Source organism: Tannerella forsythia (assembly GCF_003860135.1).
Lineage (GTDB): Bacteria > Bacteroidota > Bacteroidia > Bacteroidales > Tannerellaceae > Tannerella > Tannerella forsythia_A.
Genome location: NZ_RQYN01000011.1, coordinates 1 through 57,671, shown reverse-complemented (window position 1 = coordinate 57,671; position 57,671 = coordinate 1). Strand labels below are relative to the sequence as shown.

Sequence of the window (57,671 nt, the reverse complement as noted above, 5' to 3'; positions counted from 1 at the left end):
TTCGAAATGTCTTCGTCATGCATCCCCATCTCAGCCTTCGTCGTGGGGGTGATAATCGGTTCTGGGAATTTTTGGTTCTCCTGCATTCCGTCCGGAATTTTCACTCCGCAAATCTCGCGCACTCCATTCTTATAGGCACGCCACGCGCTGCCACAGAGATAACCGCGCACAATCATTTCGACCGGAAAGCCTTTGCACTGTAAGCCGACGGTAACCATCGGATCGGGCGTAGCCAGTTTCCAGTTCGGACAGATATCTTTCGTCGCATCCAGAAATTTCGCAGCAATCTGATTCAGCATCTGACCTTTGTAAGGAATCCCTTCGGGCAGTACAACGTCAAACGCCGAAATGCGATCGGTAACGACCATGACGAGCTTTTCGTCATGAATATTATATACATCGCGAACTTTGCCGTGATACACATTTTTTTGTCCGGAAAATTGAAATTCTGTTTTAACTAATGCTTTCATATAATATAAAGAAGTTATTTGTTTCGTTGGGTTGTTGCTTCCTGTGCGTCGGATTGTTTGTCGTTTTTCTCGTACGCTTCGACAATGCGCTGCACAAGTTTATGGCGCACAATATCTTTTTTCTCGAACTCCACCTTCCCGATACCATGTACTTTACGAAGCACCTGCATGGCATGTACAAGTCCCGAAGCGGCTTGCGGAGGAAGATCGATCTGGGTTACATCGCCCGTAACAATCATTTTGGCGTTCAGACCGAGACGCGTCAGAAACATTTTGATCTGATGTCTTGTCGTATTTTGCGCCTCATCGAGAATAATGACGGCATCATTCAGCGTCCGCCCACGCATAAAAGCCAGCGGTGCTATCTGGATGACGTTGTGCTCCATGTACTCCCGGAGTTTAGCCGGAGGAATCATTTCCTGCAATGCGTCGTAGAGCGGTTGGAGGTACGGATCGAGCTTATCTTTCATTTCACCGGGCAAAAAGCCTAACTTCTCACCGGCTTCGACTGCCGGACGGCTGAGGATAATCTTTCTCACTTGTTTGCTCTTCAGCGCTTTTACAGCCAATGCAATGGCGACGAATGTTTTTCCGGAGCCTGCAGGCCCGATCGCAAACGTCAGATCGTTTTCTTCAAAACTTTTGGCCAACAATTGCTGATTGGCCGAACGTGCGACAATCGCTCTGCCATTGACACCGTGGATAATCAGGTGTTCCTGTTTAACCGGAGCCACCTCTTTTCCTTTGACGATATCGGTCAGGACTTCTTCCGAAAGCGTATTGTATTCTTCGCAATACTTTTCGATTTCTTTGATTTTGCGGAGAAAGGTATCCAGTTCGTCTTCGTCGCCGATAATTTTCATGATGTTTCCTCGCGCCACAATCCGAAGTTTAGGATACAGTGTCTTAAGCAATTGCATATTCACGTTATTCACACCGTAAAATGCAACCGGATCTACATTCTCCAAAATATACGTTCGTTCAATCATACTTAAAGGTGTTCCTTTTCGTCTTTTGTCTTATACCGGATTTTGAAACTACAAAAGTACGAATAATTGTAGATTGTACGATATGATTCGGACAAAATATCATCACGCCCGAACCGCAATATTGGATAAGTTGTCCCTTCAGAAGAAATCGGCATACTATGTGTGCGAAATATTTGAATCAATAAAACGTCGTTCTTCCTCATTCAGGTTATACATCTCGTAGACGAGGCGATCGATCTTGGCATCCAGTTCTTCGTTCTCCGATTTATGCACGTCGGACGTACGTTTATTGACAAGCGATATGACCTCCGATTCTACTTTGATATTGGGAACCGGTATTTTCAAGGCTTCGAGGGTGAGGATGCTGATCTGCATATCCCCATTGGGGAGATGCGGCGCATCTTGCAGCATGTATCTTCCCAGCTTGGAATTGAGCACCCCAAGCAGGTATTTGAGATGTTGTCCCGTCGCGAAACAAGTCGTGTCTAATGTAGCGCATCCCCGGTAGTCGAGGCAAAAGGCTGAAGCAGACGTTTCGCGTTTCCAAACAATTTTCTGCTGTGTAAAGTCGTCCCATTCATTGCTGGTTGCGTAGTTCTGCAAGGCATACCACTCGAAGGAGACACCGACCTCTGCCGCATCCCTTGCAGCCAGCTTACTCCTGTATGCGGCCAGATGTTCGTAAATGACAGGGTACTGCTGTCGGAATCGTTGTTCGGCACGTTCGGAAGCCGTTGTGATGGTCCGGTCATAAAGCAGGGGGAAATGCCAGGGAACATAGATGAGCCACTGGTCGGATTTTTCGGGGATGTAACGACGTATATCTTCTCCTTTTAGCAAAGGTTTGAGGATATCGACATTTTTATAATCGGCCAGAATAAATTCGTCTTTTGTCGCTCCGTCGATGATAAAAGCTTCATCGAGGCCTGTTCTGATACCCGAATACAATTGAATATCCCATGCCTCGAGAGGCGTTCCGGTCTGTTCTATTTTTCCCCGGATATGTTTTTCCGTCTCCGTGAGGATGACAAAACTCGTCGCAGAAGACGAAGAGGAGGGTTGTGTCTCATCTATAGTCGTCTCGGGCGGGGTGTATGTTCCGTGATCATTCAGATAACGTTCCCAGCTGCAGGTTTGCGGATCAAAATCGCTCTTGATGCAGCAATTCAATGTCCGATGACGATTAGGAGCTTTCTGAAGGATAACAATACCATGATCGGCCAACGTTTTATCGATCTTACAGTTGTCACTAAATTCGATCGTGAACAGCGGGTTTGTCTCTTCCATGAGATATTGACGCATCTTACTGGCTTGAACAGATTTCATCCATCCGCTCGAAGCGATGTAAGAAAGGTAATATTCGGGTTTTAGCAATTTATTGCCGAGTTCATAAAAGAGGCTGGAGACTTCGCCCGTGCGTTTATACGCTCGGTAGTTGAGCTGTTTGTACATATCGATCGGTTCGCCGCCGATCTGCACGAGCGTATCCGGCGGATTTCCGATGATCAGATGGAAACCGATAAAATCGGCCGATTCATCGAGTAGTTGGGGGAAGTCGCAACGCCATTCGACAGCGTGTTTAAAAATCGGATTATTCTTCGAGTCTTCGATTTTTTGCTTGTATTTGTCGACCATCGACTGCGCATCGAGCAGGCGGTTTTTTACGGCTTTGACTTCTTCTTCGTTCATTTCGAAAAGACTCGGCGCTTTGAGCGTGGCCAATTCGCGTTGCCAACGGAGCAGTTCTTCGTTGTTTTTATCATCCCACGTGATTTCCATCAGTAATTTTCGCTTAATCGCTGCCAACATCTGCCCGGCCGTATTTTTTTCCTCCGGAGTGCGGGCTTTTTTATAATCGTCGGCCAGCGTTTTATATTCGCTTACCGAGCAGCCGATGCGTTGGAAGACGGGCTTGAGATCGTCGTATATGGAGATCCGGCTGACAAGGGCATCGCCACACCGCAGATTCGGTTCAATCAGCGGCAGAGAAAGAGATTCGGAATCATCTCCACACACATGCTTGAGCACTTCAATCCAAAGACGGATGCGCGCGATGGTCACGGCAATCGGGTCGATATCGACACCGAAAAGACAATGTTCGATCAGGGTCTGTTTTTCTTTCATCAACGTGTCCCGAATGCGTCGGCTCTCGGGAGTGTCCGCTGTCAGTTCGATGGTTTCGGACCGTCGCTTATCGCGTACGACGAGTTTGCCGTCGTGTACGAGTATCCGGTACGGAAAAAGCGGGTTGCCGTCTCTGTCGGACAAGATGCCGAGCTGCGATTTGACGGCAATCATTTCGTTGAGCGACTGTATCAGGAAAAAGCCTGAACCCATGGCCGGATCGCAGATACGGATGGTATTGAACGTTTCGTTGGCTTCGTCGGGATGGTCGGCGATACGGCAGGACAGTTCGGTCAGATCGTTGTACCGGCTACCGATGGCTTCGTTGAACATACGCAGTACGGTGCGCCGTATCCCGTCGTGACACATGTATGCTCCCACACCGTGCGGAATGGTTTTATTCCGGTCTAATTTCGCGATGACGAACTCCAAAACAGACCGTGCTTGCGCCCAAGTCAGTTCGCCCTCCAAGCATAGTTGCTGCATGGCCGAAGCGACTTCTTCGAGTGTCGGCTTCCAGTTTTTCGGATCGCGCTGCGTCAGGAGATATTGCACTTGGTCTTTGATTTCACGCAACCCCAGCCGCTGAAGAAAAGCCGCATAATAAGGGCGTTGGAGAAAAGATGTTGACACGGACTGTTCGTTGCTTTCCGAAGCCGCGTCAAAAGGTATATGAAGAGGTAACTGTTCTTTTTCAAACATCATTTTATTCCAAATTTTCAGGATGACTTGACAAAGGTAACAAAAAAATACCGTACCTTTGTTTAACTTAATTCAAAAAAAATCATTGTTATGTTTAAGAAAGAGACTTATATTCAACGACGGGAAGCCCTGAAAAAAGCTGTGGGGTCGGGGTTGTTACTGTTTCTCGGAAACGATGAAGCGGGTTGTAACTACGAAGATAACACGTATCCCTTCCGACAGGATTCGACGTTCCTGTACTTTTTCGGACTGCCGTATGCCGGATTGGCTGCCGTCATTGACATCGACGAGAACAAAGAGATCATCTTCGGCGATGAACTGACCATGGACGCCATCGTTTGGATGGGAACACAGCCGACATTGCACGAGAAAAGCGAGGCGGCAGGGATTACGAACGTGCAACCTTCGGGACAAGTGGCGACCTACCTAAAAGGCGCCCTCGAAAAAGGTCAAACGATTCATTATCTGCCCAGCTATCGCGCCGAACATAAAATCAAACTCTGGAGCCTGCTCGGTATAGAGCCCGGCGCCGAAAAACCTTCCGTGGCGTTTATCCGCGGGGTTGTGAACCTGCGTAACTATAAGACGGACGAGGAAATCGTAGAAATCGAAAAAGCGTGTAACGTAACGGCCGACATGCACTTGAGAGCGATGCGGATGGTTCGGCCGGGAATACGCGAATGCGAGGTGGCGGCGGCCATTCAGGAAGTAGCGGCTTCGCACAATTACGGGTTGTCGTTCCCGATCATCGCCACGGTAAACGGTCAAACGCTGCACAACCATTATCACGGAAACATGGTGAAAAGCGGCGATTTATTCCTCGTCGACGCCGGCGCGGAGACGGAAATGGGATATGCCGGCGATTTCTCCTCGACCGTGCCGGCCGATAAGAAATATACGACCCGCCAGCGTGAAGTGTACGAAATTCAGGTAGCCAGCCACGAAGCAGCCGTAGCCGCTCTGCGTCCCGGTATTCGTTTCGAAGAAGTTTATGATTTGTCGGCCGCAACGATTGTCGACGGATTGAAACAGATCGGACTGATGAAAGGAGATGCCGCCGAAGCCGTGCAGGCCGGAGCGCACGCGCTCTTCTTTCCGCACGGACTGGGACACATGATGGGGCTTGATGTGCACGATATGGAGAACCTTGGCGAGGTCTATGTCGGCTATAACGAGAAGCCGAAGAGCAAGCAGTTCGGGCGTAAGTCGTTGCGACTGGCTCGCGAACTGGAGGCCGGTTTCGTATTGACCATCGAGCCGGGCATCTATTTTATCCCCGAACTGATTGACCGCTGGAAGAGCGAGAAGATGTTCGAGGAATTCATCAACTACGACAAGGTCGTTACATACAAAGATTTCGGCGGTATCCGTAACGAAGAAGATTATCTTATTACACCTGACGGATCGAAGTTGTTGGGTAAAAAAATCGACCGTAGCGTTGCCGCCGTCGAAGCGTTACGAGAAGGCTAAACGCGGATCCTTTTTCAATCGATAACAAGCAGGGAAGGCAGACCGTTCGAGGTGTTCGCCTTCCCTGTTTTTCTATTCTTATGGCGGCGGAAAATCACGAGGGGGCCGTTGTTTTTTGATGAATCACCGTTGTGATTTATTCCCCGCAAATTGTTTGTAATAAATCACACTTGTGATTTATCTCCCACAAATTGTTTTTAATAAATCACCGTTGTGATTTATCTCCCGCAAATTGTTTTTAACAAATCACACTTGTGATTTATCTCCCGCAAACTGTTTTTAATAAATCACACTTGTGATTTATCTCCTGCAAATTGTTTCTAACAAATCACACTTGTGATTTATCTCCCGCAAGTTGTTTTCGCATACAGCATTTACTCAGCTGTTCCAATTCCTTTTCGCACCTCTTTGACCCATTCTTCGTTTACCCATTTAAAGATAAGATGTTTATACACAACCTTCTCTTCTTTCAGACCGGCCTCTTCGAACATGGATTCGTAACTCATATCGAAAGGAATGCTGCCGATGCGCATTTCGATCGAGGTGCCTTTACGCGGAAGTACATGTTGAAAAACAATCCGGTTTTCGAATAAATCCTGAAGGATGTTCTTTTCCTTTTCGTCGAGATGGGACGTTTCGAAGAAGTCGTCGAGTTTCACGTTGTAAATATCCGGACCATAATACAAGTCTTCGGTCAGGCTACCGTTTTCGTAGAGATAGAAACGGATGTCTCCGTGTCCTTCATCTTGGTTGACGGCAACGAGTTTCCGTCCGTCCTTGAGATTCCAGTAACAGATTTCGTATTTATATCCTTCCGGAAAATAATAAAATGCGGAAAGATAACCGTTTCGTTCGTCGCACAGCTCGATATAGGCGTAAGTACCGTCATAATTTTCGACGTTGATATCCGGCCGTTGACCGATGGTTTGAAGCATTTCCTTCCGCTTTTCGAGCGTAAAATCCGGATGTCCGAACGGTCCGAACGCGTTGTCGGGAAGCATCAGAAAAACATCTTTAATGTTTATTTTCCTGTTTTCCTGTTTGTTGTTCTGCGCCGATGCGCCGACGGCGGATAAGACGCACAACAAAATACATAGTATTCGTTTCATCATGTTTTCATGTTTAAGTATGAATAGAGATATCGGGGGAAAGTTGGCGTTGCGTTACGACTCCCCCCGGATATACCATTACTCGATATAGTTCCATTTGTATTCGTTCAGCGGAGTCGCTTTCCGTTTTTGAACATCGACTTGTACTTTCTGATGCGCCATCAGCGTAAGTCCGCCAAACAAATATTCCTGACTTTTCTTTTTGGCTTCCTCCAAATCGCTGTTCTGCAATTCGGCCGGCACGTGGTTACGATTCTCCCACGCGGCCTTTTCTTCGTTCCAAGAGACTTGCGGGAAAGCGTCGTCGTATCGATAGAAAGTAAACTGATGATCGTTTTCGATTACGATTCCGTAGTCTGAAAATGATTCTAATTCGAGCAGTTTCTCGCCCGTAGTCAGATTGTAGACCCACAAGGTGCGTATCGTTCCCGTGCCTTCGCTGGCCAGTACAGCATCGCCAACGACGCTCTCGAAAGAAAGAAACGTACCTTCGATCTTAAACCGTTTGTATGCCGCGTTTTTAGGTTGCATATACAGGGTGTTATACACGCCACCGTCCGTTTCGACGATTTCCCCTTCGACAATGCGCACCTTATCGTTTTCAAATACAATTTTCTCTTCGGGTTTGAGTGCGGGCAGTTCGAGGGTTTGTTCGACCGATGCTACCTGCGTACTGTCGGCCGCACCGTCCGACGTCGTTGCCCCCATGTTCTTGCAACCTACCAGCAAGATGGCGCATACGACCATGCTCCAATTTAACATTCGCTGTTTCATTTTTCTTTTCATATTAAAAGATAAGAGTCGGGAGGTAGCGGATGTTTTTATGATGCAGTGCTTCTATTCGCGCTCCTCCCCGACCCGATTTATTCGATTATTTTTTCTCCGGTGTTTGCGCTCCGTAACCTTTCACGGCGCCAAATAAATTACGCGCTTTTTCCCACGGGTATTTATTGGCAAACATGCTGACGCGCGTCGTGCTCGTACCTTGCTGGTTGAGTCCGAGAAAACGGTTCAGCTGGTTGGCCGACGAGTTCGCGTCGTAACTCTCGGAAGTCGATATTTTCAATTCGGTAAAACCTTTCAGGTACGGAGCATCTATGGCCGAAATGAATGACTGATCAAACGGCATCTCTTTATTTCCTTCGTATTTCGGCCCGATTTCTTCGGCTTCTTCGATACGGGATGCCGGTACATTGATCGGTACGGAACTGTCGCAGATTTCAAGGTCGTACATGTTTCCAAGGAAATAATTATTGTACAAATTGCTTTGCTTCAGTTTCTCGTATTCTTTTTTGTTTTCATATCGGCAACGTTCTACCCCGCACCGAGCATTGAACGCAAAGATATTATTGTACACGTTGATGGTACGAATACCGTTCATAAAACGGAAACCTTGTCCCATCGTTTCAAATTCTTTCGTGATCGGCCACGAAAACAGTACGGTGTTATGATGGAAATCGAGTGAGATTTCGTTTTCTCTGCCGGCAGCCAGCGTTCCCCATATTTCGCAGGCGGCATAACGGTTGGCCACGAACACGTTATTGCTGGCTTCGATATGCCCGGCTCCCATTCCTCCTTGCAGTCCGAAGTAACGACAGTTCACAAACACGCAGTTCGTTATTTTTACTTTCCCTTCGACGGTTAAGTGCAACGCGCGCCAGTCGGCTTTCGATATTCCCACGGAATTTCCGGCTTGCGCGTCGGGGTGAATCAACATACCGGTAAGCACTTCCTTGTTGGGAGTCCCCGTTCTGGGATCATTCACGTCGGGCTTGTAGTATTGGATGAATTCCCCGCCATCGAACGTGAATCCGTCGACGACTACTTCGCCGGCCGGACGTTTATCGCCGTAAGCGCGTCGAGCCGTAATATGGAACAGGGCCGAACCGATGCTGCGCGGCGATTTTTCGTTGGGCTGAATTTTAGTAATGTATTTGACTGGGTCACGTTCTGAAAAATCCAACGAATAGCCTCCGTAAAATTTCAGGAACTTCCCGTCATCGGCACCGTTTCCGAATCGGCCGCATTCAATATACCCTCTGTCCATATTGCCCAAGTAATTGCCTTCGGCCACCAGAATGGTAGACCCTTCTTCGGCAAGGTCGATGGCTTTTTGCAAATCTTTCAAAGGCGTATCTTTACTGAGTCCGTCGGCACGTACACTGCCGTTAGGACTTACATAGTAGGTTTTACCTGAGGAGACGGTGGCCTTTGCCATTGTGCCTCTCTCTCCTCCTCTGTCGGCATCTCTGTTTCTTCCCTGACGGGCTGAAACTTGTGCTTGAGTGGGTATTGCTATTCCCAACAAAAGCACCACTGCGAAATAATACATGTTCTTCTTCATCTTGATTCTGTTTTAAAAGGTTTCTATTATCATATTTTTATGAAGTGTTTTTCACAAACAATCCGATCATAAACGGATTGGTTATTTGTTGTATTCACGCATCAACGGATCGTTCGATTGAAGTTGTGCGTTGTTTATCTTTTGGTAAATAACGTAGCGATCTTTGTAATTCTTCTCAGCCAGCGCTATGTTGATCAAGCTCGTTGTCGGACTGTCGGGAAAAGCTTTGCTGAAACGCATCCATTCCGTTTTCAGATCGGGATCGAGTATCCCTGTGTCGTCAGCGATAGGCGTATTATCCGTACCCGTTATGTAAGCGCTTTGAAGAAATTGATAATCTTCCGCAAGTACTTTGAAAAAACCGATATGATCGGGATATGTCTTCGCGTATGCTTCGTATCGGGCAATCAGGTCGCCCAATTCTCGCCAAGTAACGATTACCCCCGCATCGGCAACAACGTTTTCAGCATCTCTCAATAATTGCCAATACTCCTGATAGTATATCGGCAATTGTTTGAGATAGTTTTCGAAAAGAGCCGCGCTCGGTGCAATCGAAACGATGCCTTCGCCCATTTCTTTAAATTCCAGACCGACTTCCGTATACCGTTTTTCTTTCTGTTTGACGGAATCGTGCGGTTCGATCTGATCTCCATTCTCATTCATCCGATATTCATAGTAATGTTCCAGATAATCGGATTCTTTTTCGTTCAGATTCTCCAATTCCACATAGACGAACGTAGTGAAATCGTTGAAAAGGCTTCCTTTTTCATCCTCTGTGGCATGTTTGAATTTCAGGTCGGTAATCTGTCGGTGCAAATCGATACGCTCCAACTCATTATCCGAAGCGATCCGTTTTTTTTCGAGACTGTCTATAAGAGTCGCCTCTTGATTGACGATGTTTTCGGTATTTTCTCCCGATTGTCCCGACGAGTTCATGTTCTTGCAGGAAGTCCACAGAAACGCTCCCGCCAACAAATACATCATTGTTTTCATATTCTTGTTCTCCTTATTTTACAGGCTGTTTAACATCGAAACTCTTTACGCCGATGATAAGATCGATCGGACTGTTTTCTTCGGGGTCCGTGATGTAAAGTACCTTGACACCGACATCGTCGTATTCGCTCTCTTCGTCGTTAGCAAAGACAAGTTGGTTGCCGGCCCATTGCGATGGGAAATATTGTGCCGCGCCGTCTTCACCCAGTCTTTGCTGATGTTTACCGTCCGCATCGGCGATACAGAGCGGGCCATGCGCGAAATCGCCGAACGAATTAATCGCCGTAAAAGCGACTTTGGATCCGTCGGGCGAAACGGTCTGTTTGAAATAATCGACTTCGATGGTGCCGTAATCTTCTCCCATCGCTTTCAGGTTCAATTGATCGGTCAGGCAGATACGGTTTCCGTTGTGCAGGTAAAACAGGTGTTCGTTTTCCGTTTCGAAACGGTCGTCCGCTTCCTGATAAAGTTTGCCGAAGCGTTTTTCAACCTCCTCGAAGTCACTCGTCGTTGTCAGGCTGTTGTCTGCGATCGTATAAATATGATATGTTCCAAAACCATATCCATCCCAACTGAAATCGCTGCGGATAAGCAGTTTTCCGTTCCGGTATTCCAGCAAACTGTTATCGCCGTACGTTTCGGTTATACATTTGTCTTTGGGGATGTTCAGATTCAAAAGATCTTTGATTTCTATTCCGGCGTCGGAGAATACAGCCTTGCGAAGCCACAGCAGTTCATCGCGCACTACGGTATAATACATGGTACGTCCGTCCGGATCAAATTTGAGATTGAAAACCTCTTCGGTCTCTTCGGTGAAAGGCACCCGATCATCCGCTTCCACATTGTAAAAATAGACTTGGCCGTCTTTTTGATACGCCACAATATGGGCACTCGCGAAGCCGGCATACTGATGAGTTTCGATGATTTGCGAGTCTCCCGAAGCATCGGTCTGCTTGCTTTTGGCCGGGTTGCATGCCGTTAAGAAGCATAACATCGTTAAAAAAACGGTTTGTATATGTGTTGTTTTCATTCTTCTTTCTCTATTTATTCCTGTTTTATTTTCTGATTAGTCTGCGAATTGTTGTAACGAGCTTTTAAAAGCAATATATTGCTTTTTGTAGCGATCGTACGCTTTTTGATTCTTATACTTGATCCCGACAACCCATACCGTGTTTTCGACTTCGTTACGAGTTTCCTGATAGCTACGTACGTAGCTGCCGTCTTGGGCGCCGATCGTCCAATGGGTAACGGTCTGTTTCGCGGTCTGTTTCACCTGTCTATTTCCTGCTTTTTCATTCGACCGAAGAGCAATATCGGTCGGTTCTCCTCCCCACTGGGGTGAGAAGATATAAAATTCAACTTCACCGTCGGGAGAGGTGAAGAACGCGCTGTCAAACTGATTCTCTTCGCCGCTTGCGGATACCATCGATCCTTGTGCGGTGAAGTCGGACGGATATTTCACTTCAAACCATGCCCCTGTAAAGGTCCGGTCTTGTGCCGAAAAATGCAGGAAAAACATCGCGGCAACGGCTGTACACAAAACTTTTCTTATCATCTTATTTTTTTACTTCCGTTGTTAACCTGTCAATCTAATCCTTTAAACGGATGATCAAATCCAATCGCTCGCACACGCGAATAGATGCTGGAAGACTCGCTTACAATAAAATATTTTCCACCGCTCGATTCTTTCGGGTCTTTCGTTTTTACCAACGCGATCGGATCGGGACTTTCTTTTCCTTTTGTCAGCACTAAGAGTTTGACGATCGGAGCCTGATAATCGTTCGAATGGGTGTATCCGCGTCCTTCGTCCACGACCACTTCGACCGTGTAGGGTTTGGTCGGGCTGTAACCATTTTCGGGGGTAGCCCCTTTCAGATAAGCAGCCATCTGGTAAGGACGTGAAGAGTTATCGTTGTTGAACAAAAGTCTCAACTGTCTGACCGCACTGCTTTTTTCTCCCGAATTCGTGTTCGTACTGTTCAGATTGATACATTCCATACCTATCCTTTGATTGCGGCGAAACATTTCATAAGCCATGATCTGCAAGGCTACGGCTCCGTGCGGTTCCATACCAATCTTTTCACGCGCTTGCTTAAACTCTTCGACCGAAGCCGGAAAGCGGTTGAACGTAACCGAACCTTTTTGCCTTTTGACCAGCTTCTCATGATCGATCGTTCCCTCTATGTTTACCTCGAATTGGGGTAGATTTTTCGGTTTCTCCCCTCCCGGCTCATTCTTATCGCATGCTCCCAATGAGAGCAATATCATACTTGCTACTGCAAGCAACCATCCATTCAATGGGTTCAATACATTTCGTTTCATTTCTGTTTAATTATTTTTAGTCATACATCTTATTATAATACCTACTTGTATATCTTCTGTTTTTATTATTTTTTCCGGTTCGGTCTCCTCACCGGAGCCAATTCAGAAGTCGAAAAAGAAGAACGCTACGGCCGCCCATTCTTTTTTCACACCCGATGCTTTGCCGATACTGGCATTGTTGCTGTTACGTACCGTACCGTCGGTATCGATCTTACCAAGATACTTGTTGCTGCGGTCACGCACGGTTCCATCGGAATGGATTCGTCCGATTTCCGCATGACTGCGATCGCGTACAATGCCGTCGGAAGAGATTGTACCGATTTGCTTATTACTTCGGTCGCAAATCGCACCGTCGGATTTAATTCTCCCCACTTCCGCATGGCTTCGATTTCGGATCGTCCCATCGGAACTGATGCTTCCGATCTGTTGATTGTTATTACCACGCAATACCTGTGCGTCGATTGGCTGCGGCATTGCAATCCATGCCATCAGGCATGCCGCAAGGATATACATCTTTTTTTTCATCATCGATTTATTTTAGCAGTTATTCATGTATATTTTTTCTCTTGGTTAGAAGCGTGTCGACGCACCACCGCCGCTACGCCCTCCTTCCCATGAGCCATCCTCGTCGTTGTCGCGATCTCTTCCTCCTCTTCTCATTTTTTGAATCACGTTTTGCGTCAACATAGCGAATTCTGCTACATCGTCCTTCAACGTTTCTTTCATCCGGAAGCCACATTTTTTACAGACGAAACTCCAATGTTGTGTTCTCATGTTCTTACTTCCAACCATTTCATAATCTACGTAAAATTCTTTCCGGAGATTCTTGAATGTACCCACCGAACGACACGACGGACACGGTACACTACAAGTCAGACGACCGCGAAACAGCAGCTTGAACAACACGAATAAAGGCAGTAAGATAAGTCCGGGGAAACACAAGAAGGCGATGAGAGCAACCACGTAGTACGATGTCTTGCGGGCAACGACACTTCGCCCTATCCTGCCGCTACGGGCAAACTTAAATTCGTCGTACGAGATAGCGAAAAACAAGATGGCCGATACGACAATGGCCAATATCACAAGAATGCCGTTGATTCCCTCGTCCCCCTCGTCTGTGTTTTTCTCCTTCATGGTAGAGAGGGCATTGTTCTTCGGTCGGTTACTCATAACGCGTCGCACTTCCTTCACGCCCGCGAGTAATCCTTCTCCAAAAGCCTGCTTACGCAAGAGTGGAATCATAGAACGAGTTTGAATCTCTTTACATACAGCATCCGTCAATTCATTTTCAAGTCCTGTTCCTGTTTTGAATACAATTTCACGTTCCTCATCGTGCGTAAGCAATAAAATCAGTAGTCCTCTTTTGGTTCGCTTGCCTCCGATATCCCATGTGTTGAATAACTTGTTGGCGAATTTGCGAGCCGAATCGTACTGATAACGGTCAATGGCAGGAAGCACGACTACCGCCGTTTCTATGTGAAGCGAATCACGCAGTTCACCCAGTAAACGGTTCAGTTGAGCCTTTTCGTGAGAACGAATGATATTTTCCGGATCACTCACATACTGTTTTCCATGATGCAACTGTACGTTGGGTACGTCGCCCGTGCGGTAGCGTTTTTGCGCAGCCGATGGAGTGATAATACCCCAAAGCAGTATCGTCAGTACTCCTATCTTTATATATAACAGCCTATCCGTTCTCTTCTTTTTATATATCATATCTCCATTCATAATCAGCTCAACAACAAACCGTTTTAACAATTTGCTCCGATACAAACATTTACTATGCGGGGCAAAGGTCGGAAGAAAAATAAATTTGAACAATGAGTAAATTACTCATTTTTTACTCAAAAGTTACTCTTCAGATATTTTTCAGCAATGAAGTCGTCTAAACATTCCGGTCTGCATTTTTTTATGGTTCCATAACAAACCAATCATTTCATCCCGCCAATTGGGAACGACTTTAACAGATGAAACGGAAAAATCAAAAATCCTTGAAACGAGGTTGAAGTAGCCGGAAAAAAACAAAGTTTCGGTTAGCACCGAATTAGAAATAGTGTATCTTTGCAGAGCAAGCAAACAGTAAAACAACAAAAACACGAATCAAAATGAATTTTACGAGAGTGGAAGATATCGGCGATGTCCGTCAAGCTGTCAAAGAAGCCTTGGAGCTTAAGAAAGACCGTTTTCAATATCAAGAAATAGGCAGAAACAAGACGGCATTGCTGATTTTTTTCAATAATAGCCTGCGTACCCGACTAAGTACGCAGAAGGCTGCTACTAATTTGGGTATGAACGTTATTGTCCTCGACATTAACCAGGGTGCATGGCGACTGGAAACCGAACGGGGAGTCGTAATGGATGGCGACAAAAGCGAACATTTACTTGAAGCCATTCCCGTGATGGGGTGTTATTGCGACATCATCGGGGTACGCTCGTTTGCGCGTTTTGAAAGTAAGGAGGATGATTACAGCGAAAAAATTCTTCAGCAGTTTATTCGTTACTCCGGCCGACCGGTCTTTAGCATGGAAGCGGCTACGCGTCATCCTTTACAAAGTTTTGCCGACCTGATTACGATTGAAGAATATAAACGTACGGAGCGTCCGAAAATCGTGCTGACATGGACGCCGCATCCGCGTGCATTACCGCAGGCCGTGCCCAATAGCTTTGCCGAATGGATAAATGCCGCAGGATACGAACTCGTCATTACCCATCCTGAAGGATATGAGTTAGATCCGCAATTTGTCGGAGATGCTCGGGTGGAACACAACCAGCGCAAAGCATTTGAAGGAGCCGATTTTATCTACGCTAAAAACTGGGCGGCATACAAAGACCCACACTATGGAGAGGTGCTCAGTACCGATCGTTCATGGACGGTCGATACCGAAAAAATGGCGCTTACCAACAATGCATTTTTTATGCACTGTTTGCCTGTGCGCCGTAATCTGATTGTAACCGACGAAGTAATTGAAAGTCCCCAGAGTATTGTCATTCCTCAAGCAGCGAACCGCGAAATTTCGGCACAAGTCGTACTCAAGCGGATGTTGGATGACTTACAGCCCCTTGGTTAGGCCTGCCCCGGCGTACCAATCGGCGGAATCAGATTGTTGAACGCGTCCGTGTTCGTGTTGCCCCCGCTTTGCTGCTGCTCTTCAAACTTGCGGATGTTATCCTGCAAGGCATAAAGCAAACGTTGCGCATTGTCGGGGGTAAGGATGATCCGGCTTTTAACCTTCGCCTTAGGAGCACCCGGCATAATTTGGATAAAGTCAAGAATAAATTCGGACGATGAATGTGCCACGATAGCCAAATTGGCATACGTACCCTGCGCCATATCGTCCGTAATTTCTACCTGTATTTCATTTGATGTAGGAGTATTTTCCATTATGAACGTTCATTTGATAACGGGACAAAAGTACATACAATTTTGCAGGAACGGAAAATATTACATAGATTTGTGCGATTATTTTCAAAAAAAGGACAAAAAATGAGAATCAATATGTTAGTTGCCAGCATGTTGCTCGGTTCGTTTATTGCAATGTCGCAGACGCGAGTCGAGAAAAAGGTGGCCATGAAAAGCAACGGATACGGAGTGACCTACTCTCTCCCCAAAACGTCGCTTATCGTAACCGCCGAAGTGACGAAAGTAACTTGTAAGGCTGGCCCCTACTATAAATACGCTGAAAAATATCTGGGGGTAAAAGACGCCGTAACGAACGACCATGTATATTATGAATTGGGTAAAATCTATTTGGAGAATAAAGGCATACCCGACGAAGAAAACACGTATACGGTCGAGTTTAAATCGAAGACGGTTGCGCCATACGTCTACTTGACCGAAGAAGGTCTGATGTGCTCGATCAACGCTGATTATACTCCATCCGAACCGAATCTGAAAAAGATAAAGAACGATGCACAAGTCACCGAAACAAGCGATGTAACAGCCTTGATGACGGAAGAATTGCTTATGGCCGGTTCGGTAACACGACAGGCCGAAGTAGCTGCCAAACAGATCTACCGACTGCGTGAAAGCAAGATGGATATTGTTTCGGGAGAGGCCGATAACATGCCCCCCGACGGTGAAGCCATGAAACTGGTGCTGCAACAACTCACCGATCAGGAGCAGGCATTGACGACGCTCTTCGTCGGTCGGGAGTATCGCAAAACTTCTTTTCATGAAGTACGCATCGTCCCACAGGACGACATCAATAAGGAGGTATTATTCCGATTCTCGGAAAAACTGGGTATCCTGGATGCCGACGATTTAGGCGGACAACCCATCTATTTGAGTCTGCATGCCACAGAGCGCGCACCGGAACTTGACCCGAAAGAAGCCGAGAAGAAAGAAAAAATGATGAAAGGCATCGTATATAATGTGCCAGGGAAAGCACGTGTCGAGATTGAAACGGGCACAAAGAAACTCTATCGGGGCGAGGTACAAATCGTACAGTTCGGCACCCGTGAGGGACTGGCCCCCGTTATGTTTGAAGATAAAAAAGCCCCCGTCAAAGTACTTTTCTATCCCGAAACCGGGGCAATTAAACAGATTATTCAATAAAGTCAACTGAATGTAATAATGTATAATGTATAACTATTTTAAATTAAAGTAATTGTTTATGATTTTCAAGAATCACCCTAAAGGACTGATCGGGGCAGCCCTCTCTAATATGGGCGAACGCTTCGGTTTCTACATCATGATGGCAATTCTGGCTCTCTTCCTTGTGAGCAAATTCGGTCTCGAAAAAACAGAAGCCACCACTATCTATGCTACTTTTTATGCGCTGATTTATCTTTTGGCCTTGGCCGGAGGGTACATTGCTGACAAAACGAAGAAGTACAAGGGAACCATCTTTGCCGGTCTTATGCTCATGACTCTCGGCTACGCGATGATCGCTATCCCTACACCTACACCGGTGCCTAATTTTACGCTTTATCTGACGCTTACCTGTATTGGCTTGTTTGTTATCGCCTTTGGTAATGGCCTATTCAAGGGCAATCTGCAGGCTGTGGTAGGACAGATGTATGATGACCCTCGTTATTCCGACAAGCGTGATACCGGATTCCAAATCTTCTATATGTTCATCAATGTTGGAGCCCTTTTTGCTCCGATGATTGCAACAGGTATCCGTAATGGCTGGGTTCAAAGTCATGGATTCGAATATGACCCGGACCTACCTGCCCTTTGTCATAAGCTCATCAATGGTACCATTACTCCCGAAGCGATGGAGACATTCAAACGCATTGCAGGAGAGGTAAGTGGTGGAACTGTACCAGACTACTCTGCCTTTGCAAACGAATATCTCAATATCTTCAACACCGGATTCCATTATGCGTTTGCTGCAGCAATCGTTGCAATGCTTATTTCTATTGCAATTTACATTGCCAATAAGAAGAAACTTCCCGACCCCAGCAAGAAAGCAGCAGCTACGGCAGAAGCCAAAGCGGAAATCCAAATGAGCAGCACGGAAATACGTCAGCGCATCTATGCTCTCTTTGCTGTATTCGCAGTAGTTATCTTCTTCTGGTTCTCATTCCATCAGAATGGTGTTACGCTTACATTCTTTGCAAATGACTACACGGATTTGAGTATGATCGACATCAATTTGGGATTCACTCGAATCAAAGGTGCCGAAATCTTCCAGTCATTCAATCCGTTCTTCGTTGTATTCCTGACGCCTATCATCATTGGTATTTTCGGATGGCTGCGCTCTAAAGGTATCGAACCTTCTACTCCGAAGAAAATTGCTATCGGTATGGGAATTGCTGCATTGGCTTTTGTGATTATGTCCATCGGTTCAGTTGGTCTGCCTACTTCTGCCGAGCGTGAGGCTTTAGGCGGACTTACGAACGCACAGCGCGTTTCACCTTTCTTGCTGATCGGAACTTATTTGATCCTTACCATTGCAGAATTGTTCATCAGTCCTCTCGGATTGTCATTCGTGTCAAAAGTAGCACCTCCTCACCTTCAAGCTGTGATGCAGGGCTGCTGGTTGGGAGCTACCGCATTGGGCAATCAGCTTCTCATTATCGGTACGATTATGTATGAGAACATTCCTATCTGGGCTACTTGGGCTGTATTCGTGGTAGCATGTCTCATTTCCATGTTCACGATGTTGGCCATGGTTAAATGGCTTGAACGGGTGGCTAAATAATAATAAAGCCAAACGCGAGGAAAAAAACACACTCTTGTAAATTCAAGCTGCCTCATAACCTAATGTGAATGAGGCAGCTTTTTTTATGTAATTATCTCCTTGCTACCTATCCACTCCCCAAAAAAGATAGAGGCTTTATACAAACATTGCCCAAGTATAAAAAGCATAAAATCTGTATCAGATTCATCTCAAAGAAATGCCAACTGTTCCGAAAACGAAACCTTTTTTACATTTTGTTCAAATAATAAATCCGTACTTTTGGGCCGTATTTTAAACATAAACATCAACAATGAAAAATTATAAATTACTCAGCTCCATATTGAGCATTTTCCTCGTTTTAAGCATTCTCGGATGTTCGGATAAAAAAGAAAGCATACCAGTGTCAATAACTTTATCAGCGAACAAAACAAGCATCAAAGCCAACGGCAAAGATTCGCTGACTTTCACGGTCAAAGTTGATGGCAAGGAAACATCGTCAGGTGTGACTATCGTACCTTCTTCATCTACCCCTTCCGAAGGTCTGAGGAAGTTCAACTTTGCCACATCGAAAAGTGGCTCTTATTCGTTCTACGCTCTATATGAAGGCCAAAAGTCGAACGAAATTACGATTACAGCCACACAAGTTGTCATCAAACTGACAGCCGATAAACCAAGCCTCAAACCGAACGGTACGGACATCATTCGATTCACCGTGAAAGCCGACGATGAAGATGTGACTTCATCGGCTGTCATTACATTGAAAGGAGAAGACGAAACAAAACTCGAAAGCCACAGCTTCTCGACTGAAAAGTCGGGCACTTATACCTTTTACGCAACCTACGATGGCGAACAATCGGAAAAAATAACGATCCGATCGGCAACAGAAGCCGTTACGCTGATCCTAAACAAAAACAAAATCAAGGCAGATGGCGTGGAAGAGGTCGTTTTTACGGTTCAAGCAGACGGAAGAGACGTGACTAAAGAGGCCGTTATCATGCAAAAAGGATCGTCCGATACGGCTTACGAGGGAAAAACATTTAAAACGAACGAACCCGGAACATACACCTTTTACGCTGTTTATGACAATGTAAAATCGAACGAGGCTTTCCTTGAAGCAACTTATGTTCCGCTATCCTTTACCAAACATTTTTGTATTATGCAATTCGCATCGGCAGCCTGCAACACATGCCCCATCATGACAAAGGCAATTAATATGGTAAGGGAACAATTGCCCAACCATATCATTCCCATTGTGCTGCATGTACAGAACCGTTGCACAAACTACGAAACGCTTTACGGCGTACTCGGAAGAACGGCCGATATGCTTTGTCCTTCATGGCCTTCTTCATTAGTCGATCTCAATCAAAAGGTGAACATTTACCGGACAACCACTCCCCAAAAATTGATCTCAGCAATTGACTACATGATTGCCTTTTGTCCTTCACAAACGGGTATTGCCATGGAGTCGAAAACTACGGATGGAATGATTCGGTTTACAGCCAACATCTTAACAAACAAAACAGATCATTATCGTTTCTATGCGTTCGTCGTGGAAGACGGGATCGTACATGGTCAGATGATTACTCGTGAGAAGGTCGACCTGAACTATATACACAATCATGTAGCTACATATAAGCTATCGGACGAAGATCCCAAAACGGGTGTTGATCTGGGAGAAATCAAAACGGGTAGAAAAGCTACGCGTACGTTTACGATCGATACGAAATCCATCAAATTGAAACGTACTGTCAACCTGAATAATTGTCGCATTGTAGCATATACGCTAAGGGCCATCAATGGAGTGTATTGTATCGATAATGTTACATCGTGCCCGGTAAACGGATCAGTAGATTATCCATACAGCAAATAATAGAAAAACAGCCGATGAAAATGAAAACAAGTTGAACTCGAAAGATGTGTCATCGGCTACGATTTTGAAGGAACAGCATAGTTCCAAGAGGGTGTGTCAAAACGCAATGTTTGGGTACACCCTCTTTAGTTGTGTAAGAATGGGCGAAATTGGGAGGCGATAAGGATGAGGGATATACTAAGGTATGTGACCGAGCTCGCATTCCACAAACAACGAAGCAGTTCGCTCGTTATGGCACACTGCCATTTATAAAACTTTTTGCCCTATACTCTTATACATTCGAAACGTATCGAAAGGTGTCGTTAGGAATCTATAGGAAATATTTGGGGGATAGATTATCTGCAAGTTGTGGTTTTCTAAGGGGCGATCTCTTCATCCGAAAGACTCTTCCTATTAGCGGGCAGTATAGCGCCGGATTCGAATTAATAGTCAATTGTCAGCCATCGGTTTTCATCATTTTTAATTCATGATTTGATCTGTCTGCTACCCAATCTTTCCGTCCGTATCCACAGCGAAGGAGATGGCTTTATAGAAATCGTTTATTTTCTTCACGGCCGAGTATGGGGTATACGCGTCGTGATAATAGACGACGATTTGCTCCTTCGCGGCAGCTTCCTCGAGCAAGCGGATTTTGGCGTGGTAAGTCTCTAACGGACGAATATCGTATGCGGAAATCCATGTCGGAGAGAGGTGAGCGGAGGTAGGGATAACATCGCCGGCAAAGACAACAGTGCGGGAATCTGTCCGCACATCGACGACGATTTGCCCGCATGTATGTCCGCCGAACAGACGCAGCTTGACCTGCGGCGTAAGGAACATCTCGTCTTTGATTAGACGTAATTTGCCCGATTCTCGAATGACCTCCATATTCTCCGGGAAAAAAGAATCACGTTCGAGAGCGTTGGGATGAAACCCTTCGTGCCATTGCGCTTCGCTCACCCAGCACGTCGCATTCGGGTAGGCAGGGACGATTTGTTGGTCCTCACCGTGTCGGGTGGTTCCTCCGCAATGATCGAAATGCAGGTGAGTCAGCACGACGTCGGTCACGTCGTCGGGACGGATGCCGTATTGTCGGAGTGCTTCATCGAGGTCCGTCAGTTCATGAAACTGATAGAACGAGGCTCTCAGTTGGTCGGTATGCTTGTTGCCGATGCCGTTATCGATCAGGATCACTCGTCCGCATTCGGTGGTTACCAGTCCGACGTGCATGGCGAGCCGGCAGCGATTCTGCGAATCAGCCTTGTAGCGACGCTTCCACGCCGATTGCGGAGTGGCACCGAACATGCAGCCCCCATCGGCATAAAAATAACCCGTAGGAATGAGTCGGACGGATGTTTTCATCGTTTATCGTAATTGTTTCTTCGACAAAAGTACGATTAAATTGCTTGTTTGCAATTGACATTTGTCCGGAAGTTGCTACTTTTGTACCCGCTATGATGGTGGCTCAACAAAAAAGAAAGGAAAATATGGTCGAATATCTGCTTTACATGTGGCAGGTGGAAGACCTGATCCGTGCCAACGGATTGGATATCGACAAGATTCGGGAAACCCTTATCGAACAGTATGACCAGCCGGAGACGGTAAAGGCCGAAATTGTTCACTGGTATGAAGAGCTAATCGACATGATGCGCAACGAAGGAGTGACCGAACGCGGACATTTGCAGATCAACCGAAATGTGATTCTTTCGCTGACGGAGTTGCATCGGTCGCTGCTCGCAAACCCGCGCGAAACGACGTATGGCGCCTTGTATTACAAAACCTTGCCATCGATCGTGCAGTTGCGCGCCAAGGCGGGAGGCGCCGAGATGCCGGAGATCGAGACCTGCTTCATCGCCCTCTACGGTTATCTGCTGCTGCGGATGCAGGGCAAGCCCGTCAGTGCCGAAACGCAGGAAGCGATGAAACAGATTCATACGTTTCTCTCTTTTCTGGCTGCCAAATTCAAGGAATCGGAAACGGTATCCTGACAAAAAACGAGAACAAGATGAAATCAATTTTAGTGACGGGTACGAACGGACAATTGGGAAGCGCCCTGCGGCAACGGGCGAGTCATCACCCGGAATGGACGTTTTATTTTACCGATGTCGATGCCCTCGATATTTGCAATAAAGCGCAGTTGACGAAATACGTACGCGCCAATGGCATCGGGTATATCTTGAACTGTGCGGCTTATACGGCCGTCGACAAGGCTGAAGATGATGCCGAACGGTGTATGCGGATCAATCGCGATGCGGTGCGCAACATCGGCGAGATTGCGTCCGAGCACGGCGCGCGCGTCATCCATATCTCTACCGATTATGTCTTCGACGGACGGGGACAGCGGCCTTATCGCGAAGATGATCCGACGGCGCCGACGTCGGTCTATGGCCGTACTAAACTGGCAGGCGAACAGACCTTGCAGGAAGTCCTTCCCGATGCGGTTATTATCCGCACGGCATGGCTTTATTCGGAGGTGGGGCAAAACTTCGTCAAGACGATGTTGCGTCTCGGCGCCGAGCGAAGCGAGGTGAGCGTCGTAGCCGATCAGGTGGGAACGCCCACGTATGCCGGCGATCTGGCCGATGCCATGCTGAAGATACTGGCGCATCCGGTATGGGCGTCCGGCATCTATCATTTCTCGAACGAGGGCGTATGCAGTTGGTACGACTTTGCCCGGAAGGTTATGGAGATGGGCGGTCGCACATGTACGCTTCATCCGATCACCACGGACGAGTACCCCACGCGGGCGACCAGACCGGCCTACAGCGTCCTCGACAAGACGAAAATCAAACAGGTGTTCGGTCTCCGGATTCCGGTGTGGGAAGAGAGCCTGACCGGATGTGTCCGCACTTTGACAACAAACCCTTAATGATAGAAACAAATGACTTTAACAGACGAAATACATCGACGCAGAACATTTGCGATCATCAGTCACCCCGACGCGGGGAAAACGACGCTTACCGAGAAACTCCTTCTTTTCGGAGGTGCTATTCACGTGGCCGGCGCCGTCAAATCGAACAAGATACGCCGCACGGCCACTTCCGACTGGATGGAAATCGAGAAGCAACGTGGCATCTCGGTGGCCACCTCGGTGATGGCCTTCGATTACGAGGGATATAAGATCAATATCCTCGACACACCCGGTCACCAGGATTTTGCGGAAGATACGTTCCGCACGTTGACGGCGGTCGACAGTGTGATCATCGTGGTCGATGCGGCCAAAGGCGTGGAAGCGCAGACCCGTAAGCTAATGGAAGTCTGCCGGATGCGGAAGACACCCGTGATTGTTTTCGTCAATAAGATGGACCGCGAAGGGAAGTCGCCGTTCGATTTGCTCGACGAGATCGAGAGCGAGCTGAAAATCAGTGTCCGTCCGTTAAGCTGGCCGATCGAGATGGGCGTGCGTTTCAAAGGCGTCTATAACCTTTACGAACAGAAACTCGATCTGTATATGCCGAGTAAGCAGACGGTGACGGAAAGTATCGAGTTTAAAGATATCGACAGCCCCGAGCTGGAGAAACATATCGATGCTTCGCTGGCTGAGAAGCTGCGGGCTGATGTGGAACTGATCAATGGGGTCTATCCCGAATTCGACAAGGAGACGTACCTGAAAGGCGATGTGGCTCCGGTCTTTTTCGGCTCGGCCTTGAATAACTTCGGTGTGCGCGAGTTGCTGAACTGCTTTGTACGTATCGCCCCGCCGCCTTCTCCGGTGCAGGCCGTCGAGCGGATCGTTCGTCCGGAAGAAGAGGCGTTCTCCGGGTTTGTCTTTAAGATTCATGCCAATATGGATCCGAATCACCGCAGCTGCATCGCGTTCGTGAAGATTTGCTCGGGACGGTTCGAGCGGAACGCGAACTATAAGCACGTGCGTTTCGGGAAGATGATGCGTTTCAGCAGTCCGACGGCGTTTATGGCGCAGCGCAAAGAAGTCGTAGACGAAGCGTTTGCCGGCGATATCGTCGGGCTGCCCGATACGGGAAACTTCAAGATCGGTGACAGTCTGACCGGAGGTGAAGAGCTTCACTTCAAGGGACTTCCGAGCTTCTCGCCCGAGATGTTCAAATACATCGAGAATGCCGACCCAATGAAAGCCAAGCAGCTCAACAAAGGTGTCGATCAGTTGATGGACGAAGGGGTTGCCCAACTGTTTACGAATCAGTTTAATGGCCGAAAGATTATCGGTACGGTCGGACAGTTGCAGTTCGAAGTCATTCAGTACCGTCTGCTGCACGAGTATGGTGCGCAATGCCGCTGGGAACCGATCAGCCTTTATAAAGCGTGCTGGATAGAAAGCGACGATAAAGCGATGCTCGACAGTTTCAAGAAGCGTAAGGCGCAATATATGGCTGTCGACCATGAGGGAAGAGATGTCTATCTGGCCGATTCGGCGTATGTGCTGACGATGGCTCAGCAAGATTTTCCGGAAATAAAATTCCACTTTACATCAGAGTTTTAACTGACTCTCGATAGGCATCTGCAATGCGAAAAATGTAACATTTTTCCGTTTCTTACGTTTTATCATTGAATATGAAAATAAATATCATGATGAGAACAATCTTATTATCGGTCATTGCGCTTGCGGCGACAATGAGTTGTATTGCGCAAGGGCGCATTCAGGGAAACGGGCAGACGGTCGAACGTCAGCGAAGTGTAGGCACCTACAAAGCGCTTAGTGTAAGAAACGGGCTGGATGTTGAAATTTCCGGCGATCTGACGGGGGGTATCATCGTGGTTGCCGATGAGAACCTTCAGGAATATGTGGAAACGAAGGTGGAAGACGGTACGTTAAAGATTACCATGAAACATGGCTACAGGTATCGCTTCAATGGAAAGAGCCCGAAGGTTATCGTGCCGAATATGGGTCAACTCACCGCGATTTCGGTCAGTGGCGGCAGTGATGTATATACGAAAAATACCACATCACAGGGAGATGCCCTTTCGATAGCCTGTTCGGGAGGAAGTGATTTCAAGGGAGAGATCAACGTGAAGACGCTCGACATGGCATGCAGCGGCGGCAGCGACTTCAACGCTTCGGTAGAGGCTGAGCAGTGCGATTTGGCCATCTCGGGCGGTAGCGACGGGGATCTGTCAGGCTATGCTAACGTTTGCAGCGTGTCCGTCTCGGGCGGTAGCGATTTCAAGGCCCATCGGTTCGTGACAAAAGATTGCGATCTCTCCGTTTCGGGCGGAAGCGATGTCGATGTCCACTGCACGGAACGACTATCGGCCAAAGTCGGAGGTGGTTCGGATGTCATATACACAGGCGATTGCACCGTGACCATGTCGGTCGACAAGTCATCGAGCTTAAAGAAGAAGTAAGCCGTTCATTTGCTTGTTTAAAGGCTCTGTTCAGAATCGAAAGCCATCGGGAATATCCAAAATGAACATTTTCGATGGCTTTTTCGTCAATAAATAACATTTTAATCTCCATATCTTTGCACCCGATTTACGAAAGAGGATTAAAAAGATATGGAAAAAAAAATAACAGGATATATTTCTCAGATTGTTGGTCCGGTAATCGACATCAGTTTCGAGAAAGATGATTCCGATGCCATCATTCAACTACCGTCTATTCATGATGCCGTTTTGATCAAACGCCCCGATGGGCGAGTGCTCATAGCCGAGATACAGCAGCATATCGGTGAGAAGAGTGTGCGCTCGGTGGCGATGGACTCGACCGATGGTCTACGACGAGGTATGGAAGCCGTGTCGGACTATGCGCCGATCCGTGTGCCTGTCGGTGAGCAGACGAAGGGACGTGTACTCAATGTTATCGGCGAAGCTATTGACGGTATGACCGTTCTGGACGAAGCCGGAGCCATGCCGATACATCGTGAACCTCCTAATTTCGAAGACCTTTCGACATCGCAAGAAGTCTTGTTTACCGGGATCAAGGTGATCGATTTGCTGGAGCCTTATCTAAAAGGTGGAAAAATCGGTCTGTTCGGCGGAGCCGGTGTAGGTAAGACGGTATTGATTAAGGAGCTAATTAATAATATAGCCAAGCGGCATAACGGATTTTCCGTTTTTGCCGGAGTAGGTGAACGTACGCGTGAGGGAAACGATCTTTTGCGCGAGATGATCGAGTCGGGTGTCATTCGCTACGGGAAAGCGTTTGAGGAAGCGATGGAACGCGGAGAATGGGATTTATCGAAGATTGATTACGAAGAATTGAAGAAATCCCAAGCGACACTGATCTTCGGTCAGATGAATGAGCCGCCCGGGGCGCGTGCATCAGTGGCCTTATCGGGTCTGACTGTTGCAGAGTCGTTTCGTGATGCGGGAGGAGGTTCGAGAGATATTTTGTTCTTTATCGACAATATCTTCCGCTTTACTCAGGCAGGCAGCGAAGTGTCGGCCTTGCTCGGGCGTATGCCTTCGGCAGTCGGGTATCAACCTACCTTGGCTACTGAGATGGGAAATATGCAAGAGCGTATCGCTTCGACTAAAAGCGGATCCATCACATCGGTGCAAGCGGTATATGTCCCTGCTGATGACCTGACAGACCCTGCGCCGGCAACAACGTTTTCGTATCTCGACGCGACGACCGTGTTAAGCCGGAAAATCACAGAATTAGGTATTTATCCGGCTGTCGACCCGCTCGAATCCACTTCACGCATTCTTGATCCGAATATCGTCGGAGAAGAACATTACCGTACGGCACAACGCGTGAAACAAATTCTGCAACGCAACAAAGAGTTGCAGGATATTATTTCGATTCTCGGCATGGAAGAATTGTCGGACGAAGATCGGCTGACCGTCAATCGTGCCCGTCGCGTGCAGCGCTTTCTTTCTCAGCCGTTTTCTGTGGCGGAACAATTTACCGGGGTTCCCGGCGTGATGGTTTCAATCGAAGATAATATTAAAGGCTTCAAAATGATTCTTGACGGTGAAGTAGATGACTTGCCCGAGCAAGCCTTCCTGAATGTCGGAACGATTGAAGACGCAAAAGAGAAGGCTGCGAAAATCAAAGATCAGGTAGATAAATAAGGAGATGTTGAAAATAAGGGTGATTTCTCCTTCCGGAACCGTATATCAAGAAGAGTGCTCACGTATTGTATTTCCGGGTGAAGTAGGGCGATTCGAAGTCTTGCCGAAGCACGCACCAATCATCTCGTCATTAGTCGAAGGTGAAATCGAATGTCATGCTCCTTTGGGTGGAGAAGCTCGCCGGATAGCCATACGAAGCGGGTTTGTAGAAGTGAAGGCGGACCAAATAACGGTCTGTGTAGAAATATAAAACATATATTGTAATCAGAATAAGAAAAATGAGTAGTGCATATTCGCATAAAACGGTCAATACGTTTGTGCTCGGAAGTATTTTGATGTTTGGAATCATTGAATTGGCGATGGTCTACTGGCTTTTCCCGAAAAGCTATACGCCGTATATGCTCCTGACTCCTGTATATTTCCTCATGTTAGGTCTGACGGTGTTGTTGGCGCTGTCTCGCATCGAGAGCAAACGCTTGCATCCCGGACGTGCAGTTGCTCGACTGATGCTGTTGAACACTTCGCAGTTTATTGTCTCGGCCTGCTTCTTGTTTTATTACGTCTACCAGATCAATGTGCAACGTAGAGCGTTTCTGCTCACCTTCGGGCTATTTTATATTTGGTTTATGTGCGTCAAATTGTTTGTATTGTACAATATTGATTCTCAACACAAACATCATAAAAGAACGGGGGTAAAAGATGATCAAAAAGTTCAATGATATAAAAATCAAGGTGCTGGTTGGCGTGATAGGTCTCCTGAGCGTCGTACCGCCTTCTTCTGCGTATGCTCAGAGCGATAAGCCCGAGATCAATGCGGTCGAGATTATCTTTGATCATGTACAGGATAGTTACTGGTGGCATATTACGACAATCAACGATCGACACCTGTCGGTCTATCTGCCGGTGATCGTTCGTTCTTCGACGACGGGGTGGCATGTGTTTTCATCCTCTCGCCTTACACACGATGCATCATATAAAGGTTTTTACATCGCATCCGAAGGGGACTATGCCGGAAAGATTGTCGAACGTGATGCCGGTGGTGCGGAGATACGTCCGTTGGATATTTCTCTGACAAAGGATGCCCTGGCGTTAATCATCAACTCGATCGTCATGCTGGCGATCTTTCTGTCTGTGGCGAGATGGTATAAACGTCATCCCAAGCATGCCGTTCCGGGCGGATTCGTGGGAGCTGTCGAAATGTTTGTCATGAATATCGAAGATGAAGTCATACGAAAAAGTATCGGCAAAGATTATGCTCGATATTCACCGTATCTCCTGACGGCATTTTTCTTCATCTTGATCAACAACCTGATGGGATTGATTCCTGTTTTTCCGGGAGGAGCCAATACGACCGGAAATATTGCAATCACTTTCACACTTGCTATTTGCACGATGGTTGCCGTTAATGTATTTGGGAATAAGGCATATTGGAAAGAGATATTTTGGCCGGATGTACCGATGTGGATGAAAGTGCCGGTTCCTCTGATGCCTGTCATCGAGCTGTTCGGGGTTATCTCGAAACCGTTTGCTTTGATGATTCGTCTTTTCGCGAATATAATGGCAGGACATTCGATTGTGATCGCACTTACTTGCCTTGTATTTATTACGGCTAAGATGGGGGCTGCAATGCATGTCGGTATGACGGTCTTTTCCGTTTTATTATCGGTATTTATGAACTGTCTCGAGCTGCTCGTCGCTTATATTCAGGCGTATGTGTTTACGATGCTTTCGGCCGTGTTTATCGGACTTTCGAGACCGGAGCATCAACGCGAAAAAGTAAAGAAATAAAAAGGTAAAATACGAAATAACAATTTTAAATTAAAGGATTATGACACTGTTAAACATGATGTTGCAAGCAACAACAAATTTGGGCGCATTTGCCGCGCCGTTGGGAGCCGCTATTGCTGTTATTGGAGCCGGTCTCGGTATTGGAAAAATCGGTTCGAGTGCGATGGAAGCGATCGGACGTCAGCCCGAAGCGGCCAGTGATGTGCGCATGTCGATGATTATTGTTGCGGCATTAATTGAAGGTGCGGCATTATTTGCGATCGTTGTTTGTCTGATGGCTGTGAACAGTTAACAAAAAAGACTTAGATCATGTCGTTGTTAACGCCCGACTTCGGACTGCTATTCTGGATGCTGCTGTCTTTTCTGATCGTCTTCGGACTATTGGCGAAGTTCGGTTTCCCCGTCATCACCCGAATGGTCGACGAACGTAGGGAATATATTGAGCAATCGCTTGTGACAGCCGATGAAGCGAATCGCAGGCTGGCAGAGATCCGGCAGGAGTCGGAAGGTATTTTGGACGAAGCCCGCGTGCGCCAAAGCGAGTTGATCCGGCAGGCTACTGCCGAGAGTGAAAAGATGATACTGTCCGCCAAGGAGAAAGCCGCTATAGAGGCGCAGCAGCAATTAGATGAAGCGAGGCGTCAGATAGATGCTCAAAAGCAACAGGCCATGAGTGATATTCGTGGGCAAGTTGCACGCTTATCCGTCGATATTGCGGAGAAAGTACTTCGTCGGCAGCTGGATGATCCTGCAGGGCAGGAGGTTTTCATCGCTCATTTACTGGACGAGATAGAAAAGAATTAAACCGTATGAAAATTCAATCTGTTCTCAGCCTCTCTGGTGGAGCTGTGAACGGATGATAATGAAGAATGATGAATGCAGGATTAATTTCCAGACGATATGCGAAAGCATTGTACGAGTATGCTTTGAGACGAAACGAGGAGCAAGCGCTTTATCAACGCATGCAAACGCTTTCGTCGATACTCCGTGATATTCCGAAACTGCGCGATACGCTTTCCAGCCCGGTAGTTCCCGTCAAATACAAGCAGGAAATACTGGGAGAAGCTGCCAGTCCCGCCCCGGAACAATCTTATCTCGACTTTATCAGGCTGATCCTGAAGAATAACCGAGAGAGTATGTTGTATGATATTGCGTTAAGTTATCAGACGTATTATCGCAGGCGAAAGAACATCAGTATCGTTCACCTCACATCAGCCGGGCCGATGAGTGAAGAAATGCTCGTGCGTATCCGTCGGCAGGTGGAAAAACGGACTCGGGGAGAGGTTGAGTTTTCAGCATATACCGATCCGGCTGTGGGGGGAGGTTTTATCTTTCAACTGAACGATATGCGATTGGATGCCTCCGTCAGAGGACAGCTTGCGCGATTGAAGCGGCAGCTGCTTGCTTCATCCGGTACACGTATGCGTGAAACCGAACAGGTGGGATAAATAATAGATACATAACTGATTATATTTATTCATAGATAAAATGTCTGACAATATAAAAATAAGTGAAGTCTCCGAAGTGCTTAAGATGCAACTTGAGGGAATAGACATGCAACTCGAATTCGATGAGGTCGGTACGGTCTTACAAGTCAGTGATGGCGTAGCCCGTATATACGGACTGCGTAATGCCGAGGCCAATGAACTGCTGGAGTTTGAAAACGGCATGATGGGCGTGGTGATGAATCTTGAAGAGGATAATGTGGGAGCCGTTCTACTCGGTGCGACCGACAAGATTAAAGAAGGGTTTTCTGTTAAGCGTACGAAAGAAATTGCATCGGTCGATGTGGGTGAAGGGATGCTTGGACGAGTCATCGATCCGTTGGGTACACCGCTCGACGGTAAAGGCGAGATTCAAGGCGCACGCTGCCGGATGCCGTTGGAGCGTAAGGCTCCGGGAGTCATCTTCCGCCAACCGGTCAGTCAGCCGTTACAAACGGGACTGAAGGCGATTGACGCGATGATCCCTATCGGTCGCGGGCAACGCGAACTGATCATTGGTGACCGGCAGACGGGAAAGACCGCCATCGCCATCGATACCATTCTCAATCAACGTGCGAATTTTGAGGAGGGCCAGCCTGTTTATTGTATCTACGTGGCTATCGGACAAAAAGGATCGACGGTTGCCTCGGTGGTTCAGACGTTGCGAGAAAAAGGGGCTTTGGACTATACGATTGTCGTAGCGGCCAATGCGTCGGATTCTGCGGCGATGCAATACTTCGCACCTTTTGCGGGAGCTGCGATCGGTGAATATTTCCGTGATACGGGACGGCACGCCCTTGTTGTGTACGACGATCTTTCCAAACAAGCCGTCGCCTATCGTGAAATTTCGTTGATTTTGCGTCGGCCGTCGGGGCGTGAGGCTTATCCCGGAGATATTTTTTATCTGCATTCGAGACTGTTGGAACGTGCTGCTAAGATCATCAGCCAGCAGGATGTAGCGGAACAAATGAACGATTTGCCGGAGAGCCTCATAGGGAAAGTGAAGGGAGGAGGATCGCTAACGGCCCTGCCGATTATTGAGACACAGGCGGGTGACGTTTCCGCATATATTCCGACAAATGTCATTTCTATTACGGACGGACAGATTTTTCTTGAAAACGATCTGTTCAATCAGGGGATCCGTCCGGCAGTCAATGTGGGGATCTCCGTGTCGCGTGTCGGAGGAAGTGCACAGATAAAAGCGATGAAGAAAGTGGCCGGTACACTGAAAATTGATCAGGCTCAATTTCGCGAATTGGAATCGTTCACCAAGTTCGGAGGCGATCTGGATCCCGTGACGGCTTTTGCCATCGATAAAGGAAAGAAGAATACGGAATTGCTTATTCAGCTACAGTATACTCCGATGCCGGTCGAAGAGCAGATCGCGATTCTTTATTGCGGAACAAACGGTTTGCTTAAAGATATTCCTGTAGAGCAAGTGCGTGAATTCGAGCGAACCTTCTTGCAGATACTCCGAAATAATCATCAGGACGATGTGTTGAAACCGCTCCGTAACGGACAATTCGATATGGAGGTGGCGACGATTATCGAAAAAGTAGCCGCCAGCATCCGTTTGGAATCGTCGTCTGGAAAGTAGATAAATGTATAGAGAGACGTAATGAAACAATGGCACTGAAAGAAGTAAAAGAACGCATCTGGTCAATCAAAAATACCCGAAAGATCACTTCGGCAATGAAGATGGTTTCGTCTGCAAAGCTTCACAAGGCACAGCATACGATCGAAAACATGCTTCCCTATTCCGAGTCGTTGCATCATGTAATGAGCTCATTACTGTCGGGCGAATATACGAATTCACTCTCTGATCAGCGCGAAGTAAAGCGAGTTGCGATTGTCGCCTTTTCTTCCGATGGATCGTTGTGCGGTGCGTTCAACACCAACGTTATACGTGCGACACTGAAAACGATCGAAGAATATGATCGGCTGTCTGCTGAAGACATTCGTCTGTATACCGTCGGGAAAAAAGTTTTCGATGCGATTCGCGAGAGCGGGTATATCATAGAAAGAAACTTCGAAGGACTTGCGGAGAAACCCGATTATACCACCATCGCAGAGCTGGCAGACTCCTTAATTCGGGAGTTCGAAGCGAAGAGACTTGACCGGGTGGAATTGATCTATCATCATTTCGAAAGTGCCGGTACGCAGGTGCTAAAGCGTGAAACCATGTTGCCGATCGTGCTCCCCAAACCGCAAGAAGAGAAAACGTGGTCTGTGCCAGAATATATTGTCGAGCCTTCGCGCGAAGACTTACTTCGTGTATTAATCCCGAAGAGTGTCAGACTGAAACTGTATACCGCTTTACTCGACTCAAATGCATCGGAACATGCTGTGCGCATGATCTCTATGCAGGCAGCCACAGAGAATGCCGATAATCTGATCAGCACCCTTACGGTCGAGTATAACAAGTCTCGTCAGCAGGCTATTACGAATGAGCTGTTCGATATCATCGGTGGGGCTTTCGGAAGGTAGGTCATTCAACGATAGGTAGCTACCATATCTATATCGGTGATTGATTATTTAATTGTCAATGACTATTCCGTGTATATAGAAAATAACGGTTTCAGTTACAGTCGATCAGATTTAACCACAAGGAAGGCAATAGTAGCATAACTGAATACCGCAAAAGTAAATGGGCCCAAACGTAATGAAATTTGGAGCTTTAAAGCTGAGGGCGAAGGAAGCATACTGATGACGTATATGGCCGAGCTCGCATTCCGCAAAAACGACGAAACAGTTTGCCCCTTATGACACATCGCCCTCTTTATATGATCAGAACTGATTTTTCCTCAGGCAAAGAATAAAATCATCAATTGTGCCGTGAGTACACGCAAAAACATGGTCAACGGATAGACCGTCGCATATCCTACTGCCGGAGCATCATTACCGGCGGTTGCGTTCGAGTAGGCGAGTGCGGGAGGATCGGTCGTGCTTCCCGCAAGCAATCCCATCAGCGTAAAATAATTCACTTGGTAGAAATACCGCCCGATCGTACCGATTATCATCAAAGGCAAGATCGTTATGATAAACCCATAGCCAATCCACAAAAGTCCGCCGCCGTTGATAATCGTATCCACAAAGCCTTTTCCAGCGCCGATGCCGACACAAGCCAAAAATATGGTGATACCGATTTCGCGCAACATCAGGTTGGCACTGGTTGTGGTGTACGTTACCAGTTTATATTTATATCCGAAACGACTCACCAGAATAGCGACAATCAGCGGCCCACCGGCCAGACCCAGTTTCACTGGCTGGGGAATGCCGGGGAAAGTAATCGGAATACTTCCCAGAAAAACTCCGATCGCGATACCCAGAAAGATCGAAATCAAATTCGGTTCGTTCAGTCGCTTCATCGAGTTGCCCAACACTTTTTCGACGGCTGCAATCGAAGCTTCCGTTCCAACAACATTTACCCGGTCGCCCACTTGCAACACCAGATGAGGCGTTGCCACCAGATCAACCCCGGCACGGCTGATTCGCGTGATGTTGATACCATACGATTTACGCAGTTTCAATTCTCCGAGCTGCTTGCCGTTTACTGCCGATTTCGTAACCAGAATACGTCGGTTGACGAGCTGACTTTCCAGACTTATCCATTCCTTACGGTCCATCTGAATTTCTTCGCCGATGAACGTCTTGATCGTCTCCGCATCATTTTCGGTCGTGATAACAAGAACTTTATCATTTTCGTTTAACACCGTATCGGCCGATACAATCTCCATCTGTTTGCTGCTGTTGTACCAAATACGCGAAAGCACAAACTCGCGGTCTCCCACAAGTGCCGACAACTCGCCGACCGTTTTTCCGAACACCGCAGGATTTTTCACAAGTAACGAAACAGGAGACGCCTCACTTTCATGCTTATTATCCTCAGCTTTCAAACGATCTGATTCTTTTCCCAAATCAATCCTGAAAAGAAAACGGATACACAAAATGGCCAAGATAATCCCCACCACTCCTAACGGATAAGCTACCGCATAGCCAAGGGCTATTGTCGGCGCAGGTTCGCCGTGTATATCGGAATAGGCTTGTTGCGCCGCACCCAGTCCGGGCGTGTTCGTTACCGCACCGGAAAGAATTCCGACCATCGTCTCCATCGGAATACCCGTTATATAATGAATAATCAGTGTCGTCGCCACTCCTAAAAACACCACACCCGCGGCCAACATATTGAGCGTTATCCCTCCTTTTTTGAACGACGAAAAAAAGCCGGGTCCTACTTGCATTCCCACCGAATAGACGAATAGAATCAGCCCGAACTCTTTGAAGAAATGTAGAATCTCCGGATGGATCGAAAAGCCGAAATGCCCCAGAAAGATACCGACAAACAACACGAACGTAATTCCCAACGAAATACCGCCGATTTTTACCTTTCCCAATAAAATTCCACCTACAATCACTATTGATAACAACATCACGGAATGGGCGATTCCCTCGCCCCACAACAATTCATTCAGCCATTCCATAAACAATCTTCTTTTTTAAAAAATTTGACCACAAAGGTACGTTTTTTTTTCAGTTATGGGTCCCTCCTCTCCCATTCTTCTTCGTCGCCGGCAAGAGAACTTTTGCAACACTCTATAAATAAAAGGATGCGCAGAAAAAATAATGTAATGACGGCCGATGTTGAGGAGAATCAGCAGGCCACAACGATTCCTATCTGCCGTCTGATCAAAAATAAAATTGCGGATACCGTAACAGAAAGATACATTCCACAACACGATCAACGAACAAATACAGAGATGAGTTAATTCACCCGGTTATTGCAGGCAAGAAATCTTGTAAGCTCTAATTACATGGAATCTTCTTCGACGAGGTTATTCATTAGGGCATACATAGCCAACCCGGCTACGGATTTGATATTGGTTTTGCGGGTGATATTTTTACGATGGGAAATTACGGTATGTACGGATATGTGTAGTCGGTCTGCGATCTCTTTGCTCATCAATCCTTTAGCGACAAGCACAAGAACATCTGTTTCACGTTTGGTAAGTTCGTAATTCGTTGCATCCATCGGAAGTTTGTGGGTGGATGCGGAAGTCTGGGCTTCGGTAAGTATATCGGCAATGCGCTCGCGTACCTCGCGAATCTCAAGGATTCCGTGAAATGAGTGCAAAACAGCACTGTCGATGTATTGATAGACAAGGGCGACGACCGTCATTTGAGGATAGTCTTGCAGGAGACTAAAGACAGCAGGTCTTTTAGTATAGGGAAGTATGGTAGGGTTGATCAGAAGAATATCCGGGCGAACTGCGGCCAAACGTTCTCTGAAATCGTCCATATCTTCAAGAGGAGGAAGTATTTCGAAATCAGAAAGGTCTTTCAATATGCGTGTAAGGCCTTCGGTTACGATGAATGAGGGTTCGACAATCAATATTTTTTCTTTACGACTCATTTCTTTTTTCTTTCGAGCATTTCTACATAAGGAACGAGAATTTTATCTTCAATCAGTGTATGTTTGTTTAGATCGGTGGATAATTGAAAAATATCGAATACCAGCTCAATCGATTTTTTGGGAGAAGCATTGCCCGGCAAATATTTGAAAATAATCTGCGTTAAGTCACTCAATTTATCTTCTATATTGCTATGTGCCTCTGCAAAATCACGGATATGATAAGCCCCATGACTTTTGCCCGATAGAAGCGTCTCGATATGAGGAAAAACCGTCTGTTCTTCGTATTTGAAATGCTCTTCAACTTCATTTTTATAGTCGGTAAAAAATCGTTTGAGTACATCTCCGTACTTAGGGTTTACCTCATCGATCACTTTCAAGAGATGATGTTCGATCTGAGGCAGATGTTCATACATATAATAATGATGCGAAGCAAGCAGATATGGGACAAGCAGACGCATATCGGTAGACTCGATCTTTTCTCGTTTAGGAAGATAAGAGTCAAAAGCGTAAACATTGCATACGAGCAAGAAGAAATCGACCGGCACATTGTTCATGTGACATATTTCTTCCACACTTCTGTCTCCAAATCCAAGGGGAATGCCAAAACGAGGCAACATAAGTATAAGATTATGATTGACCGAGATAAGGTCAGCCAGCTTCATTTTCTCCGAGAAGAGTAATTTCTCCATACACTTTTCCTTTTTTTGATGACAAAGGTAGTTGATTTTTCCATAAGAACGATTGTCTTTTCTCCCTATTTCTGGTGATTTTGTTCGATAAAATCGCCAAAATAAGGGATAATATCCGCTTGTCTTAACGAGCAAAGATGAAATAAATCTGCTGAAAAGAAAGAGTAAAAGAACAAAAGGCTGCCTTGTGTGTGCCACAGACAACCTTTTTACAAATTAAAACATATCTTCAGTTTGTTTACTCTTTGCTTTTTTCTCTCTTTTGTCCTAAGTTGATTGAGTAGAGCAACAAGTTTACAACTTAAATTTTGCCCACTAAATCAATGCTGGGTTTAAGGGTAGAAGCTCCTTTTTTCCATTTTGCCGGACATACTTCTCCGTCGTTTTGAGCGACGAATTGTGCGGCTTCTACTTTGCGAATCAGCTCGTCGGCATTACGTCCGATACCGGTATCGTGGATTTCAGCCACCTTAATCTTACCTTCAGGATTTACAACGAATGTTCCGCGATAAGCCATACCGGATTCTTCGATCATCACACCGAAAGCGCGCGAAAGGAATCCTGTCGGGTCTGCCAGCATGGGGTATTGGATTTGACGGATGCTTTCGGAAGCGTCGTGCCATGCTTTATGTACGAAGTGCGTATCGGCACTCACGGAATAAATCTCTACTCCCATCGCTTTGAATTTATCGTAATTCTCTGCCATATCGACTAATTCAGTAGGACAAACGAACGTAAAGTCGGCCGGATAGAAAAAGAAAACAGCCCATTTACCTTCGAGGTCTTTGTTCGATACGGTTTTAAACTCTCCATTGTGGAATGCCTGAACTTTAAATTCAGGGATTTGTGAATTAATAATTGGTTCCATAATTAATTTGTTTTATATAATACTAAATTGAAATCATTACAACTTCGAGGCAAAGGTAAGCGTTTTTCTTTACGCGTGCAACTGCCATGCGCAAGTATTCTTTAAAATATCTTATCTCAGAAAGAACCCATTCTTCAGCTCCTTTCTGCAACAGGGAAAACTCGCGTAAGTCTTCAATATTCATGTTTCTATTGGATAAATTAAGCATTTTAAGTTTGTGAATGTTCTTTCTACATGAGCGGTGCGAAAAGTCGTATGATTGACTCCATAGTTTTTTTCCACCAAGGACGTTTTTTTCCACGTATTTAACTCGATCTCTTTACAAGCTTCCAAGTCTTTAAGAAAAATGTTTTTATTCTGAATCGCCAAGTCGGAATCATACAAGTAACAATTAATTTCGAAATTCATCTCAAAGCTGCGAAAATCCATGTTCGCCGATCCGATTATCGATAAATAATCATCAGCGACCATCGTCTTCGCATGTATAAATGCAGTCTGATGCTCATAAATGCGTAAGCCGACTCTCAACAAAACGCTATAATAAGATTTGGCTGCCGGATCAATATAGGGAGAATCCTATTTACGTGAAACCATGAGTCGTACTATTAATTGATCGATGTCTTGAGTGTATCACTTTGCCTGTGTTTTTCAGCATATCATTGATACATTCTATGATTTATTTTTTTCTTAACATGGTTTTGTTCTACAAGAGCATAAGTCTATTCTTCATATTTGTCTCGATTGCGGTTATAAGGTGTATATTTATCCATGGTAATGATAGAGGATATATTTTTGTATTTTGCTATTTTTCAAGATCAAAGATACCAATAATCGCATGGATAGATGGAATCGTTTTTTATTTAGAGAATGGGCCTAATTAATCCTTGTTCCACCGTTTTTACCCAGTGCTGTGGCTTTTGTAATAATCACTTCTTTCACTCCGGCATCGACGGCTTTAAAGGCGTTCTCCAACTTGGGAATCATCCCTCCTTGAATGACCCCATTTTCTTTGTATGCATTAAATAAAGACCTGTCAATCAACGGAATCACACTCTCTTCATCGTTCTTTTTGCATAAGACACCATCTTTCTCAAAACAGTAAATTAAAGTCACGTCGAACCGGCTGACCAGAGATTTAGCCAGTTCGAAAGCGATTGTGTCGGCATTTGTGTTAAGCAGTTGTCCGTTCATATCGTGGGTAATCGGTGCAATGACGGGTACCATCTTTTGCATAAGCAATATGTGTAGCATATCGAGGCGGATATTTTTTACGTCGCCGACAAAACCGTAATCCATCTGCTCGATTGGCCGTTTAATTGAACGTATCATGTCCATATCTGCTCCCGTAAGCCCGATAGCATCAATGCCTAAGGCCTGTAAGCGTGCCACTATGGTTTTATTGATCCATCCGGCGTACACCATAGTTACGATTTTAAGCATCGTGGCATCCGTAATACGTCTCCCTTCGATCATTTGGCTTTCTATCCCTAATTGTCCAGCTATTTCCGTTGCCATTCGGCCACCACCGTGAACAAGTAATTTTAAACCATCAATGTTCGAAAAATCAGCAAGTAGTCGGTTCAGTGAAGTTTCCTCTTCAACGACCTTTCCCCCTACCTTGACTAATATCAATTTCTCCATCCGATTTTTTTTTTCGCCAAAAATACAAAAAATGAAAAGAATGATGTACTTTTGCACTTGCAAGTTTAATCGTGCGGCAGTAGCTCAGTTGGTAGAGCATCAGCTTCCCAAGCTGAGGGTCGCGAGTTCGAGTCTCGTTTGCCGCTCTAAATATAAACAGATGGAAGTCAAAGGTTTTACGAGTAATCGTAGAACCTTTGTTCGTTTTCCGGGGGTAGCAAAAACAAACGAAAATCATGATATGTTTGAAAAAATGACTTAGTAGAAACATCCTGGGGAATAATTATTATTTTAGATTAATGGTATCGAGCTTTTTATATATTATACAGGTATACCAATGGAGATAGAAAGAATATCTTTTAGGGTTACACATTGTTGAAGTAAAAAGAGAAGTAATATATGACTTTTTGTCATCTTAATTACTCTTCGTTACGTCTTCGTTATGTCTTCGTTGTGTCTTCGTTGTGTCTTCGTTCAATGCACGAAGAAAAATATTAGAAAACATAATCTTTTACCGCCAAATTGTCAGAGATAGCAATAGTGTTATGCAAAGGAATACTATTAGGTAAACGAAGAAATGTTTTCAGAAAAACATATTTTATTTTTCCAAACCACAAAGATAAAATAAGTAAAAAACTTACAGAAAACAAGTCATCAACTTTATTAAGGACAAATAATTGAAAAACAAACCATTTTCATCTTCTTATGCGTTTACTCTACCTATTTTTAAAATCTTATTTTTTCTATCTTGATGATTCATTTTCCTTAAAAATATATCGCAGAGCCAAATTCATTGGACTATGTTGGGTATGGTCAAATCTTCTTTCACAAACCACATTTGGCAGGTAGTTCCGGAAGCGAAGGTAACGGGGCGAACAAATCGTAAGCCATGCTTTGGGGGTTTTATGCCGTTGATCCAGCCCAAATCGATTCGGCAAATGAGGGGCTGAAGTTCCGTTTTGTTGAGATGTTTTAAGGTTTCATGAAAAAGGCACTTTTTGATGTGTAAAACATAGCCGAAATCATCATCAATGGGGCGTTCAAAGTCAAAACTGTCGCCAAAGTAGCTTTGTTCCCTCATTTTTGAAGATGCTACCAATGCTTCGAAGGGATTCGAGGCAGTGTCGAGCATTTGTTCCGTTCCCTCAGCCACGAAAGAATAGGTGGGAGCGTTGATGCTCTCTTCTGTCCACAGCAGGGCGGTTTTGTCGGAAAATCCGATTTCTAAAAAGGCTTCATAGAGCGAAGCGACCAAAAGTACAAACGAAACATGTCCACGATCCAAATCATTCTTTATGAGTGATTCTACTTTGGGGAAATTAACGGCAAAACGCTTCTCGAAAATCACTCTACACTCTTCAAAGAGAGTTTCTCCCAGTTCGTTTTTAGCTTTTATATATTCAAACGCCCCGTTTTTTATCCATTCGAAGACATCCAAAGGCGAGAGGCTGTAACCCTCATAATAAATACTTTTGCTTTCCATATATTCACTTTAAAATTAGAATGCAAAAGTAAAAGTTTCTAATAATAAAAAAGTTGCGAAAAGGCAAGTTTATTTGTGAGACTTCACTCTACTAATCGAATATTTACTCATTCCGAGCATCGAAGCAAGGTCTTTTTGCTTTACTTTCTTGATGAAATCGGGGTATTTGAAAAGTTCTTCGTAGCGGTCTTTGACGGAGTGGTTCTGGAACAGTTCTATTACTTTTGTCAAATTCAGAATCGTTTCTTGTTGATTATAGAACAGGAATTTAGAAAACCAATCGTGTCTTTCAATCAGTAAATCTATATGATTTTTATGGATTTGCAGAATTTCGGTGGCTTCGGTGGCGACAATCTCATATCGCGAAGGCGTCCCACGCGTAAAGCTCTCCAATTCGCTAAAAAAATAGTCCTCGAATGCTATCCAACCGGTGCGTTCTTCAGCCGCATCATTGAAATAATAAACTTTTAACACACCACGATTTACATAATAATAATGTCTGCAAACAGTTCCCATTGACAGCAGTAGATCGCCTTTCTTCAGAGATTTAGATATGCAAAACTCCTCCAAATCCGATTTCTCTATCCGGCGGTCGGGAACGGTTGATTGTATGTGGTTGATAAACTTTTGCATTTTATTTTCCATAAAACAAAGGTAATCTTTTTCACATAGATCGAGTATATACACAATGAATTACGTATCTGCTTTATTTATGCTCCTCATATTATGCTCATATATCGTTGTTTTGTTGTGTGTTTCAGTAAGGAAAGCAAAATGCTTTTATTAATCTCATACCTTCTTTTTGGCATATTTTTCTTTTGCGTACTCGTATGCTTCTTGTATAAATGGTTTTAATTGTTCAAAGGTTTTTGCTCCCGGGTTTAGACAACATATCCAAGACATCCACGCATAAATGGGATGAGGTATGATTTTATCAATTTCGGCAAAGTCATATTCCATTGTTACTGTACAGCCTTTGGCCGGACGCTTGGGTACTTTGCCAAATAAATGGATAAAAGTACTTCTTCTAAGACCAATGTTCAGACGAAAAACACCTTCTCTATTCAAATTAGAACCGGCATCATTATCACCATCTTTTTCTTTGATTGTCAGCATATAGATACCTCGTTTAAGTTTATTGTCGGGGTTATAGAATATCCCTCTTTCTCCCCAACTGTCCACAACAATTATTCCTTCTAAATTGTCCTGACAGTATTTTATTATCTCATCGAGTTTCATAGAATCTGTTTATTTTCCCTTTTTATATGTTGCGAAAATCACAGTCGATCAGATGGTCGTTGACCATTCCGACGGCTTGCATAAAGGCATATACAATGGTCGAACCTACAAACTTAAAACCTCTTTTCTTCAAATCCTTGCTTATCTTGTCCGAAAGCTCCGTTTTTGCCGGCACTTCATCTATTTCCTTCCACGAATTGACAATGGGTCGGTGATTGACAAATCCCCACAGATAATTGCCGAACGAACCGAACTCCTCACAGACCCTGAAGTATGCCTTTGCATTGACCGAAACTGATTTTATTTTTAAGCGATTGCGAATAATTCCTTCGTTTTGCATCAGTTCAGTTTCTTTTTGCTCGTCATAATTGACGACAATCTCAGGACGAAAATCGTCGAAGGCTTCGCAAAACGCCTCCATTTTGTTTAGCACGGTTACCCAGCTTAGCCCCGCCTGCATACCTTCCAATATCAACATCTTGAACAACTCTCTGTCGTCGTAAACAGGAATTCCCCATTGTTTGTCGTGGTAGGCTTGTTCTGCCGGATGCCTTGTTGCCCAATCGCAACGTTTGATGTTTTCTTTATTTTTTATTTCCATAAAACAAAGGTAATCTTTTTTCCATAGCAAAATTTGCGGTTTATGTCCTTTTACTACAAGAAATTGCTATGCGTCTATAATCCTTGCACATAATGCTTTTACATTGGATACATTAATACCTTAATCGACCTAAAGCTTCCGATAAAGAAGCTACAAAGTTTACTTGTTTACCTTTGTTACTTTCAGAAATGAAGTTTGTTAAGCTTTGGCTTTTGTACTTTGAAAAATCACCGATAATGACAAGCCGCATCCGGTAATTCGAGAATTTTTGAAGAATCTCGCCCGCTATCCTTGTTTTGAGGTCGAAAAAATCGGGAGTTATATTTCTTTCGTAGAGTATTATCCCATCGTATCCCTGATAATAGGCATCGCCCAATACGTTTAATGCATCCTCGATATTGCCGATTATTAAACCGTCCGAATGAATTTCTGCAATTTTTGTATTGCCTGTATGGTGTGTATCGAATCTCATCGTTGTTTCACTTTCTGTTTTCCCAAAAAACAAAGGTAATCCTTTTTTCATAAATCCCGTAGAGGTGCAATTTTATCCTAACAATTTGCTCACGCTCGGCATAGCCCAAATAAATTCGGCTTTGTCCTCGCTTACTTACAAAAGTCATTGTGTATCTACCCTAACGCCCAACACCTTTTTCATCACGTATCTACTATTTTACTACCTTTGTAACATGAAAAAAAGTTTTGCATGCTTTCTCTTGTTTCTATTCGGGTTGTCGTTGGTGGCACAAACCGAGACTTCGGGTAGAAGCGACCTTTACCGGCATACGCCCGAAAAGCAGACCCGGCTGATACATACGTGTCTGAAAGTCGGGTTCGATTTCAGCAAGCGGACGATGGACGGCGAAGCCCGGATCACGGCTGCTCCGCACTTCTATCCCACCGACCGCCTGACGCTCGATGCCAAAGCAATGCGGATACACGAGGTGGGTATTGTTCAGGAGGGCGAACCGAAACCGCTCCACTATTTGTACCGGAACGACTCGCTGGAAATTCAGCTCGACAGAACCTACCGCCGCGACGAAGAGTATACCGTTTACATCCGCTACACGGCACAACCCGAAGAGGTCGCCGACAAAGGCAAACGCAGCTTTGTCGACACTAAAGGGCTTTATTTTATCGACCCCGACGGAGACGATCCCGAACGCCCCACGCAGGTCTGGACGCAAGGACAGACAGAGTATGCCTCCTGCTGGTTTCCGACCATCGATAAGCCCAACCAGAAAAGCACGCAGGAGATTTACATCACCGTGCCCGACCGTTACCGTACCCTCTCGAACGGCTTGCTGCAAGCCTCCGAACAACACGATGACGGCACCCGTACCGACCATTGGACGATGAAACATCCGCACGCTCCCTATCTCTTTTTCGTGGCGGCGGGCGAGTTTTCCGTCGTCAGCGACACCCCTTGGCGGGGCAAGGTGCCCATCGACTATTACGTGGAAAAAGATGGCGAAGCCCTCGCTAAAGAGGTCTTCGGCCTTACCTCGCAGATAATCGAGTTTTTCTCGCAGACCTTCCGCTACGACTTCCCGTGGGAGAAGTACGCTCAAATCGTGGTTCGCGATTTCGTCGCCGGTGGCATGGAAAATACCACCGCCGTAGTTCATTCCGAATCGGCTATGCAAAAAGCCGATGTGTTGGCCGACAACAATTATTGGGAGTTTGTCATCGCCCACGAAGCGGCTCACCACTGGTTCGGCAATCTGGTAACGGCCGAGAGCTGGGCAAATCTCATCGTCAACGAAGCCTTTGCCAACTATGCCGAATATCTATGGATCGAACACAAGCACGGACGTGATGATGCCGATTTTCATCTCATGGAAAGAGTATATGAATATCTTATTCGTCCGGAAGATTTCAACAAACAAGCCGTACGCTTCGGCTACGAAGACCGGGAGGATATGTTCGACAAGGTTTCCTACAACAAAGCGGGAGCTGTGCTGCACATGCTCCGCAATTATTTGGGCGACGAAGCCTTTTTCGAGTCGGTCGGGCTTTTTCTCCGCCGGCACGAGTTCGGCACCGCCGAAGCCCACGACCTCCGCCTCGCTTTCGAGGAGCTGAGCGGGAAAGACCTCAGTCGGTTTTTCAATCAGTGGTTTTTCGGCAACGGGCATCCTGTAGTAGAAGCATCGACCCGATACGATGCCGAAAACCGAAGCCTTTCCCTGCACATCCGTCAGATGCAGGACAGCAGCCTCCTCTTCGAGTTTCCGCTCGAAATAGACCTCTACCACGGCCACCGGCGCCAGCGCCACAGTGTATGGGTATCGGCAAGGAAAGAAAACATCTTCACTTTCGCTACCGGGGAGCAGCCTTCGCTCACCGACATCGATCCGAGAGGAATCATCCTGAAGGAGGAAAGAAACGGGAAAAGCTCCGCAGAATACCGCTTCCAGTACCGTTATGCAAAGGACTTTAAAAGCAGATACCAAGCTCTTGCCTTTGCCGTAGAGCATGCCGATAAACACCTCCTGCTTGCCGCCGCGCATGACCCCTGTTATCATCTGCGAATTAAAGCGCTGTCGGAACTTCCGGTCGAGCAGCTCAGCCGGAAGGAGCTGGACGCCGTAGCCAAAATCGCACGGTCCGATCCGAAGAACCTCGTCAGGTCGGCCGCGATGTGGACGCTGGCCGGTACGCGCGACAAACGCTATCTGCCCCTCTTCGAAAAGGGTTTGGAGACGCATTCGGCCTCAGTCCGAAACGCGGCGCTGAACGGCATCGCCCAAACCGCACCCGAACGTGCCAAACGCTTCCTCATGCAAGCCGGACCCGAAGAACTTACGGCCGATCAGCTGATCGGCTTGCTTCCGGTCGTCATTCGTCATCGGATGGCAAAGTATCTGCCACAGTTGATAGGCTACCTGATATATTATCCTTTTAAAGAAGACAGCAATCCGGAGCAGGCTGCCCTCCTCCGCCGGGGCTACGAATGGGCCATGTCGCTCGACGATGCAATACTGGTTGAGAAAGCCCTGCATCCGTTTCGAGAGGAAAAACCTTACCTCAGCGGAGATATGAGGACACGGAAGCTCATTCTCGAAGTCCTCGAAAACGGCCTGCGCATCAAGAAGGGACTGCCCCAAACACCATCAGTACGGGAACAAACCGGCCTGCTCCTCCGAACAATCGAAGAAATGAAAGAATGATGCCTGCTGGGAAATCCGGCAGGTATATACATTGACACATAAATGGATATAACAACAAATCAATAGCTCTTTTCAGCTGTTCTTTTTATAGCTTCGGATAGCCCAGATGTTGAAAACGGTTGCGAAGCCGCACAGAACGAAAAACGGTTGTATCAGTTCGGTAAATGAACTGCCTTTCAGGTAGACTGCCCGCATTACTGCGACAAAGTATTTCAACGGATTGAACGCCGCAATCATTTGCGCCCACGGCGGCATGGAAGCAATGGGAGTAAACAGACCGCTCATCAGAATAAGCACCATCATAAAGAAATACATTACGAACATGGCTTGTTGCATCGTCTCGGAATAGTTTGAAATCACAAGCCCTATTCCCGACACGACCGCAATATAGATCGTCGCAAAAACATAAATCGTCAACAAATTGCCTGCCGGAAAAATGCCGTATACCCATACGGCCAATGCCATGCAGAGCGACAAGACAAAGAAGCCGATCATCCAGTAAGGAATCAGCTTAGCCGCCACAAAAACCGTCCGTCTGACAGGAGAAACATTGAGTTGCTCGATGGTACCCGCCTCTTTTTCTCCGACAATATTTAATGCAGGAAGAAAGCCGGTGAGCATCGTCAGCAGCATGACCATCAGCGCCGGCACCATAAAGACCTTGTAGTCCAGACGAGGATTGAAGCGATATCGTGTCACGACATCGAATGTTTCGACGGGTAGAAGCGTGATGTCCGTCTGCGTACCATATTTCTCTCTTAGTTCGGTCGAATAGTCATTCAGTATGTTTGTCAGGTAGAAAGCCCCCAAACTCCCTTGTGTTCCATTGACGGCATTAGCCGAAATCATCGCGTCACCATATCCTTCACAGATGATCTTCTTTTCAAATCCTGAAGGAATTTCCAAGATCATATCCGTCTCACCCGACTCGATGCCATTCATCGCTGTCGAATACGTCGACGGAACATCTGCCAGTTTAAAGTAGCCGGAGGCTGTTGCTTTGGCCATTAACTTTTGCGAAACAGAGCTTCGGTCGTTATCTACCACTGCCAGTCTGATGTCTTTGATCTCCTGATTGGCAGCCCATGGCATAATCAGAATCACCGTCAGAGGCATCACAAGAATCAATTTCGGGAGAAAAGGATTCCGGAAAAACTGCTTATATTCTTTCTCAATCAAATATTTCAACATGATATTCTCAGTTCAGGCGGGTTTTAAATTGTTTTAAGCTTAAAACGACGAAGACCGAAGCCATAGCCGTTAGAATGATGATTTCCTTCAGTACAAAGCGCAGTCCGACGCCTTGTATCATAATTTTCTTTACGGCCTGAATGTACCAGCGGGCAGGCACGGCGGCCGAGATCCACTGTAACACGTCGGGCATACTGGACACGGGAAAGATCATACCCGAAAGCAACATAACAGGCATCATCATTCCCATACCCGAGGCCAGCATCGCTGCTGTTTGATTGTCGACAAGGCAGGAAACAAACAGCCCTACCGATAGAGCAAGGAAAATAAATAGCAACGAAACAGCAGTCAGCAAGATCAAATTTCCGGCTATCGGTACGTGCAATACGGAGAATGACAGTATCAAAATAGTGGCGAGATTCAATACCGACAGTACGAAATAAGGCACAATTTTGGCTAAAATAATATACGCGGGCTTCATCGGTGAAGCGAGTAACAGTTCCATCGTTCCTGTTTCCTTTTCCCGAACGATGGCAATGGACGTCATCATCCCGCAGATCAGTGTCAAAATCATCCCCATGATTCCCGGTACAAAGTAAAAGACACTTTTACCCTGCGGGTTATAGAGCATCTTCACCTGCGGCGTAATTCGGCAGAGAGGTAAATATTCTCCGGCCAGTTCCTGTTGGTACATATAAAGTATTTGTTGAGCATAACCGCTCATCATCGAGGCCTGATTAGGCTCGGCGCCGTCTATGATCAGTTGTACGGAGGCTTCGCCCGTATGACGCAGGTTTTCGGCAAACCTTTCGCCGAAGATAAGCACTAAGTCGGCCGTTCCACGGGTAAATACATCGTTTATTTCGTGCGGGAAGATCAGTTCTTCCGTAAGGATAAAATGCTCGCTTGCCTGAAAGCGGCTCTTGATGTGTTGTGTCATCTCGTCGCGCGAAGGATCGAACACGGCAAGGCGTGCGTTTTTTACTTCCGTGGTGATGGCAAAGCCGAATAGCAGAATCTGCATGACGGGAATCCCGAGCAGAATAAGCACTGTCCGTCTGTCTCGGATAATATGATACCATTCTTTTTTTACAAATGATAGAAACTGTCTCATCGCTTTATCCATCTCCTTTCCGTGTTGCTTCGCGTGCCAGCCGACGGAAGACTTCGTCCATCGTCGAGGCATCAAATTGTTTTTTCAGATTTTTCGGGCTGTCCAGCACCCTGATTTTCCCGTCCACCATGATCGACACTCGATCGCAATATTCGGCTTCATCCATGTAGTGAGTCGTCACGAAAACCGTGATAGCCTTTGCCGCCGCCTGATAAATCAATTCCCAGAAACGGCGACGGGTAATGGGATCGACCCCTCCCGTCGGTTCGTCGAGGAAGACGACTTTCGGCTCGTGAAAAACGGCCACAGAAAAAGAAAGTTTTTGCTTCCACCCTAAAGGTAAGGCTTTGACAAGTGTGTTGCGTTCGCTCTCAAAACCCAGTTCGTGCAGGAGACTCTCCGTTTTCGCTGTAATTTCGCGGTCTTTCATTCCGTAGATACCGCCGAATAGCCGCAAGTTTTCCCACACTTTCAAGTCTTCGTACAACGAAAATCGCTGGCTCATATAGCCGATGTGTCGTTTTACCTCTTCGGCTTGCTTGCAAATATCAAACCCGGCGACGAAGCCTCGTCCCGATGTCGGACGACTCAGCCCGCACAACATCCGCATCGCCGTTGTCTTGCCCGCGCCGTTCGCACCCAGAAAACCGAAAATCTCTCCTTCGCCGACGGTGAACGAGATACGATCGACGGCTGTAAACGTCCCGAATTGTTTCGTTAGCGCTTCGGCTATCATCACTTCTTTTTTCATGATTCCCCTTTTTCGCCAAGTATATCCATAAAACAGTCTTCAACCGAAGGACAGATCGGAGTCATTTCAATATCCGCGTATCCTCTCTCATTCAGGTAATGCAGCAGTTCGTCCGGTCTACGGTCTGTCCGCAACGTGACATGGCAATTCTCTCCGAACGAGAAAGCCGACAGCACTCCACGATACGCCCGTAGCTCGTTCAGCAGGCGATACATCCCTTTCGATGAACGAAGAGCAAACAGCGTGTGCGGGTATCCGGCCACGATGCCTTCGGGAGTGTCTACCCGCAGAAAACGTCCTTCCTGTATCAGGGCAATCCGGTCGCAACGCTTCGCTTCATCCATGTAAGGTGTGGAGACGAGAATGGCGATACCTTGTGCTTTGAGCCTGAAAAGCATCTCCCAGAATTCTTTACGCGAAACAGGATCTACGCCCGTCGTGGGTTCGTCGAGCAGCAATATATCCGGCTTGTGTATTAAGGCGCAACTCAATGCCAGCTTCTGTTTCATGCCGCCTGACAGCTTACCGACTCGCCGTTTTTTGAAAGGCTCGATCTGTCGGTAGATGTCCGCGATCAGGTGATAGTTTGCCCGTACCGTCGTATGGAAGACGGTAGCGAAAAAGTTCAGGTTCTCTTCGACCGTAAGATCGTGATAGAGTGAGAACCGTCCGGGCATATAACCGATGATGCGACGTACGGCACGGTATTTCTTTACGACATCGTATCCTCCGACGATGGCATTTCCGTTGTCGGGAAGCAGGAGCGTCGCCAAGATACGGAAAAGAGTAGTCTTGCCGGCTCCGTCGGGACCGATGATACCGTAAATTTCACCCGGCTCCACCTCGAAACTCACATCGTGCAATGCCGTTACGCGACCGTATTTTTTACCGAGATGATGTACGGAGACGGCTCTCATAATCCGGCTTTTATTTCAGAATGTATGCTCTCATCCGTATCGATGCGAATTTCACCGTACATTCCCCGTTTAATATATCCATCGTTCCGAACTGCTACTTTTACGGCATACACTAAATTGGTGCGTTCGTCCCTCGTACGAATCGTTTTCGGTGTAAATTCGGCCTTGTCGGAAATCCAGACAACTGTTCCGGCATATTCTTTCCGTTCCGAAGTACCCCAATCAGCGTACACGCTTACTTTTTGTCCGACACGAAGTCGCGTGAGTAGATCGGCCGTGAGGTAAGCCCGCAGCATCAGATTTTCAAGGTCGCCGATTTTCAGAAGCGGTCGTCCCTGTACGGCGAGTTCTCCGGGTTCGGCGTAGCGACACAGCACGATACCGTCTATCGGGCTGGATACGATGCTTTTTCCAATCCGGTCGTCGATCTGCGCGATCTGTGCCCGCAGCCCCATACTTTCGCCCGCGATACTTCGGTTACCGTTGGCCAGCGCGTCTTCCTGAGCCGCTAATTGCTTTTCGAGCACGGCGATTTGCGCACTGATATCGTCGAGTATCTTTGGAGCGGCAGCCTGTGCTTCAACTAAGCTCGCGTATCGTTGATACTCCTTCTTTTGTGTAGCAATCTGCTGCCTGAGTGAGGCGATCTGACGGGAAATATCGTATCGTCGGCTTTCGATAGCCATCAGACCGGCCGAGAGTTGCAATTTTTGCAGATGTAACCGCGTCGTGTCGATCAGCCCAAGCGGCTCATGTGCCTTCACGCTTTCTCCTTCCCGAACCGTTAACTGTAACAATTCTCCGGTCTCTCTGGCCGAGATCAGGACTTCGGTCGCTTCGAATATGCCTGAGGCATCGCAGTCTCCGTCTTTGTTTCCACAAGCTGCGACGATCAGGGCCATTGCAATGATTAAAGATTTGTTTGCCTGCATAAATCTATGATTAAATGATTATTCGTTCGTATATCCGATGGTAAATTTGAGGTCGTAGAGTGCTTGCAAGTAGGCGATCTCATGGCGAATTTTATCCTGTATGGCCATCTGTTCGGCATGCAGGTCTCTCATCAGCTCCCTGGCGGACAAGATACCATTGGTCATTTTGACTTCCGAAGCCTTCCGAATCGCCGTCTTCAGGCGAATGATTCCGTCGTCGTATTTCAATTGTTCGGTATACCGTTCCACCTCTTTGTTTTCCCGGATCATGTCCAACCGGGTGTTGAACAGGAACAGCTCACGTTGTAACGCTGTTTGCCCGATACGGTTGTGGATCAGCTTTCGACGATTCTTCAACGTATAAAAATGGCCGATGTTCCATTCGAATTTCATACCGACGATGTAATAGGGAGCGAATGTATTCTCCAGCATATTCAGTCCGGGTTTTCCGTATCCTCCTGTCGCAAACAGCGCGAATTTAGGGAATAGTTCGGCTGTAATGTGAGAATTTTCCGCTTCGTAATTTCTGATTTGCGCGTCATATAATGACAGTTCGGGACGGTTCACAGAAAGAGTAAGAGGGGGATTTGCTACCGGCCTGACAAAATCTGTCGTTTCATTTATAGCCATTCCGGTCAGATTCGCCAAGATGGCGATACAGGCTGTGCGAGCGCGGGTAAGCTCCGTAGCGTGCTGTTCCGCTTTCAGTTGCTCCACACGCACGACATGAAGATCTGTTTCTTCGGCTATGCCATGCTGTACACAAGCCTGTACGCGTTGATAGTTTTGCGCCAGTTCTTCCTGCAATAACTTGTTTTGTTGTAAGCCGGCATCCGCCAGCAAGATTCCGAAGAAAACGCGGTTCACCTGTTTATACAACGCATAAAGTCCGACGCCCACATGCCCTTTCTCCACTTGGGCCGCCGTGCGTACGCGCTCTTTCCCCGACTTTATCTCGCCTCCATCCCAAAGCATTTGCACCATATCGAACGACAAGCCATACTGATCTTTGCTAAGTGTTGGTATGTCTATTCCCGGTATCCCCCATTGAGACACATCAATCGGGAGACGCGTGACATCCGACCTATACGAAGCGCTACCCGAAAGCCTCATCTGGGGTAGATAACCTTTCCCTGCATTAGCCAGCCGGTAAGCTTCTGCCTCTTCAATCTGTACGTACTGCCTGACTAGCGGATAATGCTCCTGTGCCCGTCGTTGGCATTCTTCGATCGTTACCTGAGCGAAACCGGCAAGGCCATTCATCAGTATCAGGATAACCATGATCATCTTTTTTTTCCTACCCGTCATATTAATTCATTTATTTAATTAATCAGTTAATTCATATCTATAATAAAAGGACTGACCATAAGAACCGAAGTTCGGATCAATCCTTCAACAGATTAGTTCTTCAGACGAGCCAAGATGGTACGCGACACTTCTTCTTTCCGTCGGTCGAGCAACACATGAAATTCTTCTTCCGACAATTCCCATACATTCCGGAAGATAGGCGCAATAAGAAATGGCGCGATATTCAACGATAAGACGGTAAACAGCAAGTCGATCGTCGAGATGGGGCGGATGTTGCCTTTTTCGATTTCCTGCTGCAACTCCGCTTCCATCGGGATAATAACCGTTTGTAATGCTTTCTTGAATTTCCGGATCAGAAATGTTATGTTTTCTGATGAGTTGTTCAGCGCTTCATTGAGCGAGAACGCGGGAAGCTGCGGATTCTGCTTCAAGAACTCGAAATGTACACTGATTAGGTTCAGGATCTTTTCCTCAAACGAAGCATCGGACGAGGTGGTGATTAACAGATTTGAGAGCATCTGTTCGATCTTCTCCTCATATATTCTTTCGAAAAGAAGCTCTTTCGTCCGATAATAGTAATGTACCAATGCTTGGTTGCATCCCGCTTCTTCGGCGATCTGCGTCATCTTGGTCCGGATAAACCCTTGTTCCAAAAACAGTTTTTCGGCTGCTTTCAGAATCTTGTACTCCATGTTTTCTTCTTTCGATTTCATATTAACTCCAAGATTTAATCGCAAAGTTAAATCATATAATTAACACAGCAAACGAGAACCTCATTTTTAAGCTTTTTTAAAGAATTTCTGACTGGCTAATCTTTTTCCTGCACGTATCGTCCGGTCAAGTAAGTCTTTACATTGTTGATTTCAAATCTTCCTGATTCGCACGTTTCGGACAAAATGATGCTCACCTTTTTCAAGAATCAAATCCGCACGGAAACGGGTAGGAAGAATATGCTGTTCAAGATTGGGGCGATTAATCTCTTCCCAGACTCGGACAGCAAGTTGCATCAAGGTCTCTTCATCGTACGAGGCATACTGGTGGAAATATGAGTCGGGATTAGCGAAAGCAGAGGTTTGCAACTTCTTGAATCGCTCGATATACCATTGTCTGATATCTTTTTCACTGGCATCGACATAGATGGAATAGTCGAAAAAATCGGATACGAAGACGCGCCGACACGGTTGGGTATTCAATGTCACCTGCAACGCGTTAATCCCCTCGATAATCAGGATATCGGGCTTTCGAATATAATGTATTTGTCCGGGGATAATATCGTAATAAAGATGAGAATAAACAGGCGCTTCGAGTATTTCGCGTCCCGACTTTGCCCCGGCCAGAAATGCCAATAACCTCTTGGCGTCGTAGCTTTCGGGGAATCCTTTTTTATGCAACAGTCCCCGCTTTTCGAGTTCGGCATTGGAATAGAGAAACCCGTCGGTGGTGACGAGCTCCACCTCCGGCTTTTCAGGAAGCATAGACAGCAGTTTTTGTAAAACCTTAGCCGTCGTACTTTTTCCGACCGCCACACTTCCGGCAATCCCGATGATGTAGGGCACCTGACGGCCGGGATTTTTAAAAAAATCCTCGCGTTCTTTGTGAAGGTGACGATAATGTGTAATATGAATCTGCAACAGACGAATCAGCGGCATGTATATATCTTCGACTTCGGCAATCGTAAGCGGCTCGTTCAAGGCTTGCAACTGCGTCAAATCCATATCGGCAACCGGAAACTGGGGATGTTCCTCCAGTTGTTTCCATTCTTCGCGCGTAAAACTGCGGAATGGCGAAAAGGTCGCGTCGTAAGTTTTCCGATTCATAAATATCATTATTTATGGCGCAAAGATAAGGCTCTTTTCTTTCGGGATGCCGGTTTTTGTGAAAAATATGCCGAAAGAGAGAGATTAATTTGTTATTCTGATAAATACCTTCTAATATTGCACTGCGTAGAGAACAGAGACAAGGAAGAATATTCATTTACTAATAAAAATACGAACCAATGAAAAACTGGATTTTGATGGCATTATGCCTTGCTGTTTTCAGCAGTTGCGACAAGACGGAACCCAACGAAAAACCGTCGCTGACCTTAGAGGGACTGACCCTCGATAACTTTCCGAAAATGAGTTGTTCCACTTCGACCGAACCTTTACAGACGCTGCTGGCTTGTAAACTGTTGCATATCGAGTACAAATGGTATCAGAACCTTGCACTGAACGGAACATGGCATCTCTCTCCTGTTCGAGGCAAACTAACCGATGCACAACAACGCTTTTTCGAAGAGAAGCTGCAATGCCCGACAACGCACGGCGCCTTCACCCGTCTGATTGATGGAGAGACGGAGCTGATCATCGCCTCACGCAGTATTTCGAGAGATGAAAAGACGTATGCCGAGCAAAAAGGTGTCCGGCTGATCGAGAAGCCCATTGCACTCGACGCACTCGTATTCATTGTCAACCCCGAGAATCCCGTTCGTACTCTAACGACCGAACAGATACAAAACATCTACACCGGAAATATCACGCGCTGGTCTGAGGCAGGAGGAAAGGAGGCGGATATTCACCCTTATATGCGTAATCCCAATTCGGGCAGTCAGGAGAAAATGGAGACCCTCGTAATGAAGGGTCTGACGATGAAAAAATGGCCGGAGATGATTGGTGGTTCCATGCTATCCCCATTTCATTCGATTCTATCCGACGCGAACGGCATCGGATACACGGTCTATTATTATTACGATCGCATTGTCCGGCAGCCGGCACAGTATCCGACCGTAGCAATTAATGGTACACGTCCTTCGCACGAAAGTATACGGATGCGGAAATACCCTTATACCACCCATGTTTATGCTGCGATCCGCGCTGACACAGATAAATCATCGATGGCATATCGAATGTTTGAGTTCCTTTCGAACGACGCCGCACGAAAGGTGATTGACGAAAGTGGATACGTGGCTGTTCTTTAAGAAGATTACAATACCTGTGAAAAGAACTATTTAAAATGGAAGTCAATGTCTCAATCCTTTTTATCCGCCGATGCGGAATGTCCGTTTTTTCTTACCTTTGCCCTCAAAAAGATTCGAACTTATGAAGAATAATAAAATTTTACTCCTGGGAGCAGTAGCTTACATCTTTCTGATGGGATGCGGAGGGCGACAGACGAAAGAGGCTGCCGTAGACAACAACGCTATGGCAGACACCGCAGAAGTTACCCGGTTAGCGGACCTCACCGAAGAACTCACCTTGAACGACTCCGACGAAGACATTCAGGTCTTTACGCTGAAAATCGGCAACGACCCTGAGAGAAGCCACCTCAGCGTATCGTTCCCGTTTACGAAATACGCCTTTATCAATGAAAACGAGCGTGATTTCTCGCAGCGTTTTATCGACGAGTTCAAGAGCGAAGCTGCTAATTTCGGCAGCGATGCCACTTCGGCGGCGGATTTCAATCAGCATTTTGAGGTGAAACATCGTTCGGACGAGCTGGTAGTCTTCCTTTACACCCGCAGCAAGTCCTTGGGAAATAATTACGAAGATAGCTTTATTGCCTCTATGTTCGACCTCAAAAACGGGAAACGCATATCGGCTGCCGAACTTTTTGAGAGTCCGGAATCCTTCGAGGCTTTTGCCACGGATATGCGGGAGATGGCAGCAAAAGCCGTTCGCCAAAAGCTGAACGAAAGCGATGATTTTGCCAATCAGCAGGAGCGTGAAACGGTGTGGATGGATATGCTGCCCGGCATTGACGAAGGCACAACAGCAAACGAAGAGAATTACGATGCTCTCTTTTTCGACGAGAACAAAGAGTGGTACGTTATCTTCGACAAATATCAGATTGCCAGCGGTGCGATGGGCTCATTTACCATAAAGATACCGCAATCGGTCATCGGTAAATACCTGAATCGGAAGTTTGCGGCGCTCTTTGCTCAATCGAAACAGGCGGATGAAGTCCTTGCTCCAGTTGCTCCGGCAGCTCCTTCACGTCCGCAATCCAGCCCTGCGGAGCAAGACTTGCAGGCTCCCTGTGTAGCCCTTACCTTCGACGACGGTCCGTCGGTCTATACTTCCCGCCTACTCGACATCCTTAGGGAAGAGAACGTAAAAGCGACCTTCTTCGTACTCGGCAAGTCGGCTGCCGTACAGAAACAAACCCTGCGGCGTATAGCCGAAGAGGGGCACAACATCGGCAACCATTCCTATGACCATAAGAATTTTGCCAAAATATCGCTCGACGAAGCCCGCCGCCAAATAACGCTCACCGACGACATCACTCAGGAGATTACGGGCAGCAAGCCGACCTATTTCCGCTTCCCGTACGGAGCCTTTACGAACGATAAACTGATGCTCGTCAATCGTCCCATTATCGGTTGGAACATCGACCCGCTCGACTGGAAATACCGCGATGCCGAAAAGGTGGCAGCCGAAATGTCGAAAGCATCGGCTAATGCCATTATTCTGGCGCACGACATCCATAAAACGACTGTCGAGGCCATCCCGCAAGTTATCCGCAACCTCAAAGCCAAAGGCTATCGCATCGTAACGCTCGACGAATTGTTTGCCGGCAAATCCATCCAAAACAATAAGGTCTACAGTAGCGGAAAATAAGATTTGAGCAAGATACAAAGGAAGATACAGGAAAAATGCTCAAAAGAGGTTTCGGGACATGCCGGAACCTCTTTTTTTGAACATTTTTCAAGAAAAGAACACACATAATCTTTTTGTTACAAAGAAAAAGTATAACTTTGTGATATTGTTGAACCCTTAAAACGTAAAAGATATGATTAAATACGTGATTCAGGGAAAGAAGAACCCGCTCACCGGCGAGGTAAAGTACTATCCGCAGATAGCTCCGGCTACTCCTATGACGATCAATCAGATCATTAAACGCGTAGAGAAACGTTCGACCGTGTCGAGTGCCGATGTAAAAGCCGTATTGGATGCCTTGCAGTATGAGGTCATCGATGCGTTGGAAAGCGGCAACAGCGTTCGTCTGGGCGATCTCGGTTCGTTCCGCCTTACCATCAAGGCCGATGGTATGGCTACGGCGGCCGAAGCCAAAAAGCAGGGTGCCAAGCTCATCAAGCAGGTGAACGTGCAATTTACGAAGAGTACGGCCATGCGCGACGCCTTCGAGGTGCAACGACTCGATTTTGCCGCACAGGACGACATCAGCAACGCTAAGTAAAACGCCGGCGGAGGCAACGTCCCGCACGCAACAGACCGACTTGTTCCGGTATGCGAAGAACGATCTTTCCCACATGCCGGAACGGTCGTTTCAAGAGGCAAAAAGCCTCTTTGTAACACACTTAAACCCAAATTCCGCATTGAGTTATTTTTTTAATATAAAACCAATTTCAAACATACTTATAATATACTGAAATATATGTTTTTAACCAATGTTTTTTTTGAAAAAATCTCTAACGCTACGCGTTAGAAAAATACATGTATTATATTTTATTAATCAGGCAGTTATAGTTGTTTTTTGTTCTATTGCGTAATCTGGGTTAAAATCAAGACTTATTGGAGGGTAAAAATTGTCTTATAAGAGAATTTAAATTGTCCTATAAGACAATTTGAAAAGTCCTATAAGACAATTTGGACG

55 protein-coding genes, 1 tRNA gene and 1 pseudogene (1 of these 57 running past the window's edge) are annotated in these 57,671 nt (G+C 46.3%); 24 read left to right on the top strand and 33 right to left on the bottom strand.

All coding sequences use genetic code 11. The features are described from left to right. The 3 genes from EII41_RS04725 to EII41_RS04715 all read right to left on the bottom strand — a co-directional run. Positions 1-470 carry the start of a phosphoribosylaminoimidazolesuccinocarboxamide synthase gene (locus EII41_RS04725; protein ID WP_124789631.1) on the bottom strand. The gene continues 478 nt to the left of window position 1, outside the view, so the window shows 470 of its 948 coding nt (coding positions 1-470); its start codon is at positions 468-470; its stop codon lies off the left edge, out of view. A 14-nt stretch (positions 471-484) separates the two neighbouring features. Then, the gene (locus EII41_RS04720) at positions 485-1,459 is read right to left on the bottom strand and encodes a PhoH family protein (protein WP_124751704.1); all 975 of its coding nucleotides are present in this window, start codon (positions 1,457-1,459) and stop codon (positions 485-487) included. Between the two features lie 156 nt (positions 1,460-1,615). Further along, the gene (locus EII41_RS04715; protein ID WP_124789630.1) at positions 1,616-4,288 is read right to left on the bottom strand and encodes an Eco57I restriction-modification methylase domain-containing protein; all 2,673 of its coding nucleotides are present in this window, start codon (positions 4,286-4,288) and stop codon (positions 1,616-1,618) included. 87 nt (positions 4,289-4,375) lie between these two features. On the opposite strand from EII41_RS04715, the gene EII41_RS04710 reads away from it, so the two are divergent. Then, positions 4,376-5,755 carry an aminopeptidase P family protein gene (locus tag EII41_RS04710; protein ID WP_124751706.1) on the top strand — a complete coding sequence of 460 codons (1,380 nt, stop codon included), beginning with the start codon at positions 4,376-4,378 and terminating at the stop codon, positions 5,753-5,755. Positions 5,756-6,129: 374 nt separating this feature from the next. Here the strand turns inward: EII41_RS04710 and EII41_RS04705 are convergent, their stop codons facing one another. The 9 genes from EII41_RS04705 to EII41_RS04665 form a co-directional block, all read right to left on the bottom strand. Next, positions 6,130-6,867 (bottom strand): hypothetical protein, encoded by a 738-nt coding sequence (locus EII41_RS04705; protein ID WP_124789629.1) that lies wholly within the window; start codon positions 6,865-6,867, stop codon positions 6,130-6,132. A 75-nt stretch (positions 6,868-6,942) separates the two neighbouring features. Continuing rightward, positions 6,943-7,638 (bottom strand): hypothetical protein, encoded by a 696-nt coding sequence (locus EII41_RS04700; RefSeq protein ID WP_124789628.1) that lies wholly within the window; start codon positions 7,636-7,638, stop codon positions 6,943-6,945. Positions 7,639-7,735: 97 nt separating this feature from the next. Continuing rightward, complete coding sequence (locus EII41_RS04695; RefSeq protein WP_124789627.1) at positions 7,736-9,208, bottom strand: right-handed parallel beta-helix repeat-containing protein; 1,473 nt, start codon at positions 9,206-9,208, stop codon at positions 7,736-7,738. 81 nt (positions 9,209-9,289) lie between these two features. Further along, complete coding sequence (locus EII41_RS04690; RefSeq protein ID WP_124789626.1) at positions 9,290-10,201, bottom strand: hypothetical protein; 912 nt, start codon at positions 10,199-10,201, stop codon at positions 9,290-9,292. Positions 10,202-10,214: 13 nt separating this feature from the next. Then, positions 10,215-11,231, bottom strand: a complete 1,017-nt coding sequence (locus EII41_RS04685) for a TolB family protein (RefSeq protein WP_124789625.1) — start codon at positions 11,229-11,231, stop codon at positions 10,215-10,217. A 36-nt stretch (positions 11,232-11,267) separates the two neighbouring features. Then, positions 11,268-11,756 (bottom strand): hypothetical protein, encoded by a 489-nt coding sequence (locus EII41_RS04680; RefSeq protein ID WP_124789624.1) that lies wholly within the window; start codon positions 11,754-11,756, stop codon positions 11,268-11,270. A gap of 29 nt (positions 11,757-11,785) precedes the next feature. Further along, on the bottom strand, positions 11,786-12,523 hold the full coding sequence (locus EII41_RS04675) for a DUF6935 domain-containing protein (protein WP_124789623.1): 738 nt from the start codon (positions 12,521-12,523) through the stop codon (positions 11,786-11,788). A gap of 102 nt (positions 12,524-12,625) precedes the next feature. After that, complete coding sequence (locus EII41_RS04670) at positions 12,626-13,051, bottom strand: 5-fold beta-flower protein (protein ID WP_260425482.1); 426 nt, start codon at positions 13,049-13,051, stop codon at positions 12,626-12,628. A gap of 42 nt (positions 13,052-13,093) precedes the next feature. Next, complete coding sequence (locus EII41_RS04665; RefSeq protein WP_185711831.1) at positions 13,094-14,239, bottom strand: TPM domain-containing protein; 1,146 nt, start codon at positions 14,237-14,239, stop codon at positions 13,094-13,096. Positions 14,240-14,628: 389 nt separating this feature from the next. Here EII41_RS04665 and EII41_RS04660 point away from each other — a divergent pair, with 389 nt between their 5' ends. Continuing rightward, a complete protein-coding gene (locus EII41_RS04660; RefSeq protein ID WP_124789621.1) occupies positions 14,629-15,591 on the top strand; it encodes an N-acetylornithine carbamoyltransferase in 963 nt (320 codons plus the stop codon). On the opposite strand, the gene EII41_RS04655 is transcribed toward EII41_RS04660, so the two are convergent. Further along, positions 15,588-15,905: a DUF3467 domain-containing protein gene (locus tag EII41_RS04655; protein ID WP_124751716.1), complete on the bottom strand. Its 318-nt coding sequence runs from the start codon at positions 15,903-15,905 to the stop codon at positions 15,588-15,590. The genes EII41_RS04660 and EII41_RS04655 overlap by 4 nt on opposite strands. Before the next feature lie 102 nt (positions 15,906-16,007). Between EII41_RS04655 and EII41_RS04650 the strand changes: the two genes are divergently transcribed. From EII41_RS04650 to EII41_RS04640, 3 genes are all read left to right on the top strand, one after another. Then, entirely contained in the window at positions 16,008-17,078 is a 1,071-nt protein-coding gene (locus EII41_RS04650) for a DUF4831 family protein (RefSeq protein WP_124789620.1), read from the top strand. A gap of 61 nt (positions 17,079-17,139) precedes the next feature. Further along, positions 17,140-18,672, top strand: a complete 1,533-nt coding sequence (locus EII41_RS04645) for a peptide MFS transporter (protein ID WP_124789639.1) — start codon at positions 17,140-17,142, stop codon at positions 18,670-18,672. 379 nt (positions 18,673-19,051) lie between these two features. Then, positions 19,052-20,521: an Omp28-related outer membrane protein gene (locus EII41_RS04640; protein WP_185711830.1), complete on the top strand. Its 1,470-nt coding sequence runs from the start codon at positions 19,052-19,054 to the stop codon at positions 20,519-20,521. 483 nt (positions 20,522-21,004) lie between these two features. Here the strand turns inward: EII41_RS04640 and EII41_RS04635 are convergent, their stop codons facing one another. Further along, the gene (locus EII41_RS04635) at positions 21,005-21,862 is read right to left on the bottom strand and encodes an MBL fold metallo-hydrolase (RefSeq protein ID WP_124789618.1); all 858 of its coding nucleotides are present in this window, start codon (positions 21,860-21,862) and stop codon (positions 21,005-21,007) included. A gap of 92 nt (positions 21,863-21,954) precedes the next feature. Here EII41_RS04635 and EII41_RS04630 point away from each other — a divergent pair, with 92 nt between their 5' ends. From EII41_RS04630 to EII41_RS04570, 13 genes are all read left to right on the top strand, one after another. Further along, entirely contained in the window at positions 21,955-22,488 is a 534-nt protein-coding gene (locus EII41_RS04630) for a DUF4924 family protein (RefSeq protein ID WP_124789617.1), read from the top strand. Between the two features lie 17 nt (positions 22,489-22,505). Further along, positions 22,506-23,369 (top strand): dTDP-4-dehydrorhamnose reductase, encoded by an 864-nt coding sequence (gene rfbD / locus EII41_RS04625; protein ID WP_124789616.1) that lies wholly within the window; start codon positions 22,506-22,508, stop codon positions 23,367-23,369. Between the two features lie 12 nt (positions 23,370-23,381). After that, on the top strand, positions 23,382-24,959 hold the full coding sequence (locus EII41_RS04620) for a peptide chain release factor 3 (protein WP_124789615.1): 1,578 nt from the start codon (positions 23,382-23,384) through the stop codon (positions 24,957-24,959). Positions 24,960-25,045: 86 nt separating this feature from the next. Next, complete coding sequence (locus tag EII41_RS04615; protein WP_185711829.1) at positions 25,046-25,822, top strand: head GIN domain-containing protein; 777 nt, start codon at positions 25,046-25,048, stop codon at positions 25,820-25,822. Between the two features lie 150 nt (positions 25,823-25,972). After that, complete coding sequence (atpD, locus tag EII41_RS04610) at positions 25,973-27,493, top strand: F0F1 ATP synthase subunit beta (protein ID WP_124789613.1); 1,521 nt, start codon at positions 25,973-25,975, stop codon at positions 27,491-27,493. A 4-nt stretch (positions 27,494-27,497) separates the two neighbouring features. After that, positions 27,498-27,743, top strand: coding sequence for a FoF1 ATP synthase subunit delta/epsilon (locus tag EII41_RS04605; RefSeq protein ID WP_124789612.1), 246 nt, complete (start codon positions 27,498-27,500; stop codon positions 27,741-27,743). A 28-nt stretch (positions 27,744-27,771) separates the two neighbouring features. Next, positions 27,772-28,212: a hypothetical protein gene (locus tag EII41_RS04600; RefSeq protein ID WP_124789611.1), complete on the top strand. Its 441-nt coding sequence runs from the start codon at positions 27,772-27,774 to the stop codon at positions 28,210-28,212. Then, on the top strand, positions 28,193-29,281 hold the full coding sequence (gene atpB / locus EII41_RS04595) for a F0F1 ATP synthase subunit A (protein ID WP_124789610.1): 1,089 nt from the start codon (positions 28,193-28,195) through the stop codon (positions 29,279-29,281). Before EII41_RS04600 ends, atpB begins: the two co-directional genes overlap by 20 nt. A gap of 40 nt (positions 29,282-29,321) precedes the next feature. Continuing rightward, positions 29,322-29,573 (top strand): ATP synthase F0 subunit C, encoded by a 252-nt coding sequence (gene atpE / locus EII41_RS04590; protein ID WP_014224102.1) that lies wholly within the window; start codon positions 29,322-29,324, stop codon positions 29,571-29,573. A 17-nt stretch (positions 29,574-29,590) separates the two neighbouring features. Then, positions 29,591-30,085, top strand: coding sequence for a F0F1 ATP synthase subunit B (atpF, locus tag EII41_RS04585; protein ID WP_124789609.1), 495 nt, complete (start codon positions 29,591-29,593; stop codon positions 30,083-30,085). A 65-nt stretch (positions 30,086-30,150) separates the two neighbouring features. Then, entirely contained in the window at positions 30,151-30,729 is a 579-nt protein-coding gene (locus EII41_RS04580) for a F0F1 ATP synthase subunit delta (RefSeq protein ID WP_124789608.1), read from the top strand. 40 nt (positions 30,730-30,769) lie between these two features. Next, a complete protein-coding gene (atpA, locus tag EII41_RS04575) occupies positions 30,770-32,362 on the top strand; it encodes a F0F1 ATP synthase subunit alpha (RefSeq protein WP_124789607.1) in 1,593 nt (530 codons plus the stop codon). Positions 32,363-32,391: 29 nt separating this feature from the next. After that, the gene (locus tag EII41_RS04570; protein ID WP_124789606.1) at positions 32,392-33,252 is read left to right on the top strand and encodes a F0F1 ATP synthase subunit gamma; all 861 of its coding nucleotides are present in this window, start codon (positions 32,392-32,394) and stop codon (positions 33,250-33,252) included. Positions 33,253-33,569: 317 nt separating this feature from the next. Here EII41_RS04570 and EII41_RS04565 read toward each other — a convergent pair whose 3' ends face one another. After that, positions 33,570-35,246 (bottom strand): putative transporter, encoded by a 1,677-nt coding sequence (locus EII41_RS04565; RefSeq protein WP_124789605.1) that lies wholly within the window; start codon positions 35,244-35,246, stop codon positions 33,570-33,572. Between the two features lie 126 nt (positions 35,247-35,372). Here EII41_RS04565 and EII41_RS14105 point away from each other — a divergent pair, with 126 nt between their 5' ends. Beyond that, positions 35,373-35,531: a hypothetical protein gene (locus tag EII41_RS14105; protein WP_185711828.1), complete on the top strand. Its 159-nt coding sequence runs from the start codon at positions 35,373-35,375 to the stop codon at positions 35,529-35,531. Between the two features lie 41 nt (positions 35,532-35,572). Here EII41_RS14105 and EII41_RS04560 read toward each other — a convergent pair whose 3' ends face one another. From EII41_RS04560 to argB, 6 genes are all read right to left on the bottom strand, one after another. After that, positions 35,573-36,175 carry a response regulator transcription factor gene (locus tag EII41_RS04560; RefSeq protein WP_124750577.1) on the bottom strand — a complete coding sequence of 201 codons (603 nt, stop codon included), beginning with the start codon at positions 36,173-36,175 and terminating at the stop codon, positions 35,573-35,575. After that, positions 36,172-36,864, bottom strand: a complete 693-nt coding sequence (locus EII41_RS04555; protein WP_124789604.1) for a hemerythrin domain-containing protein — start codon at positions 36,862-36,864, stop codon at positions 36,172-36,174. Before EII41_RS04555 ends, EII41_RS04560 begins: the two co-directional genes overlap by 4 nt. 301 nt (positions 36,865-37,165) lie before the next feature. Next, entirely contained in the window at positions 37,166-37,732 is a 567-nt protein-coding gene (gene ahpC, locus EII41_RS04550) for an alkyl hydroperoxide reductase subunit C (RefSeq protein WP_124789603.1), read from the bottom strand. Between the two features lie 22 nt (positions 37,733-37,754). Continuing rightward, positions 37,755-37,916, bottom strand: coding sequence for a hypothetical protein (locus EII41_RS14100; protein ID WP_185711827.1), 162 nt, complete (start codon positions 37,914-37,916; stop codon positions 37,755-37,757). Continuing rightward, on the bottom strand, positions 37,913-38,296 hold the full coding sequence (locus EII41_RS14730; protein WP_124789638.1) for a phospholipase D-like domain-containing protein: 384 nt from the start codon (positions 38,294-38,296) through the stop codon (positions 37,913-37,915). Before EII41_RS14730 ends, EII41_RS14100 begins: the two co-directional genes overlap by 4 nt. A 309-nt stretch (positions 38,297-38,605) precedes the next feature. Continuing rightward, entirely contained in the window at positions 38,606-39,373 is a 768-nt protein-coding gene (gene argB, locus EII41_RS04540) for an acetylglutamate kinase (RefSeq protein ID WP_124789602.1), read from the bottom strand. A 73-nt stretch (positions 39,374-39,446) separates the two neighbouring features. On the opposite strand from argB, the gene EII41_RS04535 reads away from it, so the two are divergent. Beyond that, positions 39,447-39,519: transfer RNA gene (locus EII41_RS04535), tRNA-Gly, on the top strand. A gap of 644 nt (positions 39,520-40,163) precedes the next feature. Here EII41_RS04535 and EII41_RS04530 read toward each other — a convergent pair. From EII41_RS04530 to EII41_RS04510, 5 genes are all read right to left on the bottom strand, one after another. Further along, entirely contained in the window at positions 40,164-40,856 is a 693-nt protein-coding gene (locus EII41_RS04530; RefSeq protein WP_124789601.1) for an L-2-amino-thiazoline-4-carboxylic acid hydrolase, read from the bottom strand. Positions 40,857-40,925: 69 nt separating this feature from the next. After that, entirely contained in the window at positions 40,926-41,501 is a 576-nt protein-coding gene (locus tag EII41_RS04525; RefSeq protein WP_221620699.1) for a Crp/Fnr family transcriptional regulator, read from the bottom strand. A 144-nt stretch (positions 41,502-41,645) separates the two neighbouring features. Further along, positions 41,646-42,095: a DUF6194 family protein gene (locus tag EII41_RS04520; protein ID WP_124789600.1), complete on the bottom strand. Its 450-nt coding sequence runs from the start codon at positions 42,093-42,095 to the stop codon at positions 41,646-41,648. 22 nt (positions 42,096-42,117) lie between these two features. Beyond that, positions 42,118-42,696, bottom strand: coding sequence for a DNA-3-methyladenine glycosylase I (locus EII41_RS04515; RefSeq protein WP_124789599.1), 579 nt, complete (start codon positions 42,694-42,696; stop codon positions 42,118-42,120). Positions 42,697-42,808: 112 nt separating this feature from the next. Next, positions 42,809-43,219, bottom strand: a complete 411-nt coding sequence (locus EII41_RS04510) for a DUF4180 domain-containing protein (protein WP_260425481.1) — start codon at positions 43,217-43,219, stop codon at positions 42,809-42,811. A 163-nt stretch (positions 43,220-43,382) separates the two neighbouring features. On the opposite strand from EII41_RS04510, the gene EII41_RS04505 reads away from it, so the two are divergent. Further along, positions 43,383-45,866 (top strand): M1 family aminopeptidase, encoded by a 2,484-nt coding sequence (locus EII41_RS04505; protein WP_124789598.1) that lies wholly within the window; start codon positions 43,383-43,385, stop codon positions 45,864-45,866. A 72-nt stretch (positions 45,867-45,938) separates the two neighbouring features. On the opposite strand, the gene EII41_RS04500 is transcribed toward EII41_RS04505, so the two are convergent. From EII41_RS04500 to coaA, 7 genes and pseudogenes are all read right to left on the bottom strand, one after another. Next, the gene (locus EII41_RS04500) at positions 45,939-47,057 is read right to left on the bottom strand and encodes an ABC transporter permease (RefSeq protein ID WP_124750568.1); all 1,119 of its coding nucleotides are present in this window, start codon (positions 47,055-47,057) and stop codon (positions 45,939-45,941) included. 7 nt (positions 47,058-47,064) lie between these two features. Further along, a complete protein-coding gene (locus EII41_RS04495; RefSeq protein ID WP_124789636.1) occupies positions 47,065-48,171 on the bottom strand; it encodes an ABC transporter permease in 1,107 nt (368 codons plus the stop codon). Between the two features lie 4 nt (positions 48,172-48,175). Then, a pseudogene (locus EII41_RS14725) lies at positions 48,176-49,839 on the bottom strand (ATP-binding cassette domain-containing protein). Next, entirely contained in the window at positions 49,836-50,771 is a 936-nt protein-coding gene (locus EII41_RS04480) for an HlyD family secretion protein (RefSeq protein ID WP_124789595.1), read from the bottom strand. The pseudogene EII41_RS14725 and the gene EII41_RS04480 overlap by 4 nt, the downstream one beginning before the upstream one ends. Positions 50,772-50,789: 18 nt before the next feature. Beyond that, positions 50,790-52,058 (bottom strand): TolC family protein, encoded by a 1,269-nt coding sequence (locus EII41_RS04475; RefSeq protein WP_260425480.1) that lies wholly within the window; start codon positions 52,056-52,058, stop codon positions 50,790-50,792. Positions 52,059-52,171: 113 nt separating this feature from the next. Further along, complete coding sequence (locus tag EII41_RS04470; RefSeq protein WP_124789594.1) at positions 52,172-52,792, bottom strand: TetR/AcrR family transcriptional regulator; 621 nt, start codon at positions 52,790-52,792, stop codon at positions 52,172-52,174. Positions 52,793-52,942: 150 nt separating this feature from the next. Beyond that, complete coding sequence (coaA, locus tag EII41_RS04465) at positions 52,943-53,896, bottom strand: type I pantothenate kinase (RefSeq protein ID WP_124750563.1); 954 nt, start codon at positions 53,894-53,896, stop codon at positions 52,943-52,945. 179 nt (positions 53,897-54,075) lie between these two features. Here coaA and EII41_RS04460 point away from each other — a divergent pair, with 179 nt between their 5' ends. The 3 genes from EII41_RS04460 (at position 54,076) to EII41_RS04450 (ending at position 57,254) form a co-directional block, all read left to right on the top strand. Continuing rightward, complete coding sequence (locus tag EII41_RS04460) at positions 54,076-55,035, top strand: PstS family phosphate ABC transporter substrate-binding protein (RefSeq protein WP_124789593.1); 960 nt, start codon at positions 54,076-54,078, stop codon at positions 55,033-55,035. 121 nt (positions 55,036-55,156) lie between these two features. Beyond that, positions 55,157-56,674, top strand: coding sequence for a polysaccharide deacetylase family protein (locus EII41_RS04455; RefSeq protein ID WP_260425479.1), 1,518 nt, complete (start codon positions 55,157-55,159; stop codon positions 56,672-56,674). Between the two features lie 172 nt (positions 56,675-56,846). Next, positions 56,847-57,254 carry an HU family DNA-binding protein gene (locus EII41_RS04450; RefSeq protein ID WP_124789592.1) on the top strand — a complete coding sequence of 136 codons (408 nt, stop codon included), beginning with the start codon at positions 56,847-56,849 and terminating at the stop codon, positions 57,252-57,254. The last annotated feature ends 417 nt before the right edge of the window (positions 57,255-57,671 follow it).

Bases quoted from the DNA above. Each gene is read 5' to 3' on its own strand.
- EII41_RS04690 (WP_124789626.1), bottom strand. From the start codon at position 10,201: ATGAAAACAATGATGTATTTGTTGGCGGGAGCGTTTCTGTGGACTTCC.
- EII41_RS04705 (WP_124789629.1), bottom strand. From the start codon at position 6,867: ATGATGAAACGAATACTATGTATTTTGTTGTGCGTCTTATCCGCCGTC.
- ahpC (WP_124789603.1), bottom strand. From the start codon at position 37,732: ATGGAACCAATTATTAATTCACAAATCCCTGAATTTAAAGTTCAGGCA.
- argB (WP_124789602.1), bottom strand. From the start codon at position 39,373: ATGGAGAAATTGATATTAGTCAAGGTAGGGGGAAAGGTCGTTGAAGAG.
- coaA (WP_124750563.1), bottom strand. From the start codon at position 53,896: ATGAATCGGAAAACTTACGACGCGACCTTTTCGCCATTCCGCAGTTTT.
- atpA (WP_124789607.1), top strand. From the start codon at position 30,770: ATGTCTGACAATATAAAAATAAGTGAAGTCTCCGAAGTGCTTAAGATG.
- EII41_RS04600 (WP_124789611.1), top strand. From the start codon at position 27,772: ATGAGTAGTGCATATTCGCATAAAACGGTCAATACGTTTGTGCTCGGA.
- EII41_RS04455 (WP_260425479.1), top strand. From the start codon at position 55,157: ATGAAGAATAATAAAATTTTACTCCTGGGAGCAGTAGCTTACATCTTT.
- EII41_RS04620 (WP_124789615.1), top strand. From the start codon at position 23,382: ATGACTTTAACAGACGAAATACATCGACGCAGAACATTTGCGATCATC.
- EII41_RS04495 (WP_124789636.1), bottom strand. From the start codon at position 48,171: ATGAGACAGTTTCTATCATTTGTAAAAAAAGAATGGTATCATATTATC.
- EII41_RS04505 (WP_124789598.1), top strand. From the start codon at position 43,383: ATGAAAAAAAGTTTTGCATGCTTTCTCTTGTTTCTATTCGGGTTGTCG.
- EII41_RS04680 (WP_124789624.1), bottom strand. From the start codon at position 11,756: ATGATAAGAAAAGTTTTGTGTACAGCCGTTGCCGCGATGTTTTTCCTG.
- atpB (WP_124789610.1), top strand. From the start codon at position 28,193: ATGATCAAAAAGTTCAATGATATAAAAATCAAGGTGCTGGTTGGCGTG.
- EII41_RS04660 (WP_124789621.1), top strand. From the start codon at position 14,629: ATGAATTTTACGAGAGTGGAAGATATCGGCGATGTCCGTCAAGCTGTC.
- EII41_RS04635 (WP_124789618.1), bottom strand. From the start codon at position 21,862: ATGAAAACATCCGTCCGACTCATTCCTACGGGTTATTTTTATGCCGAT.
- EII41_RS14100 (WP_185711827.1), bottom strand. From the start codon at position 37,916: ATGAATATTGAAGACTTACGCGAGTTTTCCCTGTTGCAGAAAGGAGCT.
- EII41_RS04655 (WP_124751716.1), bottom strand. From the start codon at position 15,905: ATGGAAAATACTCCTACATCAAATGAAATACAGGTAGAAATTACGGAC.
- EII41_RS04670 (WP_260425482.1), bottom strand. From the start codon at position 13,051: ATGATGAAAAAAAAGATGTATATCCTTGCGGCATGCCTGATGGCATGG.
- EII41_RS04615 (WP_185711829.1), top strand. From the start codon at position 25,046: ATGATGAGAACAATCTTATTATCGGTCATTGCGCTTGCGGCGACAATG.
- EII41_RS14105 (WP_185711828.1), top strand. From the start codon at position 35,373: ATGCGCAGAAAAAATAATGTAATGACGGCCGATGTTGAGGAGAATCAG.
- EII41_RS04460 (WP_124789593.1), top strand. From the start codon at position 54,076: ATGAAAAACTGGATTTTGATGGCATTATGCCTTGCTGTTTTCAGCAGT.
- EII41_RS04570 (WP_124789606.1), top strand. From the start codon at position 32,392: ATGGCACTGAAAGAAGTAAAAGAACGCATCTGGTCAATCAAAAATACC.
- EII41_RS04630 (WP_124789617.1), top strand. From the start codon at position 21,955: ATGATGGTGGCTCAACAAAAAAGAAAGGAAAATATGGTCGAATATCTG.
- EII41_RS04605 (WP_124789612.1), top strand. From the start codon at position 27,498: ATGTTGAAAATAAGGGTGATTTCTCCTTCCGGAACCGTATATCAAGAA.
- EII41_RS04700 (WP_124789628.1), bottom strand. From the start codon at position 7,638: ATGAAACAGCGAATGTTAAATTGGAGCATGGTCGTATGCGCCATCTTG.
- EII41_RS04475 (WP_260425480.1), bottom strand. From the start codon at position 52,058: ATGATCATGGTTATCCTGATACTGATGAATGGCCTTGCCGGTTTCGCT.
- EII41_RS04720 (WP_124751704.1), bottom strand. From the start codon at position 1,459: ATGATTGAACGAACGTATATTTTGGAGAATGTAGATCCGGTTGCATTT.
- EII41_RS04515 (WP_124789599.1), bottom strand. From the start codon at position 42,696: ATGGAAATAAAAAATAAAGAAAACATCAAACGTTGCGATTGGGCAACA.
- atpF (WP_124789609.1), top strand. From the start codon at position 29,591: ATGTCGTTGTTAACGCCCGACTTCGGACTGCTATTCTGGATGCTGCTG.
- EII41_RS04675 (WP_124789623.1), bottom strand. From the start codon at position 12,523: ATGAAACGAAATGTATTGAACCCATTGAATGGATGGTTGCTTGCAGTA.
- EII41_RS04695 (WP_124789627.1), bottom strand. From the start codon at position 9,208: ATGAAGAAGAACATGTATTATTTCGCAGTGGTGCTTTTGTTGGGAATA.
- EII41_RS04510 (WP_260425481.1), bottom strand. From the start codon at position 43,219: ATGAAAAAAGGATTACCTTTGTTTTTTGGGAAAACAGAAAGTGAAACA.
- rfbD (WP_124789616.1), top strand. From the start codon at position 22,506: ATGAAATCAATTTTAGTGACGGGTACGAACGGACAATTGGGAAGCGCC.
- atpD (WP_124789613.1), top strand. From the start codon at position 25,973: ATGGAAAAAAAAATAACAGGATATATTTCTCAGATTGTTGGTCCGGTA.
- EII41_RS04650 (WP_124789620.1), top strand. From the start codon at position 16,008: ATGAGAATCAATATGTTAGTTGCCAGCATGTTGCTCGGTTCGTTTATT.
- EII41_RS04470 (WP_124789594.1), bottom strand. From the start codon at position 52,792: ATGAAATCGAAAGAAGAAAACATGGAGTACAAGATTCTGAAAGCAGCC.
- EII41_RS04530 (WP_124789601.1), bottom strand. From the start codon at position 40,856: ATGGAAAGCAAAAGTATTTATTATGAGGGTTACAGCCTCTCGCCTTTG.
- EII41_RS04715 (WP_124789630.1), bottom strand. From the start codon at position 4,288: ATGATGTTTGAAAAAGAACAGTTACCTCTTCATATACCTTTTGACGCG.
- EII41_RS04580 (WP_124789608.1), top strand. From the start codon at position 30,151: ATGATGAATGCAGGATTAATTTCCAGACGATATGCGAAAGCATTGTAC.
- EII41_RS04525 (WP_221620699.1), bottom strand. From the start codon at position 41,501: ATGGAAAATAAAATGCAAAAGTTTATCAACCACATACAATCAACCGTT.
- EII41_RS04450 (WP_124789592.1), top strand. From the start codon at position 56,847: ATGATTAAATACGTGATTCAGGGAAAGAAGAACCCGCTCACCGGCGAG.
- atpE (WP_014224102.1), top strand. From the start codon at position 29,322: ATGACACTGTTAAACATGATGTTGCAAGCAACAACAAATTTGGGCGCA.
- EII41_RS04480 (WP_124789595.1), bottom strand. From the start codon at position 50,771: ATGCAGGCAAACAAATCTTTAATCATTGCAATGGCCCTGATCGTCGCA.
- EII41_RS04565 (WP_124789605.1), bottom strand. From the start codon at position 35,246: ATGGAATGGCTGAATGAATTGTTGTGGGGCGAGGGAATCGCCCATTCC.
- EII41_RS04665 (WP_185711831.1), bottom strand. From the start codon at position 14,239: ATGATATATAAAAAGAAGAGAACGGATAGGCTGTTATATATAAAGATA.
- EII41_RS04555 (WP_124789604.1), bottom strand. From the start codon at position 36,864: ATGGAGAAATTACTCTTCTCGGAGAAAATGAAGCTGGCTGACCTTATC.
- EII41_RS04710 (WP_124751706.1), top strand. From the start codon at position 4,376: ATGTTTAAGAAAGAGACTTATATTCAACGACGGGAAGCCCTGAAAAAA.
- EII41_RS04520 (WP_124789600.1), bottom strand. From the start codon at position 42,095: ATGAAACTCGATGAGATAATAAAATACTGTCAGGACAATTTAGAAGGA.
- EII41_RS04560 (WP_124750577.1), bottom strand. From the start codon at position 36,175: ATGAGTCGTAAAGAAAAAATATTGATTGTCGAACCCTCATTCATCGTA.
- EII41_RS04685 (WP_124789625.1), bottom strand. From the start codon at position 11,231: ATGAAAACAACACATATACAAACCGTTTTTTTAACGATGTTATGCTTC.
- EII41_RS04500 (WP_124750568.1), bottom strand. From the start codon at position 47,057: ATGTTGAAATATTTGATTGAGAAAGAATATAAGCAGTTTTTCCGGAAT.